The organism is Pseudomonas sp. GM102 (genome assembly GCF_000282555.1).
Classification (GTDB): domain Bacteria; phylum Pseudomonadota; class Gammaproteobacteria; order Pseudomonadales; family Pseudomonadaceae; genus Aquipseudomonas.
Window position 1 is genome coordinate 1 of record NZ_AKJB01000016.1, and the last position, 42947, is coordinate 42947.

A 42947-nucleotide genomic window follows, 5' to 3' on the forward strand; every position below is an offset into this window, starting at 1 on the left:
CAGGCGAACTTTGTGCCCTTCAGGGATTATGAGCAGGGAGGGAAAATTAACCACAAGCCACCCTGTGACGGAATGTCGCACTAAGCCTTTTTAATCCTTTGCAGGTCGCGCGTTATAGGGTGGATGGTCGCATTCAAAGCATTTTGCCCCACCGAGTCGGTGAGCAAGCCCTGATGTCGCTGTGCGTTCCTGATGGCGACCGGTGCTGCCCCCTATATCAATAAAATGCGAGACGTAGTGCCTGTCGAAATCAGACTCAAAAATGGCGTGCTCAGACCATTTTCTTTCAAGAGAGAACGCGTAAGGTGACGCGTCACTTCATGGCCGTGTGCAGCCGTGATGCCTGATTTAGAAACTTGGGAGCGTTTGAGGTGCGCCGCGTTCGAGACGCGGCAACAGGGATAAATGATGATCGCCTGACCCTCAGTCAGTACGCCCTAACGTCGATCACCAGAGAACAAAAAAAACAATGAATAGCCTGAACTCCAAAGATTCGAACGGTCAGTTGGCGCAGGGTTTCAAGCCGCGTCACGTCACCATGCTTTCTATCGCGGGGATTATCGGCGCCGGTTTGTTTGTGGGCTCCGGACATGCCATCGCTGCCGCGGGGCCGGCGGTATTGCTGGCTTATCTGTTCTCCGGCCTTTTGGTCGTTCTGGTCATGCGCATGCTGGGCGAAATGGCGGTTGCCAATCCAGACACCGGATCTTTCTCTACCTACGCCGACCAGGCAATCGGGCGTTGGGCAGGCTTCACCATCGGCTGGCTGTATTGGTGGTTCTGGGTGCTGGTGATACCCATCGAGGCGCTCGCGGCCGGGCATGTATTGAACCAATGGTTCCCGCAGATCGATACCTGGTTGTTTGCCTTGACGTCGATCATCCTGTTGGTCGTGACTAACCTGTTCAGCGTGTCCAAATACGGCGAGTTCGAATTCTGGTTCGCGATGGCCAAAGTCGTGGCGATCATCGGCTTTATCGGTCTTGGTTTTGCGGTGTTGATGGGGTGGATTCCCGAGCGCGAAGCCAGCGGGTTGAGTCGACTCATGGAGGAACATGGTGGTTTCGCGCCCAACGGTTTGTCTGCAGTTGTCGGGGCTTTCATCACCATCATGTTCAGCTTCATCGGTACAGAAGCGGTGACCATTGCAGCTGCCGAATCCAGCAACCCGGCGCAGAACATCGCCAAAGCTACACGCTCGGTGATCTGGCGCATCGGGGTGTTCTACTTGCTGTCCATTTTCGTGGTCATTTCCGTGGTGCCCTGGAATGATCCGTTGCTGGCGTCGGTGGGCTCTTACCAGCGAGCGTTGGAACTGATGAACATTCCCCACGCCAAGTTAATGGTAGATGTGGTGGTGTTGATTGCCGTGGCCAGCTGCATGAACTCGTCGATCTATATTGCCTCGCGCATGCTGTTTTCGCTGGGCAAGCGCGGTGATGCACCGAAGCCGCTGAAGGTGACATCGTCGGATGGCGTGCCGAGGGCAGCGGTGATCGCCAGCACCGTACTGGGTGCCGGCGTGACTTTGTTCAGCTACTTCATGCCCGCCGGACTGTTTCAGTTTCTGCTCGCCAGCTCCGGCGCCATTGCCTTGCTGGTGTACCTGGTTATCGCAGTGTCGCAACTGCGCATGCGCAAAATTCTGCTTCGGCAGAATGTCACGCTGACCTTCAAGATGTGGTTGTTCCCCTGGCTTACCTGGTTGGTCATCGCCTTCATCTGCGCAGCGTTGGCGGTGATGATGGTGACGCCCGAGCACCGTATGGAAGTTTCTTCGACCATAGGCCTGGCACTGGTGATTTCCTTTATCGGCCTTGTGACCACGCGTCAGCATGGGCAACCGCGCAGTGCAGTGTCGGCTGAAAGTGCATAGCAGCTCTATCTGCATAAACCTGCTTGCGATCTTATCAGTGCGCCAGCAGTGGCGGGGCGGTTAACGCCGCCAGCGCCGCGGGCCATTACCGCTCACTGCGAGAAAAAACTTCGATGGCATACGACACCTCCAAGGCCGCTCCTCCCCAAACCATTGGTTTCTTGCTGCTGGACCAATTCACTTTGATCTCTTTGGCATCTGCCATAGAGCCACTACGAATGGCCAATCAGTTGGCCGGTCAAGAGCTGTACCAATGGCACACGTTCAGCTTGGGGGGCGAGCGGGTATGGGCAAGCGATGGCATGCCAATCACTCCGGATGCAGCGATCAATAACGCCCCGATACTGGATACCGTGATCGTCTGCGGTGGCATTGGCATTCAAAGCGCGGTGACCCGTGAGCACATTACCTGGTTGCGAGCCCAGGCGCGGCGCGCGAAGCGGATAGGGGGCGTGTGCACAGGGAGTTGGGCCTTGGCTCAGGCAGGCTTGCTCGATGGCTTCGACTGCAGCGTGCACTGGGAATTTCTGGCGGCCATGCAGGAAGCTTTTCCGCGAGTGAATCTCAGCTCCAGTCTATTCACCCTTGACCGAGACCGCTTCACCAGCTCTGGTGGAACCGCGCCAATGGACATGATGCTGCACCTGATCAGTCGCGATCATGGTCATGAACTGTCAGCGGCCATCTCCGACATGTTCGTCTACGAGCGAATCCGCAACGAGCAGGATCATCAACGAGTGCCACTTAAGCACATGCTCGGTACCCACCAACCGAAGTTGCAGGAAATCGTCGCCTTGATGGAGGCCAATCTGGAAGAGCCGATCGACCTCGACGAACTGGCGACTTACGTCAGCTTGTCCCGTCGACAGCTGGAGCGTTTATTCCAGAAATACCTGCATTCCTCGCCTTCGCGGTATTACCTCAAACTGCGCCTGATCCGTGCGCGTCAGTTGCTCAAGCAAACGCCGATTTCGATTGTAGAGTTGTCGGTGGTGTGTGGGTTTGTGTCCACCCCTCATTTTTCAAAGTGCTATCGCGAGTACTTCGGCATTCCACCCAGTGACGAGCGCTTGGTAGCGCAAGCACAACCGCAAATGACATCAAGACCGGTTGTACAGGCATTGCCATTGGCAAGGCCGATGAGTTTGCTGGATCAGGCGCGCGATGAGTCAACATTCGCAAGTATCAAAATTTTGAAGCCCTGAACAATCTGGTTGATGGCCTGTTTCTGGAGTTTCCATTGTTATGACGTTTTGTTGTAACCGGCGTTGCGTTGTTCAAAAAAACCGCCTGTGCCTGTCGGTAACAAGCAAGTTCTCGTTTCCAAGTATCCTCCATGACTGCTACCCAATTGCTCGCAGATTATAAGCAGGTTTACCAGGTCGATCCGTTTCGCTTTTAACCTTCGTTCTTGCGACTCTCCATATAGAAGCATCGACATGTCGTTTTTTGAATTGATTGGAAGTCTATTCAACTGCGGCGTGATTTTTGCACTAAAATTATAAATAGTCCGGCCTGTTTTGGAGGGCAATAAAAAGAGCCTGCGCCTGAGGCCAACCTGTTTGGGGTGAGGAGTTACTGTAATGACGACCTTCAACTCCGGGGCGAAGCCCCAGAACCGTGCGCCTCAATCCATCGGCTTTCTGCTGTTGGACAATTTCACACTGATTTCTCTGGCTTCCGCGGTGGAGCCTCTGCGCATGGCTAACCAATTGTCCGGTCGCGAACTGTATCGCTGGACGACCCTCACTGCCGACGGAAACAAGGTCTTGGCCAGCGACGGCTTGCAGATCACCCCAGACACCTCGATGCACAATGCGCCTGCCATGGACACCATCTTTGTTTGCGGTGGTGTCGGTATTCAACGCTCCGTAACCCGCGCGCATGTATCGTGGCTACAGAGTCAGGCGCGTCAGTCCAAGCACCTGGGCGCCGTGTGCACCGGCAGCTGGGCCCTTGCGGTTGCCGGTTTGCTCGACGGTTACGATTGCAGTGTTCACTGGGAGTTTCTGGCGTCCATGCAGGAAGCCTTCCCGCGAGTAGTCATGAGTACACGACTGTTCACCCTGGACCGTAACCGTTTCACCAGCTCCGGTGGCACCGCGCCACTGGACATGATGCTGCACCTGATCAGCCGCGATCACGGCCGTGAACTGTCGGCGGCGATTTCGGAGATGTTCGTCTACGAGCGCATCCGCAACGAGCAGGATCACCAGCGTGTGCCGCTCAAGCACATGCTTGGCACCAACCAGCCAAAGTTGCAGGAGATCGTGGCGCTGATGGACGCCAACCTCGAAGAACCGATCGACCTCGACGAACTGGCAGTCTTTGTCTCCGTGTCGCGGCGTCAGCTGGAACGGTTGTTTCAGAAATACCTGCACTGCTCACCGTCCCGCTATTACTTGAAACTGCGCCTGATTCGCGCCCGACAACTGCTCAAGCAAACCCCCATGTCGATCATCGAAGTGGCGTCGGTGTGTGGCTTCGTGTCCACACCGCACTTCTCCAAGTGCTACCGCGAGTACTACGGCATTCCACCACGCGACGAGCGTGTGGGTTCCAACACCACGCAACAAGTGGCAATGATACCGCTGCCACAAGCGCTGGGGCTGTCACCGTTGTCCGACCCGTCGTCGGCGCTCGGCCAAGCTCGCAACGAATCAACGTTTGCCAGCGTTCGGGTATAAAACTATATCGCGATGGACTTTTGAACTCATTACTCAGGATTTTCCGGCCTTTCAAAGCCTATACGATGAGAGGCTTTATTAGGCTATTGCATCACTGATGTACCTGGCGACGTTGATCATACGCGTTGATTTCGCAACTTTTTCACTATTTTGGCGAGATAAAAAAGTACCTGCTGAGAATGGGAATTGATATTATTTGCTGTCAATTCTCGCCGAGCTCCTGAAGTGCCCGGCATCTTCTCAAGGTTGTATGTCGATGCGTCGAACTCTCGTTTCTCTGTGTGTGATTCAAGCCATTTCCCAGACCACCTGGGCTGACCAGGCACCGACTGATCCTGCGTCAATAGAGTTACAAGCGATCGACATCAACGGCACATTCGAAGAGCCGGCCCAGGGCCCGGTCCAGGGGTATCGAGCGACCCGTTCCGCCAGTGCGACACGCACCGACACTCCGATTCATGAAACCCCACAATCGATCAGCGTGGTCACCCGGGATGTCGTGGAAGACCTCGGCGCCACCCGCTTGCAAGACGCTCTCGATTACGCCGGAGGCGTGGGCCGCGCGAACAATTTCGGTGGCCAGGGCCTGACCACTTTCACCGTGCGTGGCTTTACTACCGGTGAGTTCTACCGCAACGGTTTCCCGATCAACCGCGGTTATCCGAACATGCCCGATGCCAATACCATCGAGCGCCTGGAGGTCCTGCGCGGGCCAGCCACCACGCTCTACGGCCGTGGCGACCCAGGCGGCACCTTCAACGTGGTGTCCAAACAACCCCTGGCCGAGCGCACCGTCACCCTGGGCAGCCAGCTCAATGATCAGGGCATGCGTCGCGCAACGATGGATGCCTCAGGACCGCTGGATGATGAAGGGCGACTGGCCTATCGGCTGAACGTGATAGGCGAGGGTGGCGACACCTTTCGTGATCACGTCGAAAACGAGCGCTACGGTGTGGCGCCGGTCCTCGGTTGGCAGGTCAACGACACTACCCGTATCACCTTCGAAGGCGATTTCATGCGCAACAACGCGCCGCTCGATCGGGGTGTGACCCGCTATCGCAATCAGATCGGTGTCGCGTCGCGGGATACTTTTTTCGGTGAGAAGGATATCGGCAAGCTGCACAACGACAACAACATGGCGCAACTTCGTTTCGAACATTTCCTGAACGACAACTGGACTTTGGGCGGCGGCACGCAATTTCTCGACGGCAGTCTGCAAGGCAATGCCATTGAAGGCAACGGGGTCGCTGCCGACGGCCGAACGTTGGGACGCAACTTCAATTACCGCAAACTGGAATGGCGTGACCGGGATGTGCAGTTGAACCTGACCGGGCATTTATCCACGGCCGGATTCGACCACACGTTGCTCACGGGCATCGAGTATGAGGATTACGATTACAAGTCGATCATCCGTCGTTCCAGTGGGGCGGTGAGTGCCTACCCTATCGATATTTTTGATCCGGTCTATGGCCAGCCGCGTCCAGCCCTGACCCGCACCACCACCAATGATCAGGAAAACCTCAAGACCTATGCCGCGTTCGTGCAAGATCAGGTAACGCTGACCGAGCGCTTGAAAGTCTTGGCAGGCGTACGTTTCGAACGCTTCGAACATGATTACGACAACAACCTCGTCAACGGTGTGAGCTGGACCAACAGCGACAACGCTGTCACCCCGCGCCTGGGACTGATCTACGATCTGACCCCGACAGTGGCGATCTATGCCGACACGGCGCGGTCCTTCAAGCCCAACAGCGGTGCCAGTCGAACGGGCGGCGGCTTCAAACCTGAAGAAGGCAAATCCTACGAGGTGGGCGTCAAATGGCAGGCCCTTGATCGTCAGCTAAGCGTGGATGCTGCGGTGTATCAGATCGAAAAACGCAATGTCCTGACGACAGATCCGGTGGACTCGACCTTCAGCGTTGCGGCGGGTGAAGTTCGTAGCCGTGGCTTTGATCTGAACGTGGCCGGCAACCTCACCCCGGAGTGGCGCATGATCGGTGGCTACGCCTACGTGGATGCCGAGGTCACCCAGGACAACGTGCTGAAGTCAGGCACCCGCCTGATGAACATTCCGCGCAACAGTTTCAGCCTGCTGAACGTCTACGAGTTTCAGGGCGGAGGCCTCAAAGGACTGGGCCTGGGACTGGGCGCCAAGTATGTCGACGAGCGCGCCGGCCAGACTGCGGCCAATGCCTTCTCCATGGATAGCTACGAGGTGTTCGACCTGCTCAGCTTTTACAAAGTCAACGAGCACCTGCGGCTTAACCTCGACCTGAAGAATGTGTTCGACAGCCACTATGATGAAGGCGCCTTTGGCAACGTTTACGCCTATCCGGGCGCGCCGAGAACCGTGCAAATGGGTTTCTCGTACACGTTGTAACTGGTAGACAGGTAGCGCCCGCACGATCAATCGGCCTGTGCGGGTCTGGACTTGAAGACGCCACTGAGGACAAAGGCATAACGTTCCGGGCGGATGTAAAAGGTCGTACGGTCGCAGCAGCGGCCGTTGGCAAAATATGAGGTGCGCTCCATGACCCTGGCCGGGCTGCTGGTCGCGATGCTGTTGGTGGTGGTCGCGGCATTTGGCACGGTCTCCGGCTATTACGGTGGCCTCGTGGACACGGTCTTCATGCGCTTGACCGACATCTTCATTTCTTTCCCCAGCCTGGTACTGGCGCTGGCGTTTATCGCGGCCCTGGGCCCTGGCCTCGAACACGCGGTGGTGGCGATTGCCTTGACCTCCTGGCCGCCGATTGCGCGGCTGGCACGGGCCGAAACCCTGTCGTTGCGCAAGGCGGATTTCGTCGTGGCGGTCGAGCTGCAAGGTGCTTCGACATCGCGAATTATTCTGCGGCACATCGTCCCGATGTGCATGTCGTCGGTGATTATCCGCCGGTGAAGTCGATTTGCTGTCGGCCAGTGAAAAAGTCATGCAAAAGATTCGCGGACAGCGCATCTCGATGATCATGCAAGACCCCAAGTACTCGCTGAACCCGGTGGTCAAGGTCGGCGACCAGATTGCCGAGGCATACCTGGCTCACCATAAGGCCAGTCGCAGCGAGGCCCGTGAGCGGGTAATGGAAATGCTCAAAAAGGTGCATATCCGCAACGACCCGAACGCCAAACTGGATTACCCGCGTTCAACAGTCCCGGGGCAATTCCGGGATATCCGAGTCGCTGATGTGAGCGTCGAGAATGCGCAAGGCAAGGCGATCGAGGTCAAGGGCGATAGCCGGAGCAACGCCTATCATCAGGGCCTGGTGTTCGAACGCGTACGCTTCAGCGGCCCGACCAAGGTGCAGATCGATGGGTTGAAGGATTCGCAGTTCGACAGCGTTGTATTCAGCGAGACGGGCGGGGGAAATTCATGGCAAGTGAGTAATAGCCAGGGTTTGTCTTTCAACGCGATGGACCCGACGCCGCCATAGTCGTTGCTTGCCTTTGAGCTGGATGGCGCTTGGCAATGTTTGTATACCTGAACGATTCTCGGGCATCGACACAAGGGGCGGAGTCTGTGATTGATGTAATCATTGCAAATGACGGTATGGCCGGACTCCCAAGCGCATTGGACGGCATAACGGCTGCCCGTGAAGTCTTTGTTGCTCGAGGTATCAGCCATTACAGGCTATCGGGGTCCCCAAAGAACATTTTGACTGGGCTCTAGAGCAATGTTCTCAGGCAAAAAAATTTCAAATATGCCCCCAGTTTTGCCCCCGGTTGCATGTGATGCACGAGCAATTGCGAGTGCGCGCCCTGGCGGTGATCCTGCGTGGGACTTGATGGTTTTCGGTGGCACCGCCTTTTTGAAATTGGATGGTTCGCACGCCTTGCAGATGTTCACTGGCTGCCAGTCCACCGGATATCTATTGATGCATCTCCGTCACGGACATGGTGAACACCAACTTGGATCTGCCGGCATTGGAATAGGAGTGAGGTACATCGGTTTTGGCCACTGCCGAACTCCCCGCAGGGATGACCAGCTCTGTTTCCCCTACCACGCATTTCAGCGTGCCTTTCTCCACATGAAACAGCTCAAGCGTGCCCTGAGGATGCCCCTGTGAAGCGAAAGATTCGCCTGGGTGCATTTCCCAACGCCACAGCTCGATCATATTAGGACCGGACGTTCCCGCCAGAAGCCGCGCCGTTCCTCCCAGGTCCCCGGTCCAGAGCGTGGGGATGTCTTGACTGTCGATGATATGGGCGGATGGGGCTTCGGTCACATTGACGATGTCTGCAACGGACAGGCCAAGCGCGGCGGCGATTTTGCAAAGGATGCCGATACTGGGGTTCGCCGTACATTTCTCTATTTCGACGACCATTCCTTTGCTCACCCCTGAGCGGCGAGAAAGCTCATCCAACGTGATCTTCTGTGCTTTGCGCGCCTGTTTGAGCGTGCGCGCGACGGCCAGGCTGACGGCTTGAGCGTCAGCACCAGGGGTAGTCGACAGGCTGGTATTCGTGGTCATTGATGAGGGTCATGAGAAAAAATGTGTGGGGATTCTCGGCCTTTACCAATCGCCCCGTCAATCTGCACACGCGTTATAGTAGATGATATTGGTCATTATATTGACTTTATTGGTCGTCACTGACTAGCATGAAATGACATTTGGATTCCTGGAGGTTTTTGATGCTGTCCGTACTGCCGTTGATCGATCAAGCCGTTGCAGAATTGGCTCCGGAGTTCAGGGCCCTGAGCATTGTGGTGGAAGCTGCGTCACTGACCCATCCTGAGGTTGCTCAGGCAGCCCTGGACCGTGCTTGCAAGGCTGTGCAGGAAGGTGGGCCAAGCTGGGGAGAAGCTCACCTGGCCGCATGGGCGGAGACATTCCGAAAGTTCGGCGCCAAGCCGCAGCGTACGCCTTGTTCAGCTGAGGCGCTGCGTAAACGGGTTTTACGTGACGGAAGCTTGCCTAGCCTGGATCCCATCGTCGATCTCTACAACGCAATCAGTATTGAGTACGCCATCCCTGTTGGCGGGGAAAACATTGAAGCGTATGTGGGCTCCCCACGGCTGGTAGTCGCAGATGGCACCGAGCCTTTTGACACCATGAAAGAGGGCGCTCCTGCTTTCGAATATCCAGACCCCGGCGAGGTTGTCTGGCGCGATGACAAAGGCGTGACCTGCCGTCGCTGGAATTGGCGGCAAGGTGTCAGAACCCGTCTCGATGCTGACGCGAAGAGCATGTGGTTCATTTTGGAGAGTTTGCCGGCGATGCCGCTTGAAGCCTTGACGGAAGCGGGGGACAAGCTGATCGAAGGGTTGCAGCAAATGATGCCAGGCGTCCAGATCGAATGCTCACTGATTGGTCCTGGGGCCAAATAGTCGACAAGCCACTGCAAGGAGTGATGACGATGTTTACCGGCCTTAGTGCATTTCCTCTGACGCCTATGGATGAGCAGGGTGTGGACGAAAATGCTTTTACCCGTCTTGTGCAGCAACTGGTGGCGGCGAAAGTAGATTCCATCGGGGCTCTCGGATCCACCGGAAGTTATGCGTATCTTTCTCGAGCCGAACGTTCTCGAGTTGCGCAGTTGGCAGTAGAGGCGGCGGAGGGTGTTCCTGTGATGGTGAGCATCGGAGCGCTGCGTACACGCGACGTTTTGCTGCTGGCCGAGGATGCGCAAGACGTGGGCGTCCAAGCCTTGTTGCTGCCACCCGTGTCGTATCAAAAACTGTCTCAGGACGATGTTTTTTCGATGTACGAAATGGTTACGGCCAACATCTCAGTCCCGCTATGTGTCTATGACAATCCTGGTACCACCCATTTCGAATTTACCGATGAGTTACACGGGCGTATTGCAGAGCTACCCAATGTCAGGTCAATCAAAATCCCTGGCGTCCCCGACGCGCCGCACGTGGCCAGGGAGCGCGTGGAACGCCTGCGAAAATTGATTCCGAGTCACGTGACTATCGGAATAAGCGGCGATGCATTTGCCGCTCTTGGTATGAATGCGGGCTGCGATGCCTGGTACTCGGTCATGGGCGGTTTGTTCCCCAATACAGCGCTCGCCATCACGCGAGCAGCATTGTCAGGTGACGCCTGTGAAGCCACGCGCCTTTCCGAATCCTTGAAGCCGCTCTGGGCTTTGTTCAGCCAATTTGGCGGTAGCTTTCGCGTGATGGCGACAGCGGCGGAGCTTCGCGGGTTTACTCACTCTCCGAGTGTGCCACTGCCGCTCAGAACCATTGATGGGGAAGGGCGTGAGCAAATTGCTGCGGTGATTGAAGTGCTTGAATTGAGCTGAATATCGACAGGGAAATTCTGCCTCACCCGTGGCGGATGAGGCAGATGTTGCGATATTTACAGCTTCAAAAACGTTGTGAAATGATCCTGGTGCCCCTCCAGAATCTCCCTTGGCAGGATCGTGCCAACAGCCCCCCGATGTTGCAGGCCATGAGAAAGGACATGAGCGAGGATTTGCTCCCTGGTCATGTTGCCGGGTTTGCCGTCCTTGAAGATAAACGCTACCGGGTCAGACAGCTCCGTTGCAGTGACTGATTTCGTATAGTCAACAAACCATTGATTTGCCTTTGTAAATGCCTCTTCCAGCTGGCGAATGTCTTGCCGTTGCTCAGTGACGACGTCGTCAAATTCCTCCGGTTTTCCTTGCAGTCTGGCGATGAACAACTGGTCCACGATGTTGATGTGCCTGAGCCAGTAGCAGGCTTCCTCCATTTCCATCGGAAAGGACTTTGCTATGGGCGCTTTCAAGCAACTGAAAAGCGCCTCCTCAGACCATGCCTTGTACTGATAAAGCGAGTGCAGCAGGTTCTTGGCACACATGATTTTCTCCCATTTTCTAAGCGTTGGCGGCCCTTGGCGCACCACAAGAGCAAGGACAAAGGCGTTTTCGTGCAACGGAACGGAATACCGTTGAAGAGATACGATGGTCACTATATTGACTTTAATAGTCAATGGAGTGAAGCTGGATCAAAGGCGATTAAAACCGCCGCATTGAATTCCACAGAGCATCACCTTGCAGGTGATCCGCTCGAAAATGGCTTGAGGGTGTCTTGGACCATGAAGTACGTCAGCACACGGACGCCTGGTAGAACATTTGAATTCAGCGAGGTCCTGATGGGGTCGTATGCGCCTGACGGTGGCTTGTACGTGCCGCGCAAGGTGCCCCGTTTAAAAAAGGAGGAACTCTCAAAACTTGAGTGGCTGCCCTTTCACGAATTGGCTCACCATGTAATCGAGCCCTTTCTGGGGGGCTGGGTCGAGCAAGATCAGCTATCTCGGATGCTTGAGGAGACCTTTGATTGTTTTACAAACAACGCAGTGGCACCGCTTTACCAGACGGCAAGTAACGAGTGGATACTCGAGTTGTTTCATGGGCCTTCAGGCGCCTATCAAGATTTTGGTCTTCAATTAATGTCTCGCTTTATCAATCACGATTTACTGAAGTCTGGGAAGAAGGCTCTGATTGTAGGTTGCACAGGCGGAGATACTGGAGCAGCTGCAATAAAAGCATTTTCGGGAATGAAGGGCGTTACTTTGTTGGTGTTGCATCCTTCCAAGGGACTAACGGCGGAGGATCGCCGACGCTTACTGAGTGTGGAGGAAGGCAATGTAGTCAATATTGCGATCGACGGAGATTATTCTGATTGCCATCGTTTGTGTGAGCAGTTTTTAAAACAAAATAATGATGCGCAGCAGCATCTTGTTTCGTTCAACTCAGTGCATTGGGTTCGCGTACTTGCGCACCTGTCCTTCTATTTCTATTCCGCACTTCAGCTCGGCGCGCCTAAAAGAGAAGTTGCTTTCAGTGTGCCGACTGGGAATTTTGGTGCGCTGTACGCTGGTTATATTGCCAAACAAATGGGGCTGCCCATTCGACAGCTAATCGTTGCCACGAATGCCAACGCCGGCCTGCATCACTTTCTCCAATCGAATCTGTACAGTCGACATGAGATTCGTACTACCAAAACTCCCACTATGAATGTTTCATTGGCCTCTAATTTTGAGCGCTTGCAGTGGAGTATTTTAAATCGATGTGGAGAAAAAGTAGCTCGTAATATGCAGTTGTTAGAAGGAGAGGGCACCATCCACTTAGAGCAGGATGAATGGTTGGAGGCGCGCAAATTGTTTGACTCACTGGCTGTGGACGATGCGGATGCATTCAGTTGTATTCATGAGGTCTTTGCACAGAGTGGGTATCTCGTCAGCCCCAATACCGCTATCGGCTTGCGCGCTGCACGTGTGAGCAGGCGCAGCTTGCTGATCCCCATGGTTTGCCTGGCGACGACGCATCCCTCGAAGATTGGCGCTGCAACCGATAAGTCGGAGATTTTCGGCCACCTGAATACAGGCGGCGCTCCTGCATTCACCGAACAAGACTGTACTTCAATTCCTAACGACATCGGGGCGCTGACCTCGCTGGTCAGGGCCTTATCCAAAGACACGGAGTCTCACTCGTTATAAGTTCGGAGCCAGAGATGAAACGTGTTTTAGATAAAGTTGATGAGAAGATTTTGGAAGAACTCACCCGAAATGCACGGTTGGCCCACAACGATATTGCCATGAAAGTTAATTTGTCCAGGAACGCAGTCAGGCTTCGGATTGAGCGATTGGAGCGCGATGGTTATGTCCGGGGGTACACAATTATTAAAGGTATACCCTCAGCCGATGTAGGGCCCATTAATGCGTTGATCTTTGTTTATCGTCAGGACCGTATGCGGGATTCAGAAGTTGTTCGCTCCGTCGGGGCAATGCCTGAAGTCATTTCCTGCAATGTGATGAGTGGTGACCTCGATATTGTGTTGACGGTTCAGGCGATGAATGCAGATCGAATCCACAGGGTATGGAGTGAGATTTCTGCGCTGCCGGGTGTCCTGAATACCGTGACATCTTTTGTGCTATCCAGCACAAAGTAGCAAGTTGTGCCGTTGTGCGAGCATTTTGCTCGTAACAACGTTCTGTTTGCCATATTCGTAAAGTTAAATTGGCGGATTACTATCTCAGCACCACAACATAACAATGAGAACCCTGTCGTGACTGAATACAAAATTGCGTTGCTTGGTTTTGGTGGTGTTAACCGCGCACTGACTCAGCTTATTGCCGATAAGAATTCGCGCTGGGCCGATGAGTTAGGTTTCACGTTGAAGATTGTCGGTGTCAGTGACCTTTACCTCGGCTCAATCATTAACAAAGACGGCTTGGATGCTCATGAATTGGCTGCAGTGCCTGCTGCTAAAGGCGGCTTCAGGACGCTACCCGGCGGCAGTGCTGAACCGGCGAACGAAACCGTCATCCGTTTCTCAGGTGCCGATATTGTGGCTGAAGCAACCTTCACCAATCCTGTGGATGGTGAGCCGGCTACTACCTTCTGCCGCTGGGCGTTGGAGAAGGGCGTCAGTGTCGTGACCACCAACAAAGGGCCCGTGGCGCTGCATGCGCAAAGCTTGAAGACGCTGGCCGATAGCGCCGGTGCCCGCTTTGAATTTGAAGGTTCTGTCATGAGCGGAACCCCGGTTATCCGTTTGGCCAAGGAGTCACTGGCAGGCTCGGAAATCACCGGCTTCAAAGGGATCCTCAACGGCACGTCAAACTTTGTCCTCTCCAGCATGGAGACGGGGTTGGACTTCTCGAGTGCTGTCGCAAAAGCCCAGGAGTTGGGTTATGCCGAAGCCGATCCAACAGCGGATGTAGAAGGGCACGATGTGCGCTTGAAGGTCGTCATCCTCGCCAATGAACTACTGGGCGCAAAACTCAAACCAAGCGATGTCTTGTGCAAAGGGATCTCTGAAATCACGGCCAAGGATATCGCCGAGGCAACGAAAGTGAATGCCCGTTGGAAGCTGATTGGCAGTGCAGAGAAACGGAGCGATGGCTCGATTTCGGCCTCGGTGAGTCCACAGCTATTGCCATCGAGCGACGCACTCTCAGCAGTGAGCGGAGCCACCAACGCAATCACGTTCAGTACCGCCATTCTCGGTCCCGTCACCGTAGTGGGGGCAGGGGCAGGTCGTTTTGAAACCGCCTTCGCATTGCTCGCCGATATCGTGAGCATTCACAACCACAAAACCACGTCAGGTAAGTAATCATGAATAGCTTGAGTCTCTCGCTCGCTGCTGATTATAAGGCCATTACGGTGCTCAGCCCGTTTGACGGCAGCAAGGTGGGTGAAGTGGCAGACATACCTGCATCATCAGCCACCACAATAGTCGACACCGCTATTTCGGGTGCTTTGATTGCCAAGGATCTGCCGCGACATGAACGCGCGCGCATATTGGAAAAAGCCGCAGGCTCAGTCGAGCGTGACAAGGACTCCTTTGCCAAACTGATCGTCGCGGAGTCGGGAAAAACACTGAAGCAGGCGCGAAAGGAGGTGTTGCGCTGCGTCAACACCTTGAAGTTGTCTGCCGAAGAAGCCAAGCGTAATGCCGGTGAAGTCATCCCTTTTGATGCCTATGTCGGGTCTGAATCCCGTCAGGGGTGGTTCACGCGTGAAGCGTTGGGCGTAATCGTCGCCATCACGCCTTACAACGACCCGCTTAATCTGGTTGCGCATAAATTGGGACCTGCCATTGCGGGGGGAAATGCGGTTGTTCTCAAACCGTCTGAGCTCACACCGCTATCAGCGATCAAACTGGTGGAGTGCTTGATCGACGCGGGCCTGCCTCCGGTTGTCGTCACCGTCGCTACAGGCGGCGCCGCGCTGGGCAAGGCTCTGGTGGCCCACCGTGCGGTGCGCATGGTGTCGTTCACGGGCGGCTTTGTCACCGGTGAGCAGATCGCTCGCACAGCCGGCCTCAAGAAACTGGCGATGGACCTTGGCGGTAATGCACCGGTCATCGTGATGGCTGATTGTGATTTGGATGAAACAGTCGATTCATGCGTGTCGGGCGCCTTCTGGGCAGCTGGTCAAAACTGCATCGGTACTCAGCGGATCCTCATCGAGGCCCCACTCTACGAAGTCTTCAAAACGCGCTTTGTTGAACAGACCCGGCAGTTGATCGTCGGCAACCCTGCTGACGAGCAGACGGACGTGGGGCCGATGATTACCGAGGCGTCAGCCAAGCGTACCGAAGAGGTGGTCAATGACGCCATTGCCAAAGGCGCCACCTTGTTGTGTGGCAATACGCGTAATGGCTCGCTCTATTCACCGACCGTGCTGGAACGTGTCGACCGCCATTGCAAGTTGTGGTGCGAAGAAGTGTTCAGCCCGGTGGTCATCCTCCAGAGCGTTGCGTCCTTGGACGAGGCATTGACGCTGGCTAACGAACCTGAATACAGCCTGCATGCCGGGATCTTCACCAGCAATCTGAACGTTGCAATGACAGCGGCCAAACGACTGGAGGCGGGCGGGGTGATGATCAATGATTCTTCCGACTATCGCTTTGATGCAATGCCTTTCGGCGGTTTCAAGTACGGGAGCATGGGCCGTGAGGGCGTACGTTTCGCTTACGAAGACATGACGCAGCCCAAGGTCATTTGTATTAACGGTGTGAGTGGAAGCTAAACAGCTCGCTCGACTCAAGAATGAATCACACAACAATAAAGAGGAATCGACATGCGCCCCGATAAGCACAATCTTTCGACATTATCTGCAGCGACGCTGGCTGTTCATGGCGGGAATGTCGCGGATGTCACCAGTGGCGCCGTCCGTACGCCATTGGTCATGGCTAACTCCTATCTCCTGCCGGAAGATCCGGCGACCATGGACTGGTCGAGCCCGGATGGTCTCGTGTACACGCGCAATCAAGGCCATAACCAAGTCTGCCTCGAGAAGAAACTCGCCGCCCTTGAGGGGTGTGAAGATGCGGTGGTATTCGCGACCGGTGTCGCTGCCTTGCACTCGGTGTTTTTTTCATTCTTGAAAAGTGGCGACCACGTCATTGTCAGTGACATCACCTACCAGGCGGTCTGGCGGCTTTTCGCAGAACTACTGCCTGAACGTTACGGTATTGAAGCAACGTTTGTAGACGTCGGTGACCTGGAGTCGGTGCGTAAAGCTATTCGGCCCAATACCAAATTGATCCATACCGAAACGATCGCTAATCCCACCACTAAAGTTGCAGACATCGCCGCATTGGCTGAGATTGCACACGCGCACGGCGCGCTTATCTCTGTGGATGCCACGTTTACGCCCCCTCCATTTTTTCGTGCGAGTCAACACGGCGTCGACTTCGTCATTCACTCACTGACCAAGTACATCAATGGTCATGGTGATGCCATGGGCGGGGTGGTGATCGGCTCCAATCCGTTGATCAACAAGATCAAGAATGATGCATTGGTTGACCTCGGCGCGACCATTTCGCCTTTCAACGCGTGGATGATCATGCGCGGTTCGGTCACGTTGCCACTGCGCTTGAAGCAATTGTTGAACACGGCCGAAAAGTTGGCTCAGTTTCTGGATGGCGACGATCGGATTGCGTATGTCTACTACCCCGGTTTGCCTTCCCACCCGCAGCACGAGTTGGCGCGCCGGCAATTTGCAGGCAAGGGATATGGGGCAGTGATGGCTTTTGCAGTAGAGGGCGATCCTGATACCCAGAACCGCTTTGTGTCGAATCTGCGCATCATCACATCGGCCGTTTCATTAGGGCATGACGAGTCGCTGATCGTGCACGTAGGCGCAGAAGGTCGGGGTGGCTTTGACAAGTACCCTGAAGAGTTCCGCCAGTATGGTCATTTGCGTTTTTCTGTTGGGCTGGAAGATCCAGATGACTTGATCAAGGATATTGCGTTCGCGCTGGATGCAACATTCAAGTGATTTGAATACAGGCGTCATGTAACCAGGGTTTGGTCAACCCGTCTTTACCCCCGTGCTCGCGGGGGTCTTTTTAATAAGGTTGGCGCGTTAGTTTTCTCTAGCGCGAACTATCTGTTTGCCTGTTGTTTGGGAGTTGCTCATGGCTTGGGTAAGTTTGATCATTGCAGGTCTATTAGAAGTTGTCTGGGCTTTTTCGATGAAGCAATCCGAAGGGTTTACGCGGTTAGTGCCAACGGTAATTACATTCATCACCGTGATCGCCAGTTTTGCGCTGCTTTCGTTCTCGATGAAGAACTTGCCGCTGGGCACGGCGTATACCATCTGGACCGGCATCGGCGCGGTGGGCGCGTTTGCGGCGGGTATTTTCTTCATGGACGAACCCGCCACGCTATTGCGGATCGTGGCGGCCGTATTGATTGTCAGTGGTTTGTTAATGATGAAACTTGTGTCTGCTTGAAAGGCGAGCATTTTGCTCGTGATAACGTTCAATTTGCCATATTCGTAAAGTCGCCGTACTCAGGTAACGTTCAAGTCAAGGCGCTGGCCTTGGTAAATAATTACAAGCGTCACGTTTAACGCTGTCAGATGTTTACTGCCCTTAATCCAACTACAATATCTAGGGATGTACTTATGATTTCGCTAAAAAAGCTGTATTTGATAATGGGCTTGGCGTTGTGCACAAGTGCAGTGTCGGCCAAAGAATACTCCACCTTGCGTTTCGGCGTAGATGCCAACTACGCACCGTTTGAGTCCAAGGCAGCTGATGGCAGCCTTAAGGGATTTGATATTGACTTGGGCAACGCGATTTGCGCCAGGCTTTCAGTCAAATGCATCTGGGTGGAAAGCGATTTTGATGGCCTGATTCCGGGCCTCAGGGCCGGCAAGTTCGACGGCATCCTGTCATCCATGACCGTGACGGCCACTCGCGAAAAAGCCATTGATTTTTCAAATGAGCTTTTTTCCGGGTTCACGTCCTATGTGTTCAAGAAAGGTTCGGGCCTGAGCACAGATGTGGCGTCACTCAAAGGCAAAACGGTTGGCTATTTTCAAGGCAGTATCCAGGAAGCCTACGCCAAGGCCGTGCTGGACAAAGCCGGTGTAAAAATCCAGTCCTATCAGAACCAGGACCAGGTGTATTACGACCTGGTAGCGGGGCGGCTGGATGCATCCCTGCAGGATGCGCTTCAAGCTCAACTGGGTTTTATCAACTCACCCCAGGGCACTGATTACGAAATGAGCCCATCGGTAGAGAGCCCTTATCTTCCCTCCAAGACAGCCATCGGCATCGCTAAGGGCAATGCAGAGCTCAAGGCCTTGCTGGATAAAGCGATCCAGGCCCTGCACGACGATGGCACCTATGATTCGATCCAGAAGCAGCACTTTGGCGATCTGAATCTTTACAGCGGTAAATAACCACCCGGCGCTCGTCCGCTGGATGGGCGTTTTTCGCTATAGGTTGTTGATCATGTTCGAAACACTATTAGGCGCATTGGGGCTGTCTGCATTCAGCTTGCAAGGCTTCGGCCCACTGCTGCTCGAAGGCGCCTGGATGACCGTCAAGCTGTCCCTATCCTCCCTGGCACTTAGCGTATTGCTCGGGCTGATTGGGGCCGGCGCCAAACTTTCCAGCCTCAAGCTGCTGCGCTTGCCGGCGCAGCTCTACACCACGCTGATTCGTGGGGTGCCCGATCTGGTTCTGATGCTGTTGATTTTCTACAGCCTGCAAACTTGGCTGACGGTCATCACGGTGGGGTTGGGCTGGGAGTACATCGAAATCAATCCCTTCGTCGCAGGAATCATCACCCTTGGGTTTATCTACGGGGCCTATTTCACCGAAACCTTCCGCGGCGCCATGCTGGCAGTACCCCGTGGCCAGGTTGAAGCCGCTACCGCCTATGGGTTAAGTCGCGCTCAGCGTTTTCGCTTCGTGGTGTTCCCGCAAATGATGCGGTTCGCCTTGCCGGGTCTTGGCAATAACTGGATGGTGATTCTCAAAGCCACCGCATTGGTGTCGATCATCGGTCTGGCTGATTTGGTAAAGGCTGCCCAGGACGCAGGAAAAAGCACCTATCAATTGTTCTTTTTCCTGGTGCTGGCTGCACTGACCTACCTGCTCATCACCAGTGTTTCCAATTTCGCCCTGCGCTGCCTGGAAAAACACTACGCCGCGGGTTCACGGGAGGCGGTGCGATGATCGAACTACTGCAGGAGTACTGGAGGTCATTTGTCTACAGCGATGGCCAGCAAATTACCGGTCTGGCCATGACGTTGTGGTTGCTCAGTGCATCGCTCTTCATCGGCTTTATCGTGTCGATTCCATTGTCCATCGCTCGTGTCTCGCCCAGGTTTTACGTGCGCTGGCCGGTGCAGTTCTACACCTACCTGTTCAGGGGCACACCGCTCTATATCCAGCTGCTGATCTGCTACACCGGGATCTATAGCCTGGCCGCAATACGTGCTCAGCCTGTGTTGGATGCATTCTTTCGCGATGCGATGAACTGCACCATTCTTGCCTTCGCGCTGAACACCTGCGCCTACACCACGGAGATATTTGCCGGGGCCATTCGCAACATCGCCCATGGCGAGGTCGAGGCTGCAAAAGCGTATGGCCTCTCTGGATGGAAGCTCTACGCGTTTGTGATTATGCCGTCAGCCTTGCGTCGCTCGCTGCCGTACTACAGCAACGAAGTGATCTTGATGCTGCACTCGACCACGGTGGCATTCACAGCCACGGTTCCGGACATTCTCAAAGTCGCGCGTGACGCTAACTCTGCGACCTTCTTGACCTTTCAATCGTTTGGGATTGCGGCACTGATTTACCTGGCGGTGACCTTTGCGCTGGTCGGCCTGTTCCGAATTGCCGAGCGTCACTGGCTGGCTTTTCTTGGTCCGACTCACTGAACCCAGTATCGACACTGCTGCTCCCAATCCGCATTAGAGGATGATTGCGAACATGTACAAATTGACTGTTGACGGGCTACACAAAAGTTACGGTAGCCATGAAGTACTCAAGGGCGTTTCCCTGCAAGCCAAAACAGGCGACGTGATCTGCCTGATCGGCGCCAGTGGTTCGGGTAAGAGTACTTTCCTGCGTTGCATTAATTTTCTCGAAACGCCCAACGACGGTGCCATGAGTCTGGATGGTAAACCGATCCGCATGGTTAAAAACCATATGGGGCTGCATGTGGCCGATGACCGTGAACTGCAACGATTGCGCACTCGCCTGGCCATGGTGTTCCAGCACTTCAACCTGTGGGGCCACATGACCGTGTTGGACAACATCACCATTGCACCGCGGCGGGTGCTGGGTGTCAGTAAAACAGATGCGGAAGATCGTGCCCGGCGATACCTGGAAAAGGTGGGGCTGCCGGCCCGTGTTGCCGATCAATTCCCTGCGTTTCTTTCCGGAGGCCAACAGCAGCGGGTAGCGATCGCACGGGCTCTGGCCATGGAACCTGAAGTCATGCTGTTCGACGAACCTACATCGGCACTCGACCCTGAAGTGGTAGGCGAAGTGCTGAAAGTCATCCAAGGGCTCGCTGAAGAAGGTCGGACCATGATCATGGTGACCCATGAAATGGGTTTTGCCCGCAAGGTCTCGAACCAACTGCTGTTTCTTCATCAAGGCCTTGTCGAAGAGCAGGGCGGGCCAGAAATTCTGGATAACCCGAGCAGCGAGCGTCTGCAGCAATTTCTGTCCAATGGACTGAAGTGAAAAACCTTTTATATGAGTACTGGAAGTAAAGCCCTGAGGACTTTTGATACTTTGGGGCGTATCGACGAGGCAATCATTGATGTGCTGCGCCAAAACGGGCGCATCACTTACAAAAAGCTTGCCTCACTTGTGCACTTGAGTCAGAGCCCTTGCCAGCAGCGTGTACGTAAGTTGGAAAGGCTAGGGGTCATTCGTGGCTACGGTGCTTTCATCGACGAGAAAAGGCTCTCACCTGGTTTATCTCTGCTGGTGCTGGTTGGATTGTCCGAGGGCAAGGGGCTCAGCGCGCAAAAGGCGTTTGAAGCTGTAGTCGGTGCTTGCCCGCAGATCATTGAGTGTCAGCTCATCAGTGGTGCGCTTGATTACTCTTTGCGCATGCGTTGCCGGGATATGGAGCATTTCCGCTCACTCACTGAACGCTGGTTGGACAGTACTGAACTGCATATCGAGAAACTGGCAGCCTATCCAGAGTTGGCAGTCATCAAGCACTCATCGACGCACCTTGGTATCGAATAACTACTACAACACTCCCTGCCTTCGGATAAATCATGATGATTGCCAACCTGAAGTTCAGCCATAAGGTACTGCTTGCGGCATCGCTCGTCGTTGTTGCATCGTTTTCGCTCTTTACGCTGTACAACGATTCGATCCAGCGCAAAACCATCCGCACGAACCTTGAAAACCATCTTGAAGAAATGAGCAATATCACGGCCGCAAGCGTTCAATCCTGGCTCTCGGGACGGATACTGCTGGTTGATCATGTTGCCCAGACAGTTGCCAACGATCCTGTACCCGAAACCGTCACGCGGCTGCTGGAGCAGAGGTCATTGCTATCGACGTTTACCTTCACTTATCTAGGCAGTCGTGACGGTAGTTTCGCCATTCGACCGAAGGACGATTTACCCGCTGACTACGACCCGCGGACCCGGCCCTGGTATACGGACGCGATGACTGCTGGGGGAACCACATTGACTGAGCCCTATCTAGACGTCACTACCGGCCAGTTGATGATGACGATTGCGACGCCGGTCAGCCATGACGGCCAGACGCTTGGGGTGGTGGGAGGGGACCTGACACTGGATACATTGGCAAAGATCGTCAGCTCACTCGATCTGGGCGGGATTGGTTATGCCTTTTTGGTCAGCGCGGACGGCAAGGTTTTGGTCCACCCGGACAAACAGTTGGTGACGAAACAATTGAGTGATATCTACCCTCGAAATACACCGACTCTCAGTGCCCATATCAGTGAGACTGAGCAGGAGGGGAATCCTCGGATTTTGATGTTCTCTCCGATCAAGGGGCTGCCTTCGGTAAATTGGTATATAGGTTTGTCCATCGACAAAAACAAAGGCTACGAAACGCTTGGAGACTTCCGTGCATCCGCCATTTTGGCCACGGTTATTGCAGTGTTCGTCACGCTGCTTCTACTGGGCGTTCTTATTCGCGTACTGATGCAGCCCTTAAGACTGATGGGCAAAGCTATGCGTGATATTGCCCAGGGGGAGGGTGACCTTACCCGTCGGCTGAGTGTGCACTCAAAGGATGAGTTCGGCGAGTTGGCTCACGACTTCAACCTTTTCGTGGAGCGCATCCAACACTCAATACGTGAGGTGTCTTCTGCCACCGAACAGGTCAATGAGGTGGCCAAGCGAGTGATGCAGACCTCCAGCTCCTCCATGACAAACTCAGACGATCAGGCCAATCGTACCAACAGCATTGCAGCCGCGATTAATGAGCTGGGGGCGGCGGCTCAGGAAATTGCGTGCAATGCAGGCGATGCCTCACTCCAAGCGTCGGATGCCCGTCTTCAGGCCGAGGGCGGCCGTCAGGTGGTGACGCAGACGATCGATGCCATGAACGGGTTATCAGGAAAAATCCGAGTGTCGTGCAGCAACATTGAGGCGCTCAATGGCAAGACAGAGAACATCGGACGCATCCTTGAAGTGATCAAGGGCATTTCCGAACAGACCAATCTTCTGGCGCTCAATGCCGCCATCGAAGCTGCGCGGGCGGGCGAGGCTGGTCGTGGTTTTGCCGTAGTAGCCGATGAGGTTCGTAGCCTGGCGTACCGCACTCAGACGTCAGCCCAGGAAATCCACACGATGATTGAAGAGCTTCAGGTGGGCGCCCGTGAGGCGGTATCCACTATGAACGAGAGTGAGCGCTACAGTCAGGACGGCGTGATTATCGCGAACCAGGCAGGTGAGCGACTGGGCAGTGTCACTCAACGCATCGGCGACATTGACGGCATCAATCAGTCGGTGGCGACCGCAACTGAAGAGCAGACAGCGGTCATTGATTCGTTAAACGTTGACATCACCAAGATCAAAACCCTCAACCAGGAAGGCGTGGAAAATCTCCAGGCTACCTTGCTTGCCTGTGACGAGCTTGAGCGACAAGCCTCGCGACTCAAGCAGTTGGTGGATGGTTTTCGAACTTAGGACGTAGCACGGCGCACTCCAGACAAACCGCGAGCGATGTCATGGAATCAAGCGCGTGAGAACAGTAGTTTTATACCCGCGGCGCCGAAAACTAACCCCAGGGTGCCTTCGATCCATCGACGTGCCCGACGATAACCTCGAATCATCGGTGCAGTGGAGAAGACGATCGCATAGCTGCAGAAGATAGTGACGCTCAGTACGGCGCAGCCAGCCAGGATAATCACAACTGTTTCAGGCGTCGCGTGTGGCCCCAGCCCCAGGGTCATGGTTGCGATCCAACCCAGCAGCGCCTTCGGGTTTGTGAGGTGCATAAGCAGGCCGCGCCGGTAAAGGCCAAAGCCCGAAACGGTTGGTGCGGCAGCCAGTTCTTTTTGAAGGCGCTCGTCAGAGTTGAGGGCGGAGCGGCCAGCTTTGATGGCGAGGAAAAGCAGGTAAATCCCTCCGACTATTTTTAGGGCGAAGAGCGCCTGCGCGTATTGGGCCAGAATGGCTGATACGCCCGTGGCGGCCATCGATCCCCAGAAAAAAGAACCACTGATTACACCTGCTGCCAGCATAAGCGCAGGTTTTCTGCCCTGGTGCATGGCGACGCCCATGATGCGCATGTTGCTGGGGCCAGGACTTGCTGCTCCCACGATGTAGGCGGTGAATACAAGCAGGAGGTGGTGGAGATCAAATGACATTTGCAGCCCCTTGACGATACATGCCAGTCAGCAGATTAAGTGTTTGTAGCGTGCACGTCATTCCGTCAGTTGCCTAAATCTCAGCCACTCGCCGCTAGTGTCTTCTTGGGTCCTCGATGTAGGGGGCATCCTTTTCAGCGTTTGCCCCCAATAACGCCCCCAAAAAAAGGCGCTGGAGTAGCGCGGGTCATTGATCGGCAGCAGTGGACTTTTCGGTGACGCTAAATCCAGCTAACGCACCTTGAAAAAATAGGCGCCAGTCCCCCTTCAAAGACTCTCAGGGTCGCCAAAAAACATCTGAATCCGTGACCGCAACCAACGCTCACCCGGGTCATTATCCTGCGACCCACGCCAAGCCATATGCAACTCAAAACTACGCACCGGCAACGGCGGATCCTCCGCCCGAACGCCACCGGCTGCGGTCAACGCTTCAGCTGTGTAATCAGGCACTGTCGCGACAATATCAGTGCCACTGATCAGCGTACTGAGCCCATTAAACTGCGGCACCGCCAGCACCACATGCCGTTTGCGCCCGAGTTTTTCCAGCTCTTCATCTATAAAACCGCTCAGGTCGCCCGCGAACGAAACCAAGGCATGAGGGCGGGCGCAGAAATCATCCAGGCTCAACGGCCCCGGCACCGTGTCGGCCCGCAACAATTTCGGCATGCTACGGCGCAGCACTTTGCGCTTGGCGTTGGCCGGCAGGTCGGCGGTGTAGCTGACGCCGATGGAAATCTCGCCCGAAGCCAGCAGGCTCGGCATCAGAATGTAGTTGGCCCGACGCACCACCAGCACGATCCCCGGCGATTCCGCGCGCAAACGCTTGAGCAGCATCGGCAGTAGCGCGAATTCAACATCATCCGACAGGCCGATGCGGAACACCGCAGTGCTGGTCGCCGGATCGAATTCCGCCGCACGACTGACTGCGGTGGAAATCGAATCCAGGGCCGGCGAGAGCAGGGCGAAGATTTCCACCGCCCGGGCGGAAGGCTCCATGCTGCGGCCGGTACGCACGAACAACGGGTCATCGAACAGCCCGCGCAGGCGCGAGAGTGCCGCACTGATGGCCGGCTGGCCGAGGAACAATTTCTCCGCAGCACGGGTCACACTGCGTTCATGCATCAGTGTTTCGAAAACGATCAACAGGTTCAGGTCGACACGACGCAGGTCATTACGATTCATCTGGAGTCCTGGCAGAGTCAGCAAACTTGACGTGAGCGGCCATATGGGAACAATGGCCGGCATGAATCTTACGGGGAAAGACTGGTACTCTGCACAGGGTAATTCAGTTTTTTCTGAAAGGCTGCTTCGGTTTTTACGGCATTTGATGATGTCGCCGTCGCTGCGGAATCAATGACAGGCATGTCGACTATTAATAGCCACTGATGGTCTTGGGTAGAAAGCCCAGATAGAGTTCAGGGCATTAGAGGTTACTTTGACGAGGTTTGCGATGTCCCGCACGATCCGTTTTCACAAGTTTGGTCCAGCCGAGGTGCTCAAATGCGAAGAGCATGCGGCCGCTCTGCCTGCGCCGGGCGAAGTGCAGGTACGCGTCGAAGCGATTGGCATCAGCTGGTACGACATTCTCTGGCGCCAGAACCTGGCCTCGTCCCATGCTCGTCTGCCTTCTGGCCTGGGTCATGAAATGGCTGGTGTGGTCACTATGGTCGGCGAAGGCGTCGATGATTTGGCCGTTGGTGACAAGGTCGCCAGCTTCCCGGCCGAGAGCCCCAACGACTACCCTGTTTACGGCGAACAGATCGTTCTGCCACGCACGGCACTGACTCGTTACCCGGACGTGCTCAGCCCGATCGAAGCCAGCGTGCACTACACGCCGCTATTGATCGCTTATTTTGCCTACGCTGACCTGGCGCGTGTCAAACCCGGGCAATTTGCGCTGGTGACCGACGCCAGCCACTGCGCTGGGCCATCGTTTGTACAACTGGGCAAAGCCCTCGGTGTGCGAGTGATCGCTGCGACCAAAACCGCGGATGAGCGTGAGTACCTGCTGTCCCTGGGCGCCGAGAAAGTCATCGTCACCGAAGAACAGGATCTGCTGATGCAGATCAACAAAATCACCGATAACCGCGGCGTCGATGTGGTGTTCGATGGCCTTGGCGGGCCGCAGATGTCACTGCTCGGCGATGTGCTTGCACCTCGCGGCAGTCTGGTGCTCTATGGCCTGCAAGGGGGTAATCAGACGCCATTTCCGGCCTGTGCGGCATTCCAGAAGAACATTCAGTTCTTCGTACACTGCATCGGTAACTTCACCGGCAAGCCGGAGCTGGGCATCATCCAGGATCAGGCCGCACTGCAACGTGCCCTGCGCGATATCAACCAGTTGACCGCAGATCGTGTGCTGTTGCCACTCAAGACCCGGGTATTCCCGTTTTCCGAGTTTGTCGAAGCCCACCGCTATATGGACGAATGCCCATGCCGCGAACGGGTCGCCCTTCAGGTCGAGCCTGCGTAAGCCCTTCCTCTGCAAGAGTCCGTGAGAGCACGGACTCTTCTGCTGATAGTCACTCCAAAATCAGACGTTCCATCGATCTGTCGGTGGGCCGGTTCAGCAACTGAACTGGTTTTTGCTCTCAATCTGTATCTTCTAATCATTATATAAGCCCTGATAATTGAATGATTAATTTCATCTCAAGGAAAGAGTCATGGCCGACTATCAGGCTGAAACTCCTCAATGCGCACCTGCAATATATGCTCAACAAATAATGCAGCGTCGCTCAGTTGTCTTACATTCATTGGCAACTTCTTTCTTTATTTCTTGTGCTAAGTGTCTGTGGGACGCTGTCGGAAATTTCCTAGGAAAGCGAGTGGGAGCACAGAGAGCCCATTCTGCTGGGCGTTGCGGCGACCTTGATCTCCTTGGGGTACCCGCAACATCCAATCATTTCAAATAATTACACAATGCTTAAGTGCTAGCATTTGAACAACAGCCCCGGCACTCCATTCATGACAGATACCTGTTGCGCAATACACCTCGTTGTTTGCGTGGCATTGAACTTATGAGTTACAGGTAAATAATGATGACCGCTACCCATGATCAGGCAATGAACTATGTTTATCAGCAAATGCTGCAGCGTTTGCTGGGTTTTTTCTCTCGCGCCGAGCGCACGGCATTGCAATTGATGATTCAGCGTCTGGTGATGTCCGCAGGAGGTATGGAGCGTATTGGCGATTACAAGGTGCTGGCGATGCAGTCAGGGTCCCGCGACAACTGCTACACGCTGGCGCTACTGCGCGCCGCGCAACTGAGTATCGCCGGCCGGGCACCGGCGACGTTTCAGCTGCGAGTGGCGACCTTGCGCTTGAACGGTGTGGCCTCGACGGCCATGGAAAACATCCATCGCAGCTACAGTGCGTTGTTTCTCTACGACGATCCCCGGGTCGAAGTGCTGATGGTCGATAACCGTGAAGTCCTGCCGTTCAACCATCTGGCGTCGATCTCCGAAGCCGGTCGCGAGTCGAATCGGCTCAACCTGCTGATGGTCGGGCACCGTCGAGCCTGGAACGGGCCGCTTGATCTGTGGGATGACGGGTACCTGGCGACCGGCGAGTTTTGCGGACAAATCGCCCGCTGGGACCAAGGTGTCGATGCACTGGTCAGCAGCGATACGCCCCGTCGTCAGAAGCAGTTTATCGAGGGATTGAACCGTGCGGCGGCCAAGGCCGGGCTCAATGCACCAGACCATCATGAAACGGGCTACGAGGGCCTGTTCGCACGGCTCGATGAATTGGGCAGCGATTGCTACCGCGAGTTTTATCCTGCGTCTGCCCTGGCGGCGTGGCGTCCCGCCGATCGTTTTGAAGCGTGTCGCCGCACGACCTTTATCGATGTTCACGACATGCTGGTCAGCAATCTGGAAGAGCGCTGGCCATTGCTCACCGATTTTCTCGGGTTTCAACCTGACGAGTTGTCGGATCAGCTCAGTGATAACGACTACGTCAGCCTGTCGATATCAGCGCACCTTCGTGGCTTGCAAGCGTGCTTTGTACACGGTCGCACCTACGAGACGGGTGTCAGCGAGTACCTGCAGCGGGCGCTGGTGATGATGCGTCGTAAACACGTTCCAGAGCGCTTTTGCGAACAGGCAATGGAGACCTTCGGCAACCCGGTAACAATAACCGACCAGCGCGCATTGGCATCGGCTGAAGCACAAAAGAGCCTCGGTTTGAGCGAGGCTCAACTGGTGTGTCTGCTGTTCGCCCCTTTTGTCGATAATGGCGCGGCCCTTGAGCATTTTCTTCGACAGTGCCATCCCGGCATGCTCGTGGCATTGCCAGACTTGCACCGGGCAATGCAGGGCGGTCCGGCACCCGAGCAGGTTCTGCAGTGGATGGTCGATGTCAGCGGGTTGTCGGTGAGTCTGATCGGCACGCTTTACCGCATGACCCCGGTGGTTCGGGATGAGGGCAGGGGGAGCGGCACGGAAAGCGGCGACGCGGGTATGCATGCTGAAGTCATGCAGCCTGACGGTGAAACGAGTGTGGCCGGCGAATGGTCGACGGGGCGGTGAAAGTGCCAGGTTTGACGGATCCGGCAAGGATGCGTCACGACGTTCGTAGCCTGTTCGGCCATTACCCATGAAAGGACCACGAGATACCGATTTTGCGTACCAGGCGGTGTACCGTTACCTGACAAACCTGATCAATGAGCCGGGCAGTCACGTGCAAGTGCGCCTGCCTTCATTGCGACAGTTGGCGCACCGCCTGAGTGTGTCGATCTCGACCATTCAGTACGCCTATTCGCTGTTGGAGAAGGAAGGGCGCGTCTATTCGGTGGCCAAATCCGGCTACTACGCCGTACCCGTATCCTCAATAGGCATACCCGGCCGCGGCAAGGACTTGCTCGAAACGGTTTATGTCAACGCCAGACGTCCCGGCATGCTGGTGCTGAGCGCTGATGAACCGGCGTTATTACAACCGCTGGATAGCCCGTTGCTGTTGCTGGAGAGAGAACTGCTGCGCCAGTACCCACGCCAGCCACAACCGTCTTCACAACCCTGCGGCGAGCTGGAGCTGCGCACAGCCCTGGCGGCGCGCTACACCACTTCGCCGACACGTTGCTGGCATGCCGATGATGTCTATATCGGCGCCGACCTGCGGGGAGTCCTGGAAATATTGATCGCCGCTCTTGGTCTCAAAGACGCCGTGATGGTGGTCGAATCACCGTGCGACTGGGGCATTCTGCGTCTGCTCCAGGATGCGGACGTGCGGGTGATCGAGCTGCCGTTGCAAGCCGATGGTGGTTTGGATCTGGAGCAGTTGAAGGAACTGCTTGAGGCCGAGCAAGTGCGACTGGTGATGCTTTCATCGGGGCTGAACATGCCACGAGGCAGTGTGGCGCCTGACAGCAACAGGCAATCCGCCGCACAGCTGCTGAAACGACATGGCAGTTGGGTACTGGAAAACGATTGCTATGGCGAGCTTGAGTTCGAGCCGAACGGCCTGCGATTTCGCGATCTGCTGGACCCGGATCGGCTGATCGTGTTTTCCACATTCGAAAAATTCATCGGGTCGGAGGCGCCCTTTGGCTATCTGCTGTCGCGACAACTGCGTGCCAGATTGCAGCGGCACTTTCTGCTGCGCGCTTTCCGTTTATCGTTGATTCGTCAGAAAGCCATTGCGCGGCTGTACAGCAACGGGCGCATCGACCAGCACCTGTTGGTATTGCGTCGACTGCTCAAGGAACGCATGGTGCAGATGACACAGCTGCTTGAGGATCGCCTGCCCGATGCGCTGCACTTCGTTGAACCCCAAGGCGGGGCGACGATCTGGATCCGCTCGTTGCGTCAGGTCAATGTGCATCGAGTGTTCGAGCGTTTACTAAAGCAGCATGTGGTGATTGCGCCGGGGGAGCTTTTCAGCCTGCAAGGCCTGCACGGCCAGCATTTGCGCCTGAGTCACACCTTCGGTGGTCACCACGACCTCGCCGACGCACTGGGATTTTTGGGGGATGCCTTGCGCCTGGAATCGATCGACTGAGTCGAGGCGCAAACCCTCCTCGGTACCTGACAATTGATAACGTCGCGCCAGGAGCAAACTGTCAGTAAACTGCGTTCTATTCCCGAACCACTCTCTCTCAGAGGTTTTGCATGACACTCAGTCCTTTTGCGGGCAAACCGGCACCGGCAGAACTGTTGGTCGACATCCCGCGACTGGTAACGGCCTATTACACCGGCCAGCCCGATGCAGCCATTTCTACCCAGCGCGTCGCCTTTGGCACGTCCGGACACCGAGGTAGCTCGTTCGATCTGAGTTTCAACGAATGGCACGTTCTGGCCATCAGCCAGGCGATCTGCCTGTACCGCGAAGCCCAGGGCATTGACGGTCCATTGTTCGTCGGGATCGACACCCACGCGCTGTCCACGCCGGCCGGTGCCAGCGCCCTGGAAGTCCTGGCGGCAAACGGTGTGACGGTGATGATCGCCGAAGGCGACGAGTACACGCCGACGCCGGCCATTTCCCACGCAATTCTTTGCTACAACCGTGGGCGTACTTCGGGCCTGGCAGACGGCATCGTCATCACCCCGTCTCACAACCCGCCACAAAGTGGTGGCTACAAGTACAACCCTACCAACGGCGGCCCGGCCGATACCCACATCACCAAGTGGATCGAAGCCAAGGCCAACGAGCTGCTGGCGGCCAAACTCGCCGGCGTCAAACGCATCAGCTATGAGCAGGCCCTGAAGGCCAGCACCACCCATCGTCACGATTACCTCAACACCTATGTCGCTGACCTGATCAACGTGATCGACTTCGACGCCATCCGCGATGCGAAGCTGCGTCTGGGCGTCGATCCGCTGGGCGGAGCAGGGGTGCGCTACTGGTCGGCGATTGCCGAGCACTATCGCCTGGACCTGGAGGTGGTGAATAAACAGGTTGATGCGACGTTCCGTTTCATGACCGTCGATTGGGACGGGCAGATCCGTATGGACCCATCGTCCAGTCACGCCATGCAAGGTCTGATCGGTCTGAAAGAGCGTTTCGACGTGGCCTTTGCCTGTGACCCGGACCACGACCGCCATGGCATCGTGACCCCGTCCGGTGGTTTGCTGGCACCCAACAACTACCTTGCAGTGTCGATTGATTACCTGTTCCAGAACCGTCCGCAGTGGCGTGCCGATGCGGCTGTGGGTAAAACCGTGGTCAGCAGCGGCTTGATTGATCGCGTCGCCAAACGCCTGGGCCGCCGTCTGTACGAAGTGCCGGTTGGCTTCAAATGGTTTGCCGACGGCCTGTTCGACGGTTCCCTCGGTTTTGGTGGCGAAGAAAGTGCCGGCGCGTCGTTCCTGCGCAAGGATGGCAGTGTCTGGTGCACTGACAAGGATGGCTTGATTCCGGCATTGCTGGCCGCCGAAATGACTGCCCGCACGGGCCGTGACCCAAGTCAGGCTTATCGCACATTGACCGATGAGCTGGGCGAACCCTTCTCGGTACGGGTCGATGCCAAGGCCAACCCTGAGCAAAAAGCGCTGCTGAGCAAATTGTCGCCAGACCAGGTCACCTCGACTCAACTGGCGGGCGAAGCGATCCAGAGCATCCTCAGTCATGCACCGGGCAACGACCAGGCCATTGGCGGTCTGAAAGTCATGACCGAGAACGGTTGGTTCGCGGCGCGTCCGTCGGGCACTGAAGATATCTACAAGATCTACGCGGAAAGCTTTGTCAGTGACGATCACCTGAAGCAGTTGGTGGCGCAAGCCCAGACACTCGTGGATAGCGCAATTTCCGCGAAGTGATTGAGGGCCCTGTGGCGAGGGGGCTTGCCCCCGTTGGGTTGCGAAGCGGCCCCAGAATTTCGAAATTACCGTAGATTTTGCGAGTGCTACGCACTCGAACGGGGGCAAGCCCCCTCGCCACAATGGACATACACATAAAAAAAGGGGCAACCATCAACGGTCGCCCCTTTTTTTGTCGCGCATTTACCCCATCAAGCCACATCCACCAACACAATCTCACTGTCCTCAATCGCGGTCACGCGCAACACCTGCTCATCGACAATCGCAACACCGTCTCGAGCTTGTGCACGCAAGCCATTGACTTCAATGACCCCAGTGGCTGGAACCAGATAAGCCCGACGACCGCTGTCCAGGTGATACTCCGCGGATTCACCGGCCTTCAGGTTCGCCGCCACCAGACGCGCATCGGCGCGGATGTGCAGGCTTTGATCGTCGCCGGCCTTGCCGCTGGCCAGGGTCACGAAACCTTCGCGCTCGCCTTTGGGGAACGGCTTGGCACCCCACGATGGGGCCGAACCGGCTTCGTTGGGGATGATCCAGATCTGAAAGATCCGGGTCTCGGTCGCTTCCAGGTTGTACTCACTGTGAGCGATCCCGGTGCCGGCGCTCATGACCTGAACGTCGCCCGCTTCGGTGCGGCCTTTGTTGCCGAGGTTGTCCTGGTGGGTAATCGCGCCTTCACGAACGTAGGTGATGATTTCCATGTCCCGGTGCGGGTGTTGCGGGAACCCGGTGCCGGGGGCAATCACATCATCGTTCCACACCCGCAGGTTGCCCCAGTTCATGCGTTTGGGGTCGTGGTACTCGGCGAACGAAAAGTGGTGATGGGCATCCAACCAGCCATGATGTGCGCCGCCCAGCGAGTTGAAGGGTCTGAGTTCAAGCATGATCGTCTCCTGAAAAGGTTCGTCATGGGGCAGAACGCCTGAGCCACAAACGAGAACCGGTGGTTGATGGCGAGCATCATCTATCAGGCAATCATCGATAAAAAGCGTAAAAAATGCCTCAATACAATCGAATTAATTGATATCAAATAACCTCGAAACATTCTCATCCAGCCTTCACTTCATCGCATAAGCCAATGACCTGTAAGCATTTCACTAGAACTCAACGGCAAATGCAGACACCATAGCCCTCAACAGCCTCACACCCTGGAGTCCGTCAGCGTGCCGCAACACACCCCCGATCTTCCTCCCGAACTTCGCCCCTTGGCCGAGATGCCTTTGTTCAAGCGCCTGGCTGCCCGGCTCTTTGGCCATGGCCTTACCCGTCTGCGCGCGCAACACCGTGCGTCCTGGCTGCACGGCCAAGCCGACGGTTTTCGCAGCGGTCATAGCGCCGGGGTGGATTACGGCTATAAGGAAGGCAAACTCGAGGGGCTGGAGGAAGGTCGGCAGGTTCTGTTGATTCGCGACTCGCGCTCGACCGAGCATCGACCGCCCAACGTGGATGACAATCTGTTCGACGATTGGCGCCTGCCATTGAGTGCTGAGCTGAAGAAGCGCATGAAGGCCGACGTGGCGCGACTGCTGCCAGCGCACGCCCAGCCGAGCGCTGCCCAGTGGAAGATGATTTTCAGCGACACACCGTCGACCTCGGTGATCGCCGGGGCGGGCGCGGGCAAATCGACCACCCTGGTGCTGCGAATTCTGCTGCTCAGCCATTATCTCGGGTTTGAGCTGAGCTCGATGACTGTGGTGACCTTTACCCGCGAATCGCGCAAGGACTTCATCAACAAACTGATCGAACTGTTTGCACTGTGGGGCCGGGGAATCAGCCTTAAAGAAGCGCGCGATCTGGTGCGCACTTTCCACTCGCGCATCCTGCCGATGGTCCGCAGCCTGCCGGGTTTCGAGCGGCTGCAAGCGTTCGAAAACCTAAGTCACCGCGTGCAAGGCGGCGATGAGGAGGTCGACAGCAACCCCTTCGACCTGCGCATCAACGACGCCCAGCGCCAACAACTCAACGCCTGTTATCACAGCTTGCACACACGCGATGAGCGTTTCCGCGAGTTGATCAAGCCTTTGTCTCGTCATGCCTTGCAGCTCAAGGAGCTGGAGCGTGATCACCCGGACGTGCAGAAACGCATGGCGGTGACTGAACTCGCTGCCAAGCGCGATGAAGAACTGTGCGACACCCTTGAAGACTTGTGGTTTCGCGCCGGGGCTTGGCCAATCAAGGGCATCGAACCGAATCGTCAGACCTTCGACATCAACGGCTCGACCTTTCATTGCCACGGCTACATTCCGACGCTGGATGCCTGGGTGGTGCTGGGGTTCGATCCTCGGGAAAACCCTCAGGTCAGCCGGCCGCATGCCAAACTTTCGGTACGCGCAGAGTGGGCGGTAAAGCGCACGCTGTTTCAAGCTTTCTGTCGTAAGCCTTTGATATGGCTTGATAGTTATGAATCTTCAAAACGTGTTTTGGCATCCCTTGCCGGCGACGCCAGCGCCGGGCCGGGCTTCGATTACAAGGTCAAGGGCGAGCTCGGCTCCGCGCCGTTGCTGGACTGTTTTGTCGCGGCGGCCGGGTTTATTGAAAACCTCGGCCTGGATGTGCCGAATGCTGTGGGCCAGATGAGTTTCGCCAAGGATGACCCGGACCGATTCTTCTTCGAGGCGTTGAGCCTGTTCTGGCGAGCGCTGGAAGATCATCTGCTGGATCAATCCCCACCGGTGATGACCTACAACCGGATGTTCGCCTTGTTCAGCGAGCATTCACCGGAGAATCTCAAGCTGCTGAGCGATGAGCTACTCAGGCCAATGTCGCACTTGATGATTGACGAGTTTCAGGATGTATCACCGCAGATCGTTTCGTGGATTCGCGCCAGCCTGGCGGAGATCCGCAGTCGCGGACCGGCCATGCATGTAGGGCGCGGCGCGCAGCGTTCGTCATTGCTCTGTGTCGGTGATGACTGGCAGTCCATCTATGGCTGGCGCGGCAGCTCGCCGACGTACTTCATGGAGTTCAACAAGGAATTCCCGTCGCCGAGCACGACCAAAGTGATGCTCAGCGACAATTACCGTAGCCATCAGCACATCATCGACGCGGCGGAGCATATTGTCCGCGCGGCACCAGCGATCGCCGGCAAGAAGGCCAAGGCCAGCGGCGAACCAAAGGTATTGCTGCCGGTGAATGTGCTCGATCGGGATGACCAGGGCTTGGCCCAGCGCCTGATCGAGCACTACAGAAAGGGCGATTCAATCTTGATGCTTTATCGAAAAAGCAGCGATAAGTCATTGATAGAAGAGCATATTAAGACTGTAGTTAATGTGGAATCTAGCTTGCCGTATGAGGCTCGACGGCTAAAACAACTGACCTATCACAGCGCTAAGGGCCTACAGGCCGATGCGGTTTTTCTGCTGGGCGATTGCCAGCATCTGACCAGTTCACCCTACAAGAACCAGGTCTATCGCATGGCCGGACTCGGCAAGGCTGGCGACAGCGAGCCTTACGACAGTGCACAGAAAGACGAGATCTTGCGACTGGCCTACGTGGGCATCACCCGGGCAGTGAGCCATTGCTACTGGTATGTCGATGGTCAGGATACCTCGGCTGCGAATATGCCCAAGGCCTCCGATCGGATAGGTAAGGGCAAGGTGTTCTTTGCCGATCATCGTCAGGGAAAAGTGCCGGCCTGACTTTCAAGAGAGTCTTGAGCAGAGAACCTGTGGCGAGGGAGCTTGCTCCCGCTTGAGTGCGCAGCACTCATAAAAAATCGGCAATGGTCCTCAGATTTTTGGGGCCGCTACGCAGCCCAACGCGAGCAAGCTCGCTCGCCACAGAGACGCGACCGACTGGCCGCGAAAAGTTGCGAGGGGCGCGATCCCGGCCTATGGTCCAAGCGAGGCTTTGACTGCGACTGACGCGCTCGACTGGCTTCAGGTCGCTGTCCATCCAGTGCGCAAATCCGTAGCGAGGTGACGACATGCCGAACAACTCCCGTCCCGCCGTGCTCGAACTGATCGGCAATACGCCGCTGGTGCGTATCAGCCGCTTCGATACCGGCCCATGCACACTGTTTCTCAAACTCGAATCACAGAACCCCGGCGGCTCGATCAAGGACCGCATCGGCCTGGCAATGATTGACGCCGCCGAGCGCGATGGCCGCCTGAGACCCGGTGGCACCATCGTCGAGGCCACCGCCGGCAACACCGGTCTGGGCCTGGCCCTGGTCGGCCGGGCCAAGGGTTATCGGGTGGTATTGGTGGTGCCGGACAAGATGTCCACCGAGAAGGTGCTGCACCTCAAGGCGATGGGCGCCGAAGTACACATCACCCGCTCCGATGTCGGCAAAGGCCATCCCGATTATTACCAGGACGTCGCTGCGCGATTGACGAAGGACATTCCCGACGCATTCTTCGCCGATCAGTTCAACAACCCGGCCAACCCGCTGGCCCATGAGTGCAGTACCGCGCCGGAGATCTGGGCGCAGACCCAGCATGATGTGGATGCCATCGTCGTCGGCGTCGGTTCGGCCGGCACACTGACCGGCCTGACCCGTTTCTTTCAGCGCGTACAACCGAATCTGGAAATGGTGCTGGCCGATCCGGTCGGCTCGGTGATGGCCGAATACAGTCGCAGCGGCACCCTCGGTACGCCCGGTTCCTGGGCGGTGGAGGGCATTGGCGAAGATTTCATTCCGTCGATTGCCGATCTGTCCAGCGTGCGTAAGGCTTATTCGATCAGCGATGAGGAAAGCTTCGATCATGCCCGCCAATTGCTGCGCGCCGAAGGGATTCTTGGCGGTTCTTCGACCGGCACGTTACTGGCGGCGGCGCTGCGTTACTGCCGCGAACAAACCGAGCCGAAGCGGGTGGTCAGTTTCGTCTGCGACACCGGCACCCGCTACCTGTCGAAGGTCTATAACGACCAGTGGATGAACGACCAAGGGCTGCTTGCGCGCAAACGCTACGGCGATTTGCGTGACCTGATCGCGCGGCGCTTCGAGGATGGCCGGGTGGTCAGCGTGGGGCCGGACGACACCTTGCTCACGGCGTTCCAGCGCATGCGCCTGGCGGATGTATCGCAACTGCCGGTGCTGGTGGATGGGCAGCGGCTGGTAGGGGTCATCGACGAGTCCGACATTCTGTTTGGCGTGCACGAAGACGCTACGCACTTTCGCATGACCGTGACCAGCGCCATGACGGACAAGCTCGAAACCCTGCCTCCCGGCGCCAGTCTTGCTGAGCTGGAGGCGGTGCTCGATCGTGGGTTGGTGGCGATCATCGCCGACACTTCGGGCTTCCACGGCCTGATTACTCGCGTCGACATGCTCAACCACTTGCGGAGATCCCTTGCATGAGTCAGCACGATGAAACGGCTAAACCACCTGCCTTCAACACCCGTGTGATCCATGCCGGACAGACACCGGACCCTTCCACCGGGGCGCTGATGCCGCCGATTTACGCCAACTCCACCTATCTGCAACAGAGTCCGGGTGTGCACAAGGGGTTCGACTACGGGCGTTCGCACAATCCGACGCGCTTTGCGTTGGAGCGTTGCGTGGCGGATCTCGAGGGCGGTACTCGGGCCTTCGCTTTCGCTTCCGGGCTGGCGGCGATCGCTAACGTCCTCGAACTGCTCGATGCTGGCGCCCATATCGTCTCAGGCAATGACTTGTACGGCGGTACTTTCCGGCTGTTCGACAAGGTGCGCCGGCGCAGTGCCGGGCATCGTTTCAGCTTCGTCGATCTGACTGACCTGGCGGCCTTCGAAGCGGCACTTGAGGATGACACGCGGATGGTCTGGGTCGAGACGCCGAGCAATCCTTTGCTGAGCCTCACTGACCTCGCCGCCGTCGCGCGCACCTGTCGCGAGCGAGGCATCATTTGTGTGGCCGACAATACGTTCGCCAGCCCATGGATACAGCGCCCGCTGGAGTTGGGTTTCGATATCGTGCTGCACTCGACGACCAAATACCTGAACGGTCACTCCGACGTGATCGGCGGTATCGCGGTGGTCGGGCAAAACGCAGAGCTGGCCGAGCGCCTGGGTTTTCTGCAGAACGCGGTGGGGGCTATCGCCGGGCCGTTCGACGCTTTTCTCACATTACGCGGCGTGAAGACCCTGGCGCTGCGCATGGAGCGCCACTGCAGCAACGCGCTGGAGCTGGCGCAATGGCTGGAGCGTCAGCCGCAGGTGGCGCGCGTTTACTATCCGGGCCTGCCATCGCACCCACAGCACGAACTGGCGCGGCGGCAGATGCGAGGATTCGGCGGCATGATTTCCCTCGACCTGAACAGTGACCTGGCGGGTGCCAAGCGTTTCCTTGAGAGTGTGCGAATTTTCGCCCTGGCTGAGAGCCTGGGCGGGGTGGAAAGCCTGATCGAGCACCCGGCGATCATGACCCATGCCAGCATCCCCGTCGAAACCCGGGCACAACTCGGCATCGGCGATGCGCTGGTGCGTTTGTCAGTGGGGGTTGAGGATGTCGAAGACCTGCGCGCTGATCTGGCTCAGGCCCTGATGCGGATCGGTTAAACGCAATCAATGTGGGAGCAGGCTCGTGTGGCGAGGGGGCTTGCCTGTGGCGAGGGGGCTTGCCCCCGTTGGGACGCGTAGCGGCCCCAAAAAAAACCACCACGTCTCTTCAGGTAAAACGCATCAACCGATTTTGCGACTGCTTCGCTGCCGAACGGGGGCAAGCCCCCTCGCCACAGGCAAGCTCTCTAGCCACAGGCCGCTCCCACAGGTTTTGTGGGACGCCGACCATCAGGCATAACTCCTGAGAGCCTCCGGCGGAATGAACGCCTCCAGCTCATCTTCAACAGCTTCAATGATTCGTTCTACATCCGCCGCATTCATGACCGTTGCGCAAGGAATGCCGGCAATGGCGATCATGGTTTCGCCACTGGCGCGGTCGAACAGCCGGGCAACCATACTGCCCGGCGCATCCATGGTCGCTTCGAAACCCATGGGATGAAAATGCCAGCGCATCAGCTGGCAGGCATTTGGAAAAGTGACTTTGCTGAAGGAACCTTTATTCATGTGTTGCCCACCTTAATCATCGAGCGCTTCCTTTAGCTCATGCCAGGAGGGAAGAACCTTCAATGGCTCAACCGGTTGACTGTCTTTAAAAGTAGCACCCGGATGTGAAAGTCATGTGGAATTTTTCAGTCCGTTTAGCGATTGGTTCATTTTTTTTTGACGCAGATCATGAGACACCGATTTTGTGGCGAAAGGCCAATATTGTCGGGGCATTCCACGGGGTCATTGAAGCCCGGCGAGAACTTCGGCAAGCTCGGTTTTTTCTCATTGAGTCCCTTATGCACGCCGATGATGATGGTCCGTTGCAAACCCAGGCCACGGGCGAGACAGTCATGCGTTACCACCTGCGCTGGAAACACCGGGATCTGGACGGCGTCATGGCGCTTTATCACCCGGACATTCAGTACAACGACTTTTTCCAGAACCGCGTGATGGGGCTGGATGAGTTACGCGAGTATGTGCGCGACAGCATGCCGCGCGATCCGGATGAAGCCCTGGAGCATTCGGACCGTATTCGCCTGGACGGCAACACGGCGTTTATTCAATACCGCATCACGCTTCGCGGCGGTGAAGGGTTGGTGTCGTTTCGGGCCAGCGAGGCCATTACCGTACGTGAGGGGCTGATCTGGCGGGTCAATGAATACGCCTCGCTCGTGCACGAACAAGCGTCCAGCAAAGCCGCCCGCAACTTGCGCCCGGCGGTCAGCCGACTCGGGCTGTCACCGCGGCAGCTGAGTTTCATGGCCGAGGATTTGCAACAGTATTTCCAGCGCCAGCAACCCTACCTGGATCCTGAACTCGACCTGCAACGGGTGGCGAAGGAGTGCGGGTACAGCCGCAATCAGATTTCCTACCTGCTGAATCAGGTGCTCGGCCAAAGCTTCTACCGTTACGTCAATCAAGCGCGGTTGCAGCATTTGCTTGCGGCACTGGACACCGTTACGCCGCCATTGCGCATCGACGAACTGGCCTTCGCGGCTGGCTTCAATTCGTTGTCGGCGTTTTACAGCTGTTTTCGCCGCCACACCGGCCTGTCGCCCAAGGCTTACGCCAAACAAATTTCTTTGCGTGCACGCGCGCAAGACAATCCATGAGCCCACGCACTAGGATCGACGCCATCGAAGTTTTGAGTGGCGGAGTCTTGCATGTCAGCGTGGCGCACGATCAGTTTGTGGATGGATCAACTCGACGAGCCATTGCTGGCGCGCCCGGCGTTGGAGCAGGATCTGGACGTCGACGTGGCCATCATTGGCGCCGGGTACACCGGGCTCTGGACAGCGTACTACCTCAAACGCCTGGCGCCGGAGCTGGACATTGCCATCGTCGAAGCCCAAACCGCCGGTTTTGGTGCTTCGGGCCGTAACGGCGGTTGGCTGATGGGCAACCTGCTGGGCGAAGATCGCTTGCTCGCCGATTTACCGGCCGAACGGCGCCGCGCCTCTTTCGAACTGCTGCACGGCATCCCTGATGAAGTAGCGATCGTGCTCGAACGAGAAGGCATCGACTGCGATTATCGCAAAGGCGGGGTGCTTTACTGTGCTGCGCGCTATCCAGAGCAGGAAGCCAGCCTGCGCCATTATCTGGACACGCTCTACCGCCAGGGGTTGACCGAAAGCGACTACCGTTGGCTCAGTCCTGAGCAATTGGCACAACAGATCAGAATTGCCAAACCTTATGGCGGTATCTATGCACCGCACGTCGCAACCCTTCACCCGGCAAAGTTGGTCCGGGGGCTGGCACGGACGGTGGAGCGCATGGGGGTCAACATTTATGAGAACAGCCCGGTCACTCAATGGCAGTCGGGCAGTTTGCGCACGGCCAAGGCTCAGGTTCGCAGCCGCTGGATCGTGCCGGCGGTAGAAGGGTATGCAGCCACATTGCCACCGTTGGACCGTTATCAGTTGCCGGTCCAGAGTTTGCTGGTGGCGACCGAACCACTGTCCGCCGCGAGCTGGAACGAAATCGGCCTCAGCCACGGTCAGGCCTTTAGTGAAAGCAGCCGACAAGTCACCTATGGCCAGCGTACGGCGGATAACCGCTTGGTGTTCGGTGCCCGTGGTGGCTATCAATTTGCTGGCAAGTTGCGCCATGACTTCGACCTGACCGCCAGTGAAGTGGAGTTGCGGCGCTACCTGTTCAGCGAACTTTTTCCGCAACTGAAGAACGTGCGAATTACCCATGCCTGGGGCGGCAACCTGGGCATGTCCCGGCGCTTCAAGCCGCACATGCTCTGTGATCAGGCCAGCGGCATCGCCTTGTCTGGCGGTTATGGCGGGGAGGGCGTCGGTGCCAGCAACCTCGGCGGGCGGACGCTGGCCGACCTGATTCTTCAGCGCGACACCGAGTTGGTCCGCCAGCCGTGGGTCATTCCTCAGGGCGGTCTCGACGCGCTCAAAGCCTGGGAACCGGAGCCCTGCCGCTGGTTGGGCTACAACGCGATCATCCGCAGCTTCGTCCACGAAGACCAGACCCTGGCCAACCCGACTACCGCGCCCTGGCGTCGAAAACTGGCCAGTCGGGTCGCGGGGTTCATGGAAGGTTTCATGCACTGAACGGCATTTTTCTCAATCGACAGGTACTCCGATGCCAATCACTCACTTCAAGAACACCGCAACCCTGACGCTGGAAGAGTCGACTCCGGTCGCCGTGCCATTGGGCGCGCCCGTGGCGGTGGCCTCGACCACCAGTGTCGAACGCGACGATGGTGTCGAAACCGGCATCTGGGAATGCACGCCCGGCCGCTGGCGCCGGCAGATCGTTGCCCAGGAATTCTGTCACTTCATTCAGGGCCGCTGCACCTTCACCCCGGACGACGGTGAAACCCTCTACATAGAAGCCGGCGATGCACTGATGTTGCCAGCCAACAGCCTCGGCATCTGGGACATCCAGGAAACCGTGCGCAAGACCTACGTTTTGATTTTTTGATCCTCTGATTGCCTGCCAACAACAACTCATACAGGAATCGACTCATGATCCGAAAGACACTGACGCTTGCTCCACTGGCGCTCGTCGCGACCTTCAGCCAGGCCGCCGAGACTGTCAAAATCTACAACTGGTCGGACTACATCGCCCCGGACACCACCAAGAACTTCCAGAAAGAAACCGGTATCGCCTTCAGTTACGACGTCTTCGACAGCAACGAAACCCTTGATGGCAAGTTGATGACCGGCACATCCGGGTATGACGTGGTGTTCCCGTCCAACCACTTCATGGCCCGACAGATTGAGGGCGGGGCTCTGAAAAAACTCGACAAGAGTCAGTTGCCCAACTGGAAAAACCTCAACCCGGTGCTGCTCAAGACGTTGCAGGCCAATGACCCGGGCAACGAGCATGGCTTCCCGTATTTGTGGGGCAGCACCGGCATCGGCTACAACGTTGCCAAGGTCAAGGCCGTGTTGGGCGACAACGCACCGGTGGACTCCTGGGACCTGATCTTCAAACCCGAGAACATGGCAAAGCTGCAAAAGTGCGGCGTCGCCATTCTCGACAACGGCCCCGAACTGTTGCCGGCGGCGTTGAACTACTTGGGGCTGCCACATCACAGCAAGAAGCCCGAGGACTATAAAAAGGCAGAAGCGCTGCTGATGAAAGTCCGGCCCTATGTCAGCTATTTCCACTCATCCAAATACACCAGCGACCTGGCCAACGGTGACATCTGCGTGGCCGTCGGCTTCTCTGGCGACATTATCCAAGCGGAAAACCGCGCCAAGGAAGCCAGGAATGGTGTCGACATTGGCTATTCAATCCCCAAGGAAGGCGCCGCCATCTGGTTCGACATGGTCGCCATGCCCGCCGGCGCTCCGGACGAGAAGGCCGGCTACGCCTTCATGAACTACCTGCTGCGCCCCGACGTCATGGCCGGCATCAGTAACTATGTGCACTACGCCAACGGCAACGAACAGGCCGACAGCCTGATCGACCCGGCCATCAAGAGCGACACCAAGGTTTATCCGAGCCCGGAGATGATGGGGAAATTGTTTGCGCTGGAGGCGATGCCGCTGAACATTGACCGGGTGCGGACGCGGGTGTGGAACAAGATCAGGACCGGTAGCTAAACGGAGAGGAACCTGTGGCGAGGGAG

At 56.5% G+C, this 42947-nt stretch carries 35 protein-coding genes and 5 pseudogenes; 33 read left to right on the forward strand and 7 right to left on the reverse strand.

The window, feature by feature from the left end:
- Positions 1 to 469: 469 nt before the first annotated feature.
- The 4 genes from gabP to PMI18_RS24885 all read left to right on the forward strand — a co-directional run bounded on the left by gabP (position 470) and on the right by PMI18_RS24885 (position 6943).
- Complete coding sequence (gene gabP, locus PMI18_RS24900) at positions 470 to 1876, forward strand: GABA permease (RefSeq protein WP_007896154.1); 1407 nt, start codon at positions 470 to 472, stop codon at positions 1874 to 1876.
- A 113-nt stretch (positions 1877 to 1989) separates the two neighbouring features.
- Positions 1990 to 3081: a GlxA family transcriptional regulator gene (locus PMI18_RS24895; protein WP_007896155.1), complete on the forward strand. Its 1092-nt coding sequence runs from the start codon at positions 1990 to 1992 to the stop codon at positions 3079 to 3081.
- Between the two features lie 378 nt (positions 3082 to 3459).
- On the forward strand, positions 3460 to 4563 hold the full coding sequence (locus tag PMI18_RS24890; RefSeq protein ID WP_007896156.1) for a GlxA family transcriptional regulator: 1104 nt from the start codon (positions 3460 to 3462) through the stop codon (positions 4561 to 4563).
- Positions 4564 to 4819: 256 nt separating this feature from the next.
- Positions 4820 to 6943, forward strand: a complete 2124-nt coding sequence (locus PMI18_RS24885; protein WP_007896157.1) for a TonB-dependent siderophore receptor — start codon at positions 4820 to 4822, stop codon at positions 6941 to 6943.
- A gap of 26 nt (positions 6944 to 6969) precedes the next feature.
- Here the strand turns inward: PMI18_RS24885 and PMI18_RS31440 are convergent.
- A pseudogene (locus tag PMI18_RS31440) lies at positions 6970 to 7098 on the reverse strand (GntR family transcriptional regulator); the annotation flags it as partial.
- 46 nt (positions 7099 to 7144) lie between these two features.
- On the opposite strand from PMI18_RS31440, the pseudogene PMI18_RS24880 reads away from it, so the two are divergent.
- From PMI18_RS24880 to PMI18_RS30030, 3 pseudogenes are all read left to right on the forward strand, one after another.
- Positions 7145 to 7456 (forward strand): annotated as a pseudogene (locus PMI18_RS24880) (ABC transporter permease); the annotation flags it as partial.
- A pseudogene (locus PMI18_RS31310) lies at positions 7449 to 7674 on the forward strand (ABC transporter ATP-binding protein); the annotation flags it as partial. The pseudogenes PMI18_RS24880 and PMI18_RS31310, both read left to right, overlap by 8 nt.
- Positions 7671 to 7991 (forward strand): annotated as a pseudogene (locus tag PMI18_RS30030) (exo-poly-alpha-D-galacturonosidase); the annotation flags it as partial. The pseudogenes PMI18_RS31310 and PMI18_RS30030, both read left to right, overlap by 4 nt.
- A 435-nt stretch (positions 7992 to 8426) precedes the next feature.
- Here the strand turns inward: PMI18_RS30030 and PMI18_RS24870 are convergent.
- Positions 8427 to 9029 (reverse strand): helix-turn-helix domain-containing protein, encoded by a 603-nt coding sequence (locus PMI18_RS24870; RefSeq protein WP_007896162.1) that lies wholly within the window; start codon positions 9027 to 9029, stop codon positions 8427 to 8429.
- A gap of 161 nt (positions 9030 to 9190) precedes the next feature.
- On the opposite strand from PMI18_RS24870, the gene PMI18_RS24865 reads away from it, so the two are divergent.
- Positions 9191 to 9886, forward strand: a complete 696-nt coding sequence (locus tag PMI18_RS24865) for a B3/B4 domain-containing protein (protein WP_007896163.1) — start codon at positions 9191 to 9193, stop codon at positions 9884 to 9886.
- A gap of 29 nt (positions 9887 to 9915) precedes the next feature.
- Positions 9916 to 10809, forward strand: coding sequence for a dihydrodipicolinate synthase family protein (locus tag PMI18_RS24860; protein ID WP_007896164.1), 894 nt, complete (start codon positions 9916 to 9918; stop codon positions 10807 to 10809).
- A 56-nt stretch (positions 10810 to 10865) separates the two neighbouring features.
- Here PMI18_RS24860 and PMI18_RS24855 read toward each other — a convergent pair whose 3' ends face one another.
- Positions 10866 to 11459: a DinB family protein gene (locus tag PMI18_RS24855; protein WP_177319010.1), complete on the reverse strand. Its 594-nt coding sequence runs from the start codon at positions 11457 to 11459 to the stop codon at positions 10866 to 10868.
- Between PMI18_RS24855 and thrC the strand changes: the two genes are divergently transcribed.
- The 13 genes and pseudogenes from thrC (at position 11439) to PMI18_RS31840 (ending at position 23439) form a co-directional block, all read left to right on the forward strand.
- Positions 11439 to 12989, forward strand: a complete 1551-nt coding sequence (thrC, locus tag PMI18_RS24850; RefSeq protein ID WP_238542584.1) for a threonine synthase — start codon at positions 11439 to 11441, stop codon at positions 12987 to 12989. The genes PMI18_RS24855 and thrC overlap by 21 nt on opposite strands.
- Before the next feature lie 14 nt (positions 12990 to 13003).
- Positions 13004 to 13441 (forward strand): Lrp/AsnC family transcriptional regulator, encoded by a 438-nt coding sequence (locus PMI18_RS24845; protein WP_007896167.1) that lies wholly within the window; start codon positions 13004 to 13006, stop codon positions 13439 to 13441.
- 117 nt (positions 13442 to 13558) lie between these two features.
- Positions 13559 to 14608, forward strand: coding sequence for a homoserine dehydrogenase (locus PMI18_RS24840; protein WP_007896168.1), 1050 nt, complete (start codon positions 13559 to 13561; stop codon positions 14606 to 14608).
- A gap of 2 nt (positions 14609 to 14610) precedes the next feature.
- Positions 14611 to 16029: an aldehyde dehydrogenase family protein gene (locus PMI18_RS24835; RefSeq protein ID WP_007896169.1), complete on the forward strand. Its 1419-nt coding sequence runs from the start codon at positions 14611 to 14613 to the stop codon at positions 16027 to 16029.
- Positions 16030 to 16080: 51 nt separating this feature from the next.
- Entirely contained in the window at positions 16081 to 17283 is a 1203-nt protein-coding gene (locus PMI18_RS24830) for a trans-sulfuration enzyme family protein (protein ID WP_007896170.1), read from the forward strand.
- A gap of 139 nt (positions 17284 to 17422) precedes the next feature.
- Positions 17423 to 17740: a DMT family transporter gene (locus PMI18_RS24825; RefSeq protein ID WP_007896171.1), complete on the forward strand. Its 318-nt coding sequence runs from the start codon at positions 17423 to 17425 to the stop codon at positions 17738 to 17740.
- A 173-nt stretch (positions 17741 to 17913) separates the two neighbouring features.
- Positions 17914 to 18696 carry a transporter substrate-binding domain-containing protein gene (locus tag PMI18_RS24820; RefSeq protein ID WP_007896172.1) on the forward strand — a complete coding sequence of 261 codons (783 nt, stop codon included), beginning with the start codon at positions 17914 to 17916 and terminating at the stop codon, positions 18694 to 18696.
- A gap of 52 nt (positions 18697 to 18748) precedes the next feature.
- Positions 18749 to 19477 (forward strand): ABC transporter permease, encoded by a 729-nt coding sequence (locus tag PMI18_RS24815; RefSeq protein WP_007896173.1) that lies wholly within the window; start codon positions 18749 to 18751, stop codon positions 19475 to 19477.
- A complete protein-coding gene (locus PMI18_RS24810) occupies positions 19474 to 20184 on the forward strand; it encodes an ABC transporter permease (RefSeq protein ID WP_007896174.1) in 711 nt (236 codons plus the stop codon). Before PMI18_RS24815 ends, PMI18_RS24810 begins: the two co-directional genes overlap by 4 nt.
- 52 nt (positions 20185 to 20236) lie before the next feature.
- Entirely contained in the window at positions 20237 to 20998 is a 762-nt protein-coding gene (locus PMI18_RS24805; RefSeq protein ID WP_007896175.1) for an ABC transporter ATP-binding protein, read from the forward strand.
- A 12-nt stretch (positions 20999 to 21010) separates the two neighbouring features.
- Positions 21011 to 21514, forward strand: a complete 504-nt coding sequence (locus PMI18_RS24800; RefSeq protein WP_050548135.1) for an Lrp/AsnC family transcriptional regulator — start codon at positions 21011 to 21013, stop codon at positions 21512 to 21514.
- Between the two features lie 35 nt (positions 21515 to 21549).
- Positions 21550 to 22581 (forward strand): annotated as a pseudogene (locus PMI18_RS31835) (cache domain-containing protein); the annotation flags it as partial.
- Positions 22582 to 22674: 93 nt separating this feature from the next.
- The gene (locus PMI18_RS31840; RefSeq protein WP_443200862.1) at positions 22675 to 23439 is read left to right on the forward strand and encodes a methyl-accepting chemotaxis protein; all 765 of its coding nucleotides are present in this window, start codon (positions 22675 to 22677) and stop codon (positions 23437 to 23439) included.
- Positions 23440 to 23486: 47 nt separating this feature from the next.
- Here PMI18_RS31840 and PMI18_RS24790 read toward each other — a convergent pair whose 3' ends face one another.
- On the reverse strand, positions 23487 to 24122 hold the full coding sequence (locus PMI18_RS24790; protein ID WP_007896186.1) for a LysE family translocator: 636 nt from the start codon (positions 24120 to 24122) through the stop codon (positions 23487 to 23489).
- Positions 24123 to 24389: 267 nt separating this feature from the next.
- Positions 24390 to 25304, reverse strand: a complete 915-nt coding sequence (locus PMI18_RS24785) for a LysR family transcriptional regulator (RefSeq protein WP_007896187.1) — start codon at positions 25302 to 25304, stop codon at positions 24390 to 24392.
- A 268-nt stretch (positions 25305 to 25572) separates the two neighbouring features.
- On the opposite strand from PMI18_RS24785, the gene PMI18_RS24780 reads away from it, so the two are divergent.
- The 4 genes from PMI18_RS24780 to pgm all read left to right on the forward strand — a co-directional run bounded on the left by PMI18_RS24780 (position 25573) and on the right by pgm (position 31876).
- Complete coding sequence (locus PMI18_RS24780; RefSeq protein ID WP_007896188.1) at positions 25573 to 26595, forward strand: zinc-dependent alcohol dehydrogenase family protein; 1023 nt, start codon at positions 25573 to 25575, stop codon at positions 26593 to 26595.
- 565 nt (positions 26596 to 27160) lie between these two features.
- On the forward strand, positions 27161 to 28651 hold the full coding sequence (locus PMI18_RS24775; protein WP_033035871.1) for a hypothetical protein: 1491 nt from the start codon (positions 27161 to 27163) through the stop codon (positions 28649 to 28651).
- Between the two features lie 67 nt (positions 28652 to 28718).
- On the forward strand, positions 28719 to 30119 hold the full coding sequence (locus tag PMI18_RS24770; protein ID WP_007896191.1) for an aminotransferase-like domain-containing protein: 1401 nt from the start codon (positions 28719 to 28721) through the stop codon (positions 30117 to 30119).
- Positions 30120 to 30229: 110 nt separating this feature from the next.
- Positions 30230 to 31876, forward strand: coding sequence for a phosphoglucomutase (alpha-D-glucose-1,6-bisphosphate-dependent) (gene pgm, locus PMI18_RS24765; RefSeq protein WP_007896192.1), 1647 nt, complete (start codon positions 30230 to 30232; stop codon positions 31874 to 31876).
- A 191-nt stretch (positions 31877 to 32067) separates the two neighbouring features.
- Here the strand turns inward: pgm and PMI18_RS24760 are convergent, their stop codons facing one another.
- Positions 32068 to 32763 (reverse strand): pirin family protein, encoded by a 696-nt coding sequence (locus tag PMI18_RS24760; RefSeq protein WP_007896194.1) that lies wholly within the window; start codon positions 32761 to 32763, stop codon positions 32068 to 32070.
- A 279-nt stretch (positions 32764 to 33042) separates the two neighbouring features.
- On the opposite strand from PMI18_RS24760, the gene PMI18_RS24755 reads away from it, so the two are divergent.
- The 3 genes from PMI18_RS24755 to PMI18_RS24745 all read left to right on the forward strand — a co-directional run bounded on the left by PMI18_RS24755 (position 33043) and on the right by PMI18_RS24745 (position 38359).
- On the forward strand, positions 33043 to 35517 hold the full coding sequence (locus PMI18_RS24755; RefSeq protein ID WP_007896195.1) for a UvrD-helicase domain-containing protein: 2475 nt from the start codon (positions 33043 to 33045) through the stop codon (positions 35515 to 35517).
- 287 nt (positions 35518 to 35804) lie between these two features.
- Positions 35805 to 37181 (forward strand): pyridoxal-phosphate dependent enzyme, encoded by a 1377-nt coding sequence (locus PMI18_RS24750; protein ID WP_007896196.1) that lies wholly within the window; start codon positions 35805 to 35807, stop codon positions 37179 to 37181.
- Entirely contained in the window at positions 37178 to 38359 is a 1182-nt protein-coding gene (locus tag PMI18_RS24745) for a cystathionine gamma-synthase (RefSeq protein WP_007896198.1), read from the forward strand. The genes PMI18_RS24750 and PMI18_RS24745 overlap by 4 nt, the downstream gene beginning before the upstream one ends.
- Before the next feature lie 231 nt (positions 38360 to 38590).
- On the opposite strand, the gene PMI18_RS24740 is transcribed toward PMI18_RS24745, so the two are convergent.
- Positions 38591 to 38866: a DUF1652 domain-containing protein gene (locus PMI18_RS24740; protein ID WP_007896200.1), complete on the reverse strand. Its 276-nt coding sequence runs from the start codon at positions 38864 to 38866 to the stop codon at positions 38591 to 38593.
- A 278-nt stretch (positions 38867 to 39144) separates the two neighbouring features.
- On the opposite strand from PMI18_RS24740, the gene PMI18_RS24735 reads away from it, so the two are divergent.
- Genes PMI18_RS24735 through PMI18_RS24720 form a run of 4 tightly spaced genes read left to right on the forward strand, consistent with a single transcriptional unit; the run spans position 39145 to position 42921 of the window.
- On the forward strand, positions 39145 to 39960 hold the full coding sequence (locus PMI18_RS24735; RefSeq protein ID WP_007896202.1) for a helix-turn-helix domain-containing protein: 816 nt from the start codon (positions 39145 to 39147) through the stop codon (positions 39958 to 39960).
- Positions 39961 to 40011: 51 nt separating this feature from the next.
- A complete protein-coding gene (locus tag PMI18_RS24730; protein WP_007896203.1) occupies positions 40012 to 41418 on the forward strand; it encodes an NAD(P)/FAD-dependent oxidoreductase in 1407 nt (468 codons plus the stop codon).
- A gap of 31 nt (positions 41419 to 41449) precedes the next feature.
- Positions 41450 to 41791, forward strand: a complete 342-nt coding sequence (locus tag PMI18_RS24725; RefSeq protein ID WP_007896204.1) for a cupin domain-containing protein — start codon at positions 41450 to 41452, stop codon at positions 41789 to 41791.
- Between the two features lie 44 nt (positions 41792 to 41835).
- Positions 41836 to 42921 carry a polyamine ABC transporter substrate-binding protein gene (locus PMI18_RS24720; RefSeq protein ID WP_007896205.1) on the forward strand — a complete coding sequence of 362 codons (1086 nt, stop codon included), beginning with the start codon at positions 41836 to 41838 and terminating at the stop codon, positions 42919 to 42921.
- The last annotated feature ends 26 nt before the right edge of the window (positions 42922 to 42947 follow it).

What these genes read in the sequence shown, in the direction of transcription:
- PMI18_RS24745 (WP_007896198.1), top strand. Translation starts at nt 37,178, where the DNA reads ATGAGTCAGCACGATGAAACGGCTAAACCACCTGCCTTCAACACCCGT.
- PMI18_RS24735 (WP_007896202.1), top strand. Translation starts at nt 39,145, where the DNA reads ATGCACGCCGATGATGATGGTCCGTTGCAAACCCAGGCCACGGGCGAG.
- PMI18_RS24895 (WP_007896155.1), top strand. Translation starts at nt 1,990, where the DNA reads ATGGCATACGACACCTCCAAGGCCGCTCCTCCCCAAACCATTGGTTTC.
- PMI18_RS24790 (WP_007896186.1), bottom strand. Translation starts at nt 24,122, where the DNA reads ATGTCATTTGATCTCCACCACCTCCTGCTTGTATTCACCGCCTACATC.
- PMI18_RS24835 (WP_007896169.1), top strand. Translation starts at nt 14,611, where the DNA reads ATGAATAGCTTGAGTCTCTCGCTCGCTGCTGATTATAAGGCCATTACG.
- PMI18_RS24740 (WP_007896200.1), bottom strand. Translation starts at nt 38,866, where the DNA reads ATGAATAAAGGTTCCTTCAGCAAAGTCACTTTTCCAAATGCCTGCCAG.
- PMI18_RS24760 (WP_007896194.1), bottom strand. Translation starts at nt 32,763, where the DNA reads ATGCTTGAACTCAGACCCTTCAACTCGCTGGGCGGCGCACATCATGGC.
- PMI18_RS24865 (WP_007896163.1), top strand. Translation starts at nt 9,191, where the DNA reads ATGCTGTCCGTACTGCCGTTGATCGATCAAGCCGTTGCAGAATTGGCT.
- PMI18_RS24725 (WP_007896204.1), top strand. Translation starts at nt 41,450, where the DNA reads ATGCCAATCACTCACTTCAAGAACACCGCAACCCTGACGCTGGAAGAG.
- PMI18_RS24750 (WP_007896196.1), top strand. Translation starts at nt 35,805, where the DNA reads ATGCCGAACAACTCCCGTCCCGCCGTGCTCGAACTGATCGGCAATACG.
- PMI18_RS24890 (WP_007896156.1), top strand. Translation starts at nt 3,460, where the DNA reads ATGACGACCTTCAACTCCGGGGCGAAGCCCCAGAACCGTGCGCCTCAA.
- PMI18_RS24780 (WP_007896188.1), top strand. Translation starts at nt 25,573, where the DNA reads ATGTCCCGCACGATCCGTTTTCACAAGTTTGGTCCAGCCGAGGTGCTC.
- PMI18_RS24885 (WP_007896157.1), top strand. Translation starts at nt 4,820, where the DNA reads ATGCGTCGAACTCTCGTTTCTCTGTGTGTGATTCAAGCCATTTCCCAG.
- PMI18_RS24845 (WP_007896167.1), top strand. Translation starts at nt 13,004, where the DNA reads ATGAAACGTGTTTTAGATAAAGTTGATGAGAAGATTTTGGAAGAACTC.
- gabP (WP_007896154.1), top strand. Translation starts at nt 470, where the DNA reads ATGAATAGCCTGAACTCCAAAGATTCGAACGGTCAGTTGGCGCAGGGT.
- PMI18_RS24820 (WP_007896172.1), top strand. Translation starts at nt 17,914, where the DNA reads ATGATTTCGCTAAAAAAGCTGTATTTGATAATGGGCTTGGCGTTGTGC.
- PMI18_RS24805 (WP_007896175.1), top strand. Translation starts at nt 20,237, where the DNA reads ATGTACAAATTGACTGTTGACGGGCTACACAAAAGTTACGGTAGCCAT.
- PMI18_RS24775 (WP_033035871.1), top strand. Translation starts at nt 27,161, where the DNA reads ATGACCGCTACCCATGATCAGGCAATGAACTATGTTTATCAGCAAATG.
- PMI18_RS24785 (WP_007896187.1), bottom strand. Translation starts at nt 25,304, where the DNA reads ATGAATCGTAATGACCTGCGTCGTGTCGACCTGAACCTGTTGATCGTT.
- PMI18_RS24810 (WP_007896174.1), top strand. Translation starts at nt 19,474, where the DNA reads ATGATCGAACTACTGCAGGAGTACTGGAGGTCATTTGTCTACAGCGAT.
- PMI18_RS24800 (WP_050548135.1), top strand. Translation starts at nt 21,011, where the DNA reads ATGAGTACTGGAAGTAAAGCCCTGAGGACTTTTGATACTTTGGGGCGT.
- PMI18_RS24825 (WP_007896171.1), top strand. Translation starts at nt 17,423, where the DNA reads ATGGCTTGGGTAAGTTTGATCATTGCAGGTCTATTAGAAGTTGTCTGG.
- PMI18_RS24720 (WP_007896205.1), top strand. Translation starts at nt 41,836, where the DNA reads ATGATCCGAAAGACACTGACGCTTGCTCCACTGGCGCTCGTCGCGACC.
- PMI18_RS24815 (WP_007896173.1), top strand. Translation starts at nt 18,749, where the DNA reads ATGTTCGAAACACTATTAGGCGCATTGGGGCTGTCTGCATTCAGCTTG.
- PMI18_RS24860 (WP_007896164.1), top strand. Translation starts at nt 9,916, where the DNA reads ATGTTTACCGGCCTTAGTGCATTTCCTCTGACGCCTATGGATGAGCAG.
- PMI18_RS31840 (WP_443200862.1), top strand. Translation starts at nt 22,675, where the DNA reads ATGACAAACTCAGACGATCAGGCCAATCGTACCAACAGCATTGCAGCC.
- PMI18_RS24730 (WP_007896203.1), top strand. Translation starts at nt 40,012, where the DNA reads ATGTCAGCGTGGCGCACGATCAGTTTGTGGATGGATCAACTCGACGAG.
- PMI18_RS24770 (WP_007896191.1), top strand. Translation starts at nt 28,719, where the DNA reads ATGAAAGGACCACGAGATACCGATTTTGCGTACCAGGCGGTGTACCGT.
- PMI18_RS24830 (WP_007896170.1), top strand. Translation starts at nt 16,081, where the DNA reads ATGCGCCCCGATAAGCACAATCTTTCGACATTATCTGCAGCGACGCTG.
- PMI18_RS24870 (WP_007896162.1), bottom strand. Translation starts at nt 9,029, where the DNA reads ATGACCACGAATACCAGCCTGTCGACTACCCCTGGTGCTGACGCTCAA.
- pgm (WP_007896192.1), top strand. Translation starts at nt 30,230, where the DNA reads ATGACACTCAGTCCTTTTGCGGGCAAACCGGCACCGGCAGAACTGTTG.